Source organism: Pseudomonas fluorescens (genome assembly GCF_041354075.1).
In the GTDB taxonomy this organism is placed as follows: domain Bacteria; phylum Pseudomonadota; class Gammaproteobacteria; order Pseudomonadales; family Pseudomonadaceae; genus Aquipseudomonas; species Aquipseudomonas fluorescens_CE.
The window spans coordinates 56732-109765 of sequence record NZ_JARZGC010000021.1 but is presented as its reverse complement, the minus strand read 5'-3'; the positions used below and the strand labels follow the sequence as shown (position 1 = coordinate 109765).

47 protein-coding genes and 2 pseudogenes (1 of these 49 running past the window's edge) are annotated in these 53034 nt (G+C 62.1%); 19 read left to right on the top strand and 30 right to left on the bottom strand.

Annotated elements, in window-relative coordinates:
* Positions 1-101 precede the first annotated feature (101 nt).
* The 5 genes from QIW53_RS22350 to QIW53_RS22330 all read left to right on the top strand — a co-directional run bounded on the left by QIW53_RS22350 (position 102) and on the right by QIW53_RS22330 (position 5871).
* Positions 102-473, top strand: coding sequence for a gamma-butyrobetaine hydroxylase-like domain-containing protein (locus QIW53_RS22350; RefSeq protein ID WP_192307591.1), 372 nt, complete (start codon positions 102-104; stop codon positions 471-473).
* Between the two features lie 256 nt (positions 474-729).
* Positions 730-2409 carry a class II poly(R)-hydroxyalkanoic acid synthase gene (gene phaC / locus QIW53_RS22345; RefSeq protein WP_371051751.1) on the top strand — a complete coding sequence of 560 codons (1680 nt, stop codon included), beginning with the start codon at positions 730-732 and terminating at the stop codon, positions 2407-2409.
* Positions 2410-2556: 147 nt separating this feature from the next.
* Positions 2557-3411, top strand: coding sequence for a poly(3-hydroxyalkanoate) depolymerase (gene phaZ / locus QIW53_RS22340; RefSeq protein ID WP_371051750.1), 855 nt, complete (start codon positions 2557-2559; stop codon positions 3409-3411).
* A gap of 111 nt (positions 3412-3522) precedes the next feature.
* The gene (gene phaC, locus QIW53_RS22335; RefSeq protein WP_371051749.1) at positions 3523-5205 is read left to right on the top strand and encodes a class II poly(R)-hydroxyalkanoic acid synthase; all 1683 of its coding nucleotides are present in this window, start codon (positions 3523-3525) and stop codon (positions 5203-5205) included.
* A 45-nt stretch (positions 5206-5250) separates the two neighbouring features.
* Entirely contained in the window at positions 5251-5871 is a 621-nt protein-coding gene (locus QIW53_RS22330) for a TetR/AcrR family transcriptional regulator (RefSeq protein ID WP_371051748.1), read from the top strand.
* Between the two features lie 74 nt (positions 5872-5945).
* On the opposite strand, the gene QIW53_RS22325 is transcribed toward QIW53_RS22330, so the two are convergent.
* The 3 genes from QIW53_RS22325 to QIW53_RS22315 form a co-directional block, all read right to left on the bottom strand.
* Positions 5946-6869 (bottom strand): phasin family protein, encoded by a 924-nt coding sequence (locus QIW53_RS22325; protein WP_371051747.1) that lies wholly within the window; start codon positions 6867-6869, stop codon positions 5946-5948.
* A gap of 10 nt (positions 6870-6879) precedes the next feature.
* Entirely contained in the window at positions 6880-7302 is a 423-nt protein-coding gene (locus QIW53_RS22320; RefSeq protein WP_371051746.1) for a phasin family protein, read from the bottom strand.
* Positions 7303-7553: 251 nt separating this feature from the next.
* Positions 7554-7829, bottom strand: coding sequence for a polyhydroxyalkanoic acid system family protein (locus QIW53_RS22315; protein WP_371051745.1), 276 nt, complete (start codon positions 7827-7829; stop codon positions 7554-7556).
* A gap of 154 nt (positions 7830-7983) precedes the next feature.
* On the opposite strand from QIW53_RS22315, the gene ubiE reads away from it, so the two are divergent.
* The 11 genes and pseudogenes from ubiE (at position 7984) to QIW53_RS22260 (ending at position 16113) form a co-directional block, all read left to right on the top strand.
* On the top strand, positions 7984-8754 hold the full coding sequence (gene ubiE, locus QIW53_RS22310) for a bifunctional demethylmenaquinone methyltransferase/2-methoxy-6-polyprenyl-1,4-benzoquinol methylase UbiE (protein ID WP_192307583.1): 771 nt from the start codon (positions 7984-7986) through the stop codon (positions 8752-8754).
* On the top strand, positions 8754-9377 hold the full coding sequence (locus QIW53_RS22305; RefSeq protein ID WP_371051744.1) for a ubiquinone biosynthesis accessory factor UbiJ: 624 nt from the start codon (positions 8754-8756) through the stop codon (positions 9375-9377). Before ubiE ends, QIW53_RS22305 begins: the two co-directional genes overlap by 1 nt.
* Complete coding sequence (gene ubiB / locus QIW53_RS22300; protein ID WP_371051743.1) at positions 9374-10978, top strand: ubiquinone biosynthesis regulatory protein kinase UbiB; 1605 nt, start codon at positions 9374-9376, stop codon at positions 10976-10978. Before QIW53_RS22305 ends, ubiB begins: the two co-directional genes overlap by 4 nt.
* Positions 10979-11059: 81 nt before the next feature.
* Positions 11060-11461, top strand: coding sequence for a phosphoribosyl-AMP cyclohydrolase (gene hisI, locus QIW53_RS22295; protein WP_371051742.1), 402 nt, complete (start codon positions 11060-11062; stop codon positions 11459-11461).
* Positions 11454-11786: a phosphoribosyl-ATP diphosphatase gene (locus tag QIW53_RS22290; protein WP_371051741.1), complete on the top strand. Its 333-nt coding sequence runs from the start codon at positions 11454-11456 to the stop codon at positions 11784-11786. The genes hisI and QIW53_RS22290 overlap by 8 nt, the downstream gene beginning before the upstream one ends.
* A 25-nt stretch (positions 11787-11811) precedes the next feature.
* Positions 11812-12090 (top strand): twin-arginine translocase TatA/TatE family subunit, encoded by a 279-nt coding sequence (locus QIW53_RS22285; RefSeq protein ID WP_192307578.1) that lies wholly within the window; start codon positions 11812-11814, stop codon positions 12088-12090.
* 10 nt (positions 12091-12100) lie between these two features.
* Positions 12101-12529 (top strand): Sec-independent protein translocase protein TatB, encoded by a 429-nt coding sequence (gene tatB / locus QIW53_RS22280; RefSeq protein WP_371051740.1) that lies wholly within the window; start codon positions 12101-12103, stop codon positions 12527-12529.
* The gene (gene tatC, locus QIW53_RS22275; RefSeq protein ID WP_192307576.1) at positions 12526-13320 is read left to right on the top strand and encodes a twin-arginine translocase subunit TatC; all 795 of its coding nucleotides are present in this window, start codon (positions 12526-12528) and stop codon (positions 13318-13320) included. The genes tatB and tatC overlap by 4 nt, the downstream gene beginning before the upstream one ends.
* A complete protein-coding gene (locus QIW53_RS22270) occupies positions 13317-14024 on the top strand; it encodes a 16S rRNA (uracil(1498)-N(3))-methyltransferase (protein WP_371051739.1) in 708 nt (235 codons plus the stop codon). The genes tatC and QIW53_RS22270 overlap by 4 nt, the downstream gene beginning before the upstream one ends.
* Positions 14025-14199: 175 nt before the next feature.
* A pseudogene (locus QIW53_RS22265) lies at positions 14200-15255 on the top strand (methyl-accepting chemotaxis protein); the annotation flags it as partial.
* The gene (locus QIW53_RS22260; RefSeq protein WP_371051755.1) at positions 15241-16113 is read left to right on the top strand and encodes a methyl-accepting chemotaxis protein; all 873 of its coding nucleotides are present in this window, start codon (positions 15241-15243) and stop codon (positions 16111-16113) included. The pseudogene QIW53_RS22265 and the gene QIW53_RS22260, both read left to right, overlap by 15 nt.
* 140 nt (positions 16114-16253) lie before the next feature.
* Here the strand turns inward: QIW53_RS22260 and QIW53_RS22255 are convergent, their stop codons facing one another.
* The 20 genes from QIW53_RS22255 to hutC all read right to left on the bottom strand — a co-directional run bounded on the left by QIW53_RS22255 (position 16254) and on the right by hutC (position 40849).
* The gene (locus tag QIW53_RS22255; protein WP_371051754.1) at positions 16254-16988 is read right to left on the bottom strand and encodes an amino acid ABC transporter ATP-binding protein; all 735 of its coding nucleotides are present in this window, start codon (positions 16986-16988) and stop codon (positions 16254-16256) included.
* Positions 16981-17940, bottom strand: a complete 960-nt coding sequence (locus tag QIW53_RS22250; RefSeq protein ID WP_371051738.1) for an amino acid ABC transporter permease — start codon at positions 17938-17940, stop codon at positions 16981-16983. Before QIW53_RS22250 ends, QIW53_RS22255 begins: the two co-directional genes overlap by 8 nt.
* Positions 17941-18069: 129 nt before the next feature.
* A complete protein-coding gene (locus QIW53_RS22245) occupies positions 18070-18867 on the bottom strand; it encodes a transporter substrate-binding domain-containing protein (protein WP_371051737.1) in 798 nt (265 codons plus the stop codon).
* A gap of 230 nt (positions 18868-19097) precedes the next feature.
* Positions 19098-21668, bottom strand: a complete 2571-nt coding sequence (gene mdoH / locus QIW53_RS22240) for a glucans biosynthesis glucosyltransferase MdoH (protein WP_371051736.1) — start codon at positions 21666-21668, stop codon at positions 19098-19100.
* On the bottom strand, positions 21661-23487 hold the full coding sequence (locus tag QIW53_RS22235) for a glucan biosynthesis protein G (protein ID WP_371051735.1): 1827 nt from the start codon (positions 23485-23487) through the stop codon (positions 21661-21663). The genes mdoH and QIW53_RS22235 overlap by 8 nt, the downstream gene beginning before the upstream one ends.
* Before the next feature lie 276 nt (positions 23488-23763).
* Entirely contained in the window at positions 23764-24201 is a 438-nt protein-coding gene (gene dtd, locus QIW53_RS22230; RefSeq protein ID WP_371051734.1) for a D-aminoacyl-tRNA deacylase, read from the bottom strand.
* Positions 24198-25169: a prolyl aminopeptidase gene (gene pip / locus QIW53_RS22225; protein ID WP_371051733.1), complete on the bottom strand. Its 972-nt coding sequence runs from the start codon at positions 25167-25169 to the stop codon at positions 24198-24200. Before pip ends, dtd begins: the two co-directional genes overlap by 4 nt.
* A gap of 104 nt (positions 25170-25273) precedes the next feature.
* Positions 25274-26200 (bottom strand): alpha/beta hydrolase, encoded by a 927-nt coding sequence (locus QIW53_RS22220; protein ID WP_371051732.1) that lies wholly within the window; start codon positions 26198-26200, stop codon positions 25274-25276.
* 140 nt (positions 26201-26340) lie between these two features.
* The gene (locus QIW53_RS22215; protein WP_371051731.1) at positions 26341-27297 is read right to left on the bottom strand and encodes a choline ABC transporter substrate-binding protein; all 957 of its coding nucleotides are present in this window, start codon (positions 27295-27297) and stop codon (positions 26341-26343) included.
* Positions 27298-27561: 264 nt separating this feature from the next.
* Positions 27562-28365: an N-formylglutamate deformylase gene (gene hutG, locus QIW53_RS22210; protein WP_371051730.1), complete on the bottom strand. Its 804-nt coding sequence runs from the start codon at positions 28363-28365 to the stop codon at positions 27562-27564.
* Positions 28358-29581 (bottom strand): imidazolonepropionase, encoded by a 1224-nt coding sequence (hutI, locus tag QIW53_RS22205; RefSeq protein ID WP_371051729.1) that lies wholly within the window; start codon positions 29579-29581, stop codon positions 28358-28360. Before hutI ends, hutG begins: the two co-directional genes overlap by 8 nt.
* Before the next feature lie 115 nt (positions 29582-29696).
* Positions 29697-31229, bottom strand: coding sequence for a histidine ammonia-lyase (gene hutH / locus QIW53_RS22200; protein ID WP_371051728.1), 1533 nt, complete (start codon positions 31227-31229; stop codon positions 29697-29699).
* A gap of 117 nt (positions 31230-31346) precedes the next feature.
* Positions 31347-32870 (bottom strand): histidine ammonia-lyase, encoded by a 1524-nt coding sequence (hutH, locus tag QIW53_RS22195; RefSeq protein ID WP_371051727.1) that lies wholly within the window; start codon positions 32868-32870, stop codon positions 31347-31349.
* A 138-nt stretch (positions 32871-33008) separates the two neighbouring features.
* The gene (locus QIW53_RS22190; RefSeq protein ID WP_371051726.1) at positions 33009-33839 is read right to left on the bottom strand and encodes a quaternary amine ABC transporter ATP-binding protein; all 831 of its coding nucleotides are present in this window, start codon (positions 33837-33839) and stop codon (positions 33009-33011) included.
* On the bottom strand, positions 33836-34687 hold the full coding sequence (locus tag QIW53_RS22185) for an ABC transporter permease (protein WP_371051725.1): 852 nt from the start codon (positions 34685-34687) through the stop codon (positions 33836-33838). Before QIW53_RS22185 ends, QIW53_RS22190 begins: the two co-directional genes overlap by 4 nt.
* Before the next feature lie 70 nt (positions 34688-34757).
* Positions 34758-35726, bottom strand: coding sequence for an ABC transporter substrate-binding protein (locus QIW53_RS22180; RefSeq protein WP_371051724.1), 969 nt, complete (start codon positions 35724-35726; stop codon positions 34758-34760).
* A gap of 69 nt (positions 35727-35795) precedes the next feature.
* On the bottom strand, positions 35796-37268 hold the full coding sequence (locus QIW53_RS22175; RefSeq protein ID WP_371051723.1) for a purine-cytosine permease family protein: 1473 nt from the start codon (positions 37266-37268) through the stop codon (positions 35796-35798).
* Positions 37269-37422: 154 nt separating this feature from the next.
* Positions 37423-39099, bottom strand: a complete 1677-nt coding sequence (hutU, locus tag QIW53_RS22170) for a urocanate hydratase (protein WP_371051722.1) — start codon at positions 39097-39099, stop codon at positions 37423-37425.
* A 473-nt stretch (positions 39100-39572) separates the two neighbouring features.
* Positions 39573-40142, bottom strand: a complete 570-nt coding sequence (locus QIW53_RS22165) for a HutD/Ves family protein (protein ID WP_371051721.1) — start codon at positions 40140-40142, stop codon at positions 39573-39575.
* On the bottom strand, positions 40139-40849 hold the full coding sequence (hutC, locus tag QIW53_RS22160; protein ID WP_371051753.1) for a histidine utilization repressor: 711 nt from the start codon (positions 40847-40849) through the stop codon (positions 40139-40141). The genes QIW53_RS22165 and hutC overlap by 4 nt, the downstream gene beginning before the upstream one ends.
* Positions 40850-40995: 146 nt before the next feature.
* On the opposite strand from hutC, the gene QIW53_RS22155 reads away from it, so the two are divergent.
* Positions 40996-42360 carry a formimidoylglutamate deiminase gene (locus tag QIW53_RS22155; RefSeq protein ID WP_371051720.1) on the top strand — a complete coding sequence of 455 codons (1365 nt, stop codon included), beginning with the start codon at positions 40996-40998 and terminating at the stop codon, positions 42358-42360.
* Positions 42361-42480: 120 nt separating this feature from the next.
* Here QIW53_RS22155 and QIW53_RS22150 read toward each other — a convergent pair whose 3' ends face one another.
* Together QIW53_RS22150 and QIW53_RS22145 are read right to left on the bottom strand one after the other, a co-directional pair.
* On the bottom strand, positions 42481-43050 hold the full coding sequence (locus tag QIW53_RS22150; RefSeq protein WP_371051719.1) for a lipocalin family protein: 570 nt from the start codon (positions 43048-43050) through the stop codon (positions 42481-42483).
* A 31-nt stretch (positions 43051-43081) separates the two neighbouring features.
* Entirely contained in the window at positions 43082-43336 is a 255-nt protein-coding gene (locus tag QIW53_RS22145) for a hypothetical protein (RefSeq protein WP_371051718.1), read from the bottom strand.
* Between the two features lie 149 nt (positions 43337-43485).
* Here QIW53_RS22145 and QIW53_RS22140 point away from each other — a divergent pair.
* Positions 43486-44652: pseudogene (locus tag QIW53_RS22140) on the top strand (HAMP domain-containing protein); the annotation flags it as partial.
* Between the two features lie 27 nt (positions 44653-44679).
* Entirely contained in the window at positions 44680-45510 is an 831-nt protein-coding gene (locus QIW53_RS22135) for a methyl-accepting chemotaxis protein (RefSeq protein WP_371051752.1), read from the top strand.
* A gap of 132 nt (positions 45511-45642) precedes the next feature.
* On the opposite strand, the gene QIW53_RS22130 is transcribed toward QIW53_RS22135, so the two are convergent.
* From QIW53_RS22130 to QIW53_RS22110, 5 genes are all read right to left on the bottom strand, one after another.
* Positions 45643-46245, bottom strand: coding sequence for a DUF924 family protein (locus tag QIW53_RS22130; protein WP_371051717.1), 603 nt, complete (start codon positions 46243-46245; stop codon positions 45643-45645).
* 3 nt (positions 46246-46248) lie between these two features.
* Positions 46249-47259, bottom strand: a complete 1011-nt coding sequence (locus tag QIW53_RS22125) for a class 1 fructose-bisphosphatase (RefSeq protein ID WP_192307548.1) — start codon at positions 47257-47259, stop codon at positions 46249-46251.
* Positions 47260-47533: 274 nt separating this feature from the next.
* The gene (locus QIW53_RS22120) at positions 47534-48907 is read right to left on the bottom strand and encodes a DUF3999 domain-containing protein (RefSeq protein ID WP_371051716.1); all 1374 of its coding nucleotides are present in this window, start codon (positions 48905-48907) and stop codon (positions 47534-47536) included.
* Complete coding sequence (locus QIW53_RS22115) at positions 48904-52125, bottom strand: DUF2339 domain-containing protein (RefSeq protein WP_371051715.1); 3222 nt, start codon at positions 52123-52125, stop codon at positions 48904-48906. The genes QIW53_RS22120 and QIW53_RS22115 overlap by 4 nt, the downstream gene beginning before the upstream one ends.
* Before the next feature lie 209 nt (positions 52126-52334).
* Positions 52335-53034 carry the 3' end of a glycogen/starch/alpha-glucan phosphorylase gene (locus tag QIW53_RS22110; protein WP_371051714.1) on the bottom strand. 1751 nt of this gene lie beyond the right edge of the window, so only the last 700 of its 2451 coding nucleotides appear in the window; its start codon lies off the right edge, out of view; its stop codon occupies positions 52335-52337.

Below are 53034 nucleotides of genomic sequence, written 5' to 3'. Positions count from 1 at the left end.
CGAAGGCGCAGTGTCAGTCGACATCGGAGTTGTCTGACACACCGCTTTCGCGAGCAAGCCCGCTCCCACATTGAGGTTACGCAAAAGGCGGATACCTGACCATGCTCCCCACCGACATCAAACTGCACAAAGCCTCGAAAACCCTGTCGCTGAAATACGCCTCGGGCGAGGAACATCACCTGCCTGCCGAATTCCTGCGCGTGCACTCGCCTTCCGCCGAGGTCCAGGGCCACGGCAAACCCATCCTGCAATTTGGCAAGATCGGCGTCGGCCTGAGCAAGGTCGAACCGGCCGGCCAGTACGCACTGAAACTGACCTTCGACGACGGCCACGACAGCGGCCTGTTCACCTGGGACTACCTGTACCAGTTGGGCGTGCGCCAGGAAGAGCTGTGGAACGATTATCTCGCCGAACTGAAAAGCGCCGGCAAGAGTCGCGACCCGAACGAGTCGGTCGTCAAGCTGATGCTCTAGCCCGTAGTTCTTGCTCATTAGTGGGCATTTTCTAATTTCATCTGTTTGAATGTTTGGCCGCGTGGCCACTCATTGGCCTGCTTGCGAAAAAAATTAAACTCGGGTAACCAATGGATCTGGCAAGTTCCCTGCAGTGCGCTCTGATGTGAAAGCAGCGATGCAGAATCAACGGTCACCCGAGCAGTAGTACCAGGCATTCGCTGTGTGACTACACAGCAGGACCGGGTACTCGTCTCAGGACAATGGAGCGTCGTAGATGAGTAAACAGAATAACGATGACTTGAAGTTTCAGGCCTCGGAAAACACCCTGGGGTTGAATCCTGTCGTTGGGCTACGTGGAAAGGATCTACTGGCCTCTGCTCGAATGGTTCTCAGGCAAGCGGTCAAGCAACCGATACACAGCGCCAAACATGTCGCGCATTTCGGTCTTGAACTCAAGAACGTGCTGTTCGGCAAGTCCGAGCTGCAACCGACCAGCGACGATCGACGCTTCGCCGATCCGGCCTGGAGCCAGAACCCGCTCTACAAACGTTATCTGCAAACTTACCTGGCGTGGCGCAAGGAGCTCCACGACTGGATCGACGACAGCAACCTGGGCCCCAAGGACACGGCGCGCGGGCATTTCGTGATCAACCTGATGACCGAAGCGATGGCCCCGACCAACACGGCGGCCAACCCGGCGGCGGTCAAACGATTCTTCGAAACCGGCGGCAAGAGCCTGCTCGACGGTCTCTCGCATCTGGCCAAGGACATGGTGAACAACGGCGGCATGCCGAGCCAGGTCAACATGGGCGCGTTCGAGGTTGGCAAGAGCCTGGGCGTGACCGAAGGCGCGGTGATTTTCCGCAACGACGTGCTGGAGCTGATCCAGTACAAGCCGATCACCGAGCAAGTGCACGAGCGCCCGTTGCTGGTGGTGCCACCGCAAATCAACAAGTTCTACGTGTTCGACCTCAGCCCGGATAAGAGCCTGGCGCGGTTTTGCCTGCGCAACAACGTGCAGACCTTCATCGTCAGTTGGCGCAACCCGACCAAGGAGCAGCGCGAGTGGGGTCTGTCCACCTACATCGAAGCCCTGAAGGAAGCGGTTGACGTGGTGACCGCGATCACCGGCAGCAAGGATGTGAACATGCTGGGTGCCTGCTCCGGCGGCATCACCTGCACCGCACTGCTGGGCCACTACGCCGCAATCGGCGAGAAAAAGGTCAACGCCCTGACGCTGCTGGTCAGCGTGCTGGACACCACCCTGGACAGCGACGTCGCCCTGTTCGTCGACGAGCAGACCCTCGAAGCCGCCAAGCGCCACTCTTATCAGGCCGGCGTGCTGGAAGGCCGCGACATGGCGAAGGTGTTCGCCTGGATGCGGCCCAACGACCTGATCTGGAACTACTGGGTCAACAACTACCTGCTGGGCAACGAGCCGCCGGTGTTCGACATCCTGTTCTGGAACAACGACACCACCCGCTTGCCCGCCGCGTTCCACGGCGACCTGATCGAAATGTTCAAGAACAACCCGCTGACCCGACCCAATGCACTGGAAGTGTGCGGCACGGCGATCGACCTGAAGCAGGTCACCGCCGACATCTTTTCTCTGGCCGGCACCAACGACCACATCACTCCGTGGAAGTCCTGCTACAAGTCGGCGCAGCTGTTTGGTGGCAAGGTCGAGTTCGTGCTGTCCAGCAGCGGGCACATCCAGAGCATCCTGAATCCGCCGGGCAATCCGAAATCCAGATACATGACCAACAGCGAACTGGCGGGCAAGGCCGAGGAGTGGCAGGAAAACTCCACCAAGCACACCGATTCCTGGTGGCTGCACTGGCAGGCCTGGCAGGCCGAACGCTCGGGCGAGCTGAAAAAGGCCCCGGCGAAACTGGGCAACAAGGCTTATCCGGCGGGCGAAGCGGCGCCGGGGACTTACGTACACGAGCGGTAACCGGAACACCTCGCCGTCCCTGTGGGAACGGGCTTGCTCGCGAAAGCGCAGTGTCAGTCGACAGCAATGTCGAATGATCCGACGCCATCGCGAGCAAGCCCGCTCCCACAAGGAATCGAGGGCAGACTTAATCCACAGGGCCTGAGCATGCCGCAACCCTTCATTTTCCGTACCGTCGAGCTGGATGGCCAGACCCTCCGCACGGCGGTACGCCCCGGCAAGTCTCACTTGACGCCCTTGCTGATTTTCAACGGCATCGGCGCCAACCTGGAGCTGGTGTTTCCGTTCGTCGCGGCTTTGGACCCGGACCTGGAGGTGATCGCCTTCGACGTCCCGGGTGTCGGCGGCTCATCGACGCCGAGCCGGCCGTACCGCTTTCCCGGCCTGGCCAAGCTCACGGCGCGAATGCTCGACTACCTTGACTACGGGCAGGTCAACGCGATCGGTGTGTCCTGGGGCGGCGCCCTCGCCCAGCAGTTCGCCCACGACTACCCCGAGCGCTGCAAGAAACTGGTCCTCGCGGCCACGGCGGCGGGTGCGGTGATGGTGCCGGGCAAGCCGAAAGTGCTGTGGATGATGGCCAGCCCGCGACGCTACATCCAGCCGTCACACGTGATCCGGATTGCACCGATGATCTACGGCGGCTCGTTCCGACGCGACTCCAAGCTCGCGGCCAGTCACGCGGCGAAAGTTCGCTCGGCGGGCAAGCTTGGCTACTACTGGCAGCTGTTCGCCGGCCTCGGCTGGACCAGCATCCACTGGCTGCACAAGATCCACCAGCCCACCCTGGTGCTGGCCGGCGACGATGATCCGCTGATTCCGCTGGTCAACATGCGCCTGCTGGCCTGGCGCATTCCCAATGCCCAGTTGCACATCATCGATGACGGGCATCTGTTCCTGATCACCCGCGCCGAAGCGGTGGCGCCGATCATCATGAAATTCCTCGAGGAGGAACGGCAACGCGCCGTGATGCATCCTCATCCGGCCCCACTGGGCGGTTAGTCGACCCCACAGCGGCTGGCAGGAGGCGATGCCGCGCAACTACCCGAAACAGCGTCTATGGTGTTCTGGTTCGGTGATTGTTTTGGACTGAAGACGAAGGAGTGTTGAGTCATGCGCGACAAGCCAGCAAGGGAGTCTTTGCCCACTCCCGCCGCGTTTATCAACGCACAGAGTGCCATCACCGGTTTGCGCGGTCGGGACCTGATTTCAACCTTGCGCAGCGTGGCGGCCCATGGATTGCGCAATCCACTGCACAGCGCCAGACACGCCCTGACACTGGGCGGGCAACTGGGGCGGGTGCTGCTGGGCGAAACCCTGCACCCGACCAACCCCCGGGACAGTCGTTTCAGCGACCCGGCCTGGAGCCTCAACCCGTTTTATCGTCGCAGCCTGCAGGCCTACCTGAGCTGGCAAAAGCAGGTCAATTGCTGGATCGACGAGAGCGACATGACCCCGGACGACCGTGCCCGCGCTCACTTCGTCTTCGCCTTGCTCAACGACGCCGTGTCCCCGTCCAACAGCCTGCTCAATCCACTGGCGATCAAGGAACTCTTCAACTCCGGTGGCCACAGCCTGGTACGCGGCATCAGTCACCTGGTCGATGACCTGCTGCACAACGACGGTTTGCCCCGGCAAGTGACCAAGCAGGCCTTCGAGGTCGGTAAAACCGTGGCCACCACCACCGGCTCGGTGGTGTTCCGCAACGAGCTGCTGGAGCTGATCCAGTACAAGCCGATGAGCGAGAAGCAGTATTCCAGGCCATTGCTGGTGGTGCCGCCACAGATCAACAAGTACTACATCTTCGATTTGAGCCCGACCAACAGCTTCGTCCAGTTCGCCCTGAAAAACGGCCTGCAGACCTTCATGATCAGCTGGCGCAACCCGGACGTGCGGCATCGCGAGTGGGGCCTGTCGAGCTATGTCGAAGCGGCGGAAGAAGCGATGAATGTCTGCCGGGCGATCACCGGGGCCCGTGAGGTCAACCTGATGGGGGCCTGTGCCGGGGGCTTGACCATCGCCGCGCTGCAAGGTCATTTGCAGGCCAAGCGTCAGATGCGCCGCGTCGCCAGTGCGACCTATCTGGTGAGCCTGCTCGACAGTCAGCTGGACAGCCCCGCCACCTTGTTCGTCGACGAGCAGACCCTGGAAGCCTCCAAGCGCCGCTCTTACCAGAAAGGCGTGCTGGACGGTCGCGACATGGCCAAGGTGTTTGCCTGGATGCGCCCCAACGACTTGATCTGGAGCTACTTCGTCAACAACTACCTGCTGGGCAAGGAGCCGCCGGCGTTCGACATTCTGTACTGGAACAACGACACGACCCGCCTGCCGGCCGCCCTTCATGGCGACCTGCTGGACTTCTTCAAACACAACCCGCTGGGGCATCCGGGCGGCCTCGAAGTGTGCGGCACACCGATCGACTTGCAGAAGGTCACCGTCGACAGCTTCAGCGTCGCGGGCATCAACGACCACATCACGCCATGGGACGCAGTGTATCGCTCCACGCTGCTGCTGGGCGGCGAGCGGCGCTTCGTGCTGGCCAACAGCGGCCATGTGCAGAGCATCCTCAACCCACCCTCGAACCCGAAAGCCAACTTTGTCGAAAGCACGAAGTTGAGCAGCGATCCGCGGGCCTGGTATTACGACGCGAAACAGGTCGAAGGCAGCTGGTGGCCGCAATGGCTGACCTGGATTCAGGAACGCTCGGGCACGCAGAAGGAAACGCACATGGCGCTTGGCAATCAGAACTATCCACCGATGGAAGCAGCGCCCGGCACGTACGTGCGCGTGCGTTAGACAGACCGGGCAGGAATGGACTGAAATGATCATTAAGAAGACTGGATGAAAACCCGCGACCGAATTCTCGAATGTGCCCTGCAACTGTTCAACCAGAAGGGCGAGCCGAACGTCTCCACCATGGAAGTTGCCAATGAAATGGGGATCAGCCCGGGCAACCTCTATTACCACTTCCACGGCAAGGAGCCGTTGATCCTGGGGCTGTTCGAGCGCTTCCAGGCAGAACTCGCGCCCTTGCTCGACCCACCCTCCGATGTGGAACTGGCACCGGAAGACTACTGGCTGTTCCTGCACCTGATCGTCGAGCGCCTGGCGCACTACCGGTTTCTGTTCCAGGACCTGTCGAACCTGGCCGGGCGCCTGCCGAAGCTGGCCAAAGGCATACGCAACCTGCTCAATGCACTCAAGCGCACCCTGGCTTCCCTGCTGGCGCGTCTGAAGGCGCAGGGGCAACTGGTCAGCGACACCCAGGCACTGGGCCAACTGGTAGAGCAGATCACCCTGACGCTGCTGTTCTCACTGGACTATCAGCGGATCCTTGATCGCGACGGCGAGGTCAGGTTGGTGGTGTATCAGATCATGATGCTGGTGGCGCCGCATTTGCTGCCGCCGATCAAGGTGGCGACCGAGCAGCTGGCGCTGCAATACCTCGAAGATCCCCTGTAGGAGCGAGGCAGTGACTCACGCACAAACAAAAACGCCCGACCTTGGCAGGCCGGGCGTTTTCTTGAGCCCTGGGATCAGGACTGACTGGTGGGCGTCGATGGCGTCGGCGCGGCAGTCGGGGTGACAGCAGGCGTCGGTGCGGCAGCAGAGTTCGAGGCGCTCGCCGCAGGCGTCGGGGTTGCCGGTTTGGCGGCAGCCGTTGCTGGTTTCGGTGCAGCGGGTTTCGCGGCCGCCGGTTTTTTCACTGCTGGTTTCTTCGCGGCAGCAGGTTTTGCCGCTGGCTTGGCGGCCGGCTTGGCAGCAGCGGTTTTCGCAGCTGGTTTGGCCGCTGCGGTTTTCGCCGCCGGTTTCGCAGCAGGCTTGGCGGCAGGTTTCGCAGCAGGTTTTGCAGCCGCCTTCGCGGCGACCGGTTTGGCCGCTGCCTTGGTGGCCGCAGGTTTGGCGGCTGCGGTTTTCGCCGCAGGTTTGGCCGTCGCCTTGGCGGCTGGTTTGGCAGCCGGTTTGGCGGCCACTTTTGCCAGTGGCTTGGCTGCCGGTTTAGCCGCCGGTTTGGCTGCTGCGGTTTTCGCCGCAACAGGCGCAACCTTGGCGCCCGTGAGTTTCTCGATCTGCCTGGTCAAAGTATCGACCTTGCTGTGCAGGGCCTTCACTTCATTGCGACTCGGCACGCCCAGGCGCGAGATGGCGCTGTTCAAGCGTTTGTCGAAAGCACCTTCGAGCTCATCCCACTTGCCCAGCGCCTTGTCTTTCACGCCGGAGATACGCGACTTGGCCGAGGACGCGGAGTCCTTGGCGGCATCAACGCCTTTGCCGACAGCGCTCTTGGTGAGCTTCTCGGCTTTCTCGCCGTCTTTGACCAATGCATCGAAGAGTTTGCTGCCGTCAGAGTCGATCTTCGAGTACACGCCTAAACCAGCCAGCCAGATCTTGCGGGAGTAGTCTTCGACTTTCCCGATCCACGAGCTGCCTTCTTTATCGGTGTTCTTCTTACCAGCCATCCCGTTCTCCTTAAGATTTACGCGCGACGCGTTCGAGCAATGCCGTCAGCTCATCGAGCTTGGCAGAGAGTGTCTCAACGTCATGTTTAGACGGAATGCCGATACGATTCAAGGCACTTGCGACACGCGAGTCGAAAGCCTTCTCTACTTTGTCGAGTTGTACTTCGACCTTGCCTTTGAAAGTGCTGACTTCACTCTGGGCTTCATCGATCTCGGTATTAGCCGCTTCAAGTTTTTCAGCAACTAACTTTTTACCTTTCTTTTCAACAGCTTGACCTTCCTTGATTAACTCCTGGAAGTACTCGCTGCCCTCTTGGCCGACCTTGGTGTAGGCGCCCAGGCCTGCCAGCCAGATCTTGCGGGCATAGGATTTGACGTCGCCAAGCGCCGTTGTCGAAGCGTCGATTTTTTTCTTCAAAATAACTTTGGCCATGGTGCACCTCACGCGCAGAAGGTTTGAGGAACTGCCCGCAAAAGTGTCGGGCTCATGCACAACGTACGAAGAATAATTAGAAACGGCACCCTAACAACTGACATGAATCAGTGGGCGCAGCGCAAACAGAACTGTGGGAGCGGGCTTGCTCGCGAATGCGGTGTGTCATTCAATGTATTCGTTGACTGACACACCGCATTCGCGAGCAAGCCCGCTCCCACAGGGAATAGCGTATGCAAAAGAAAGCCGGGCTACGCGAGCGCCTTGTCCAGCGCCTTCTCGATCTCTGCCTTGATCATGCCGCTCATGGCCGACATCATCAGGCCCAACTCCACGTCTACCCGGATCGAATCATTGGCCACATGCACCGCGCCTTTTACGCCGGAGCGCTTGAGATTCAGGGTGTCGCCGGACCATTGCGGCTCCAGGCCATATTGATCGGACAACTTCTGCGCCAACTTGTCGGCCTTCTCGCGGGCCGCTTCCTTGCCCAGATTATGGGTACGCTCAACACTGATTCGGGCCATCGATTGACTCCTGCTTTTTGAATACGATGCTGGAGCATCTTGACCGCCGCTGCGGCAAAACGTCCCAGTGATTGACTATCTTACCTGCAGCCTTGCCAAGACAAAGCCGGCCACCGGGATTAGAATGCCCGCATTCTCTTCTGGTGACAGCGATATGACTGATCAGCGCAAAGGCAGCGATGCCGAACCCACCACTCACTTCGGTTTCAAAAACGTACCGGAAAGCCAAAAAGCGGAAAAAGTCGCCGAGGTATTCCACTCGGTAGCCGCCAAGTACGACCTGATGAACGACCTCCTGTCGGGGGGCATGCACCGTCTGTGGAAGCGCTTCGCAATCGAGCTGTCGGGTGTGCGCAGCGGCAACCGCGTGCTCGACATCGCCGGCGGCACCGGTGACCTGACGAAAAAATTCTCCCACCTCGTTGGCCCGACCGGCCAGGTGGTATTGGCTGACATCAACGCATCCATGCTCAAGGTCGGTCGTGACCGCCTGCTGGACCTGGGTGTGGCCGGCAACGTCGAATTCGTTCAGGCCGACGCTGAAAAGCTGCCATTCCCGGACAACCATTTCGACTGCGTGACCATCGCGTTCGGCCTGCGCAACGTGACGCACAAGGAAGATGCCCTGCGCTCGATGCTGCGTGTGCTAAAGCCCGGCGGACGCCTGCTAGTGCTGGAATTCTCCAAGCCGACCAACGCGCTGATGTCCAAGGCCTATGACGCCTACTCGTTCGCCTTCATGCCGCTGGTGGGCAAGCTGGTGACCAACGACTCGGAAAGCTACCGCTACCTGGCGGAATCGATCCGCATGCACCCGAACCAGGAAACCCTGAAGTCGATGATGGTCGAGGCCGGTTTCGACCGCGTGACCTATCACAACATGACCGCAGGCATCGTCGCCCTGCACCGCGGCATCAAGCCCTGATGCTGCTCGCCGGCCTGTTCGCCAGCGTCGAACTCGGTCTGAACCGGGTGCTGCGTCTCGACAGCACGGCGCTGCCGAGGCTCGCGCATTTGAGCGGCAAGGTGATTGCGGTCGAGTGCCGTAGCCCGGCCCTGCATCTGCACATCCTGCCCAGCGACGAAGGCCTGATGCTCGCCTCGCAGTGGGAAGGCGGTGCCGACTGCACGTTGCGTGCACCGGCCAGCAGCCTGTTGAAACTGGCGCTGAGCAAGGACAAGACCGCGGTCCTGCACGGTGCTGAGGTTGAGCTCGACGGTGACAGCGGCGTGCTGCTGGAGCTGGCGGCGATCCTTCAGGACCTGGAACTGGACTGGGAGTACGAGCTCTCGCGCTGGCTCGGGCCGGTCGCCACGCAACTGGTCGGCGGCCACCTGCGCAGTCGTGCTCGCTGGTATCAGCAAGGTTTCACCAGCCTCGGTCAGAACCTGGGCGAGTACCTGGCCGAAGAATCGCGTACCCTCGTCGGTCAGCGCGAAGCCGAAGCCCGTTTCACCGAACTGGACCGGATCAAGCTCGATCTGGAACGTCTCGAGGCGCGTGTCGAGCGCCTTTCCCGATCCCTAGACCCAAGCGATAACGCATGAAGCTGCTTGCCGTCCGCCGTTTGTTGCGCATCCAGCGCGTTGTGATTCGCTATCGCCTCGATGACTTGCTGTTCGACCTGCCGCTGCCATGGTTCCTGCTGGCGCTGCGCTATGTTCTGCCGTGGCGCTGGTTCCCGCGCAAGACGCTGGACCTGAGCCGTGGCGCACGCCTGCGCCTGGCACTGCAGGACCTGGGGCCGATTTTCATCAAGTTCGGGCAGATTCTGTCCACCCGCCGCGACCTGCTGCCGGAAGACATCGCCGACGAACTGATGCTGCTGCAGGACCGCGTGCCGCCGTTCGACTCGCAAGTGTCGGTGAGGCTGATCGAAGAACAGCTGGGCAAGAAGATCAGTGAAGTGTTCAGCCGTTTCGACGTCGAACCGCTGGCTTCAGCGTCCGTGGCGCAGGTGCATGCCGCGCAACTGAAAACCGGAGAAGAAGTCGTCGTCAAGGTGATCCGCCCGGGCCTCAAGCCGGTGATTGCCCAGGACCTGGCTTGGCTGTTCATCCTCGCCCGCGCGGCGGAAAAACTCTCGGCCGATGCGCGCCTGCTGCACCCGGTGGACGTGGTCAGCGACTACGAAAAAACCATCTACGACGAACTCGATCTGTTGCGCGAAGCGGCCAATGCCAGCCAGCTGAAGCGCAACTTCGAGGGTTCGCCGATGCTCTACGTGCCGCAGGTCTACTGGGACTGGTGCCGACCGAAAGTGCTGGTGATGGAGCGCATCTACGGGATTCAGGTCACGGACCTGGCCACCCTCGCCGACCAGCGCACCGACATGAAAATGCTCGCCGAACGCGGGGTGGAAATCTTCTTCACCCAGGTGTTCCGCGACAGTTTCTTCCACGCCGACATGCACCCCGGCAACATCTTCGTCAGCACCGTCAACCCGTGGAGCCCGCAGTACATTGCGATCGACTGCGGCATCGTCGGCAGCCTGACCCCGGAAGACCAGGATTACCTGGCGCGCAACCTGTTCGCCTTCTTCAAGCGCGATTACCGGCGAGTGGCGCAACTGCACATCGATTCGGGCTGGGTGCCGGCGGAAACCAAACTCAACGAATTCGAAGCGGCCATTCGTACCGTGTGCGAGCCGATCTTCGAAAAACCGTTAAAAGATATTTCCTTCGGTCAGGTGTTGATGCGTCTGTTCCAGACGGCGCGACGCTTCAACATGGAGGTGCAGCCGCAGCTTGTCCTGTTGCAGAAGACCCTGTTGAACATCGAAGGCCTGGGCCGTCAGTTGTACCCGGACCTGGATCTGTGGAACACCGCACAACCGTTCCTCGAGCGCTGGATGCGTGAACGCGTCAGCCCCAAGGCCTTGCTGGGCAATGTGCAGAGCCAGTTCGAGCAACTGCCGCACCTGGCCAACATGGCCCGCGACCTGCTCGAACGCATGTCGCAGCCCCACGCCTACGATCCGCCGCCTCCGTGGCATCGACGTCGGGACGACTGGTTCCTGCGCCTGCTCGGGACGGCCCATCTGGCAGGTGGGGCGATTCTGGCCATGGGTGGTCCGTTGAACGAGTTGGCGTACTGGCCGGCGGGGATCATGATGGCCGTCGGCTTGTATCTGGTCGTTCGTCGATAGCCAGTTGGGTGAACGACTGGCACACTGTTTGAACGCTTGGGCTCGACTTCTGAAGTGTCGGGCCCGCTGTCGGAGTCAAAGATGAAAAACTGGCTGGACGAGATCAAGTGGGATGCCGATGGCCTGGTACCGGCCATTGCCCAGGATCACAAGACCGGGCGCGTCCTGATGATGGCCTGGATGAACCGTGAAGCGCTGCAACTGACGGCGGCGGAGAACCGTGCCATCTACTGGTCGCGCTCGCGTGGCAAGCTGTGGCGCAAGGGCGAAGAGTCGGGGCATGTGCAGACCCTGCATGAAATGCGCCTGGACTGTGACGCCGATGTCATCATCCTGATGGTCGAGCAGATCGGCGATATCGCCTGCCATACCGGCCGCCAGAGCTGCTTCTACCGCGTCTTCGAAAACGGCGACTGGAAAACCGTCGACCCGGTCTTGAAAGACCCGCACGCCATTTACAGCGCAGGACACAAACATGAGTGACACCCTGACCCGCCTCGCTCAGGTGCTGGAGGAGCGCAAAGGCGCCGCCGCCGACAGCTCGTATGTCGCCAGCCTGTACCACAAGGGCTTGAACAAGATTCTGGAAAAGGTCGGCGAAGAGTCGGTCGAAACCATCCTTGCCGCCAAGGATGCCGCCATCAGCGGCGACTGCAGCGATGTGATCTACGAAACCGCCGACCTGTGGTTCCACAGCCTGGTCATGCTCGCCCAACTGGGGCAGCATCCGCAGGCCGTACTCGATGAACTGGACCGTCGTTTCGGTCTGTCCGGACACGCCGAGAAAGCCTCGCGCCCGTCCGCCTGAACAACCTTTTGAGAGGAGCAGCAACATGGGCATTTTTGACTGGAAACACTGGATCGTCATCCTCGTTGTCGTGGTGCTGGTGTTCGGCACCAAGAAGTTGAAAAACCTCGGTACCGATGTCGGCGAATCGATCAAGGGCTTCCGCAAGGCCATGAACGACGACGAGAAACCGGCCGATCCGACTGTCACTCCGGCCCAACCGGTGCCGCCGGCCCAGCCACAGCCCACCCAGGCCGTGAACCAGCCGCACACCATCGACGTGCAGGCGCAAAAAGTCGAAGAGCCGATCCGCAAAGACGTGTGAGCACTGACTAATGTTTGGTATCAGCTTCTCTGAACTGCTGCTCGTCGGCCTCGTTGCCCTGCTGGTGCTGGGTCCCGAGCGCCTGCCGGGCGCCGCGCGCACCGCCGGCCTGTGGGTCGGTCGCCTGAAGCGCAGCTTCAATGCGATCAAACAGGAAGTTGAACGTGAAATCGGTGCCGACGAGATTCGTCGGCAACTGCACAACGAGCACATCCTGTCGCTGGAACAGGAGGCGCGCAAGATCTTTACGCCGACCCAGCAGGAGCCGACACCGGTCCAGCCAGAAGTCACGCCGACAGTGGCTGCACCTGCGGCTGAAGCAGCGCCTGTCGAACCGACGCCTGCTGTTGCAGCCGCACCGGTTGAACCCGTCGTACCTGCGGCTGCGCCTGTTGCGCCGGCCCCTCAAGACCCTACATTGCCGCCGCGAGCCCCATGAGCGACCTTCCTGAAAACGACCAGCACATGCCGCTGGTTTCGCACCTCACCGAGCTGCGCACCCGTCTGCTGCGCTGTGTAGCGGCGATATTCATCATCTTCGCCGGGTTGTTCGCCTTCACCCAGCAGATCTACACCTTCGTCTCCACGCCGTTGCGCCAGTACCTGCCAACGGGGGCGACGATGATTGCCACCGACGTGTCGTCGCCGTTCCTGACGCCGTTGAAGCTGACCATGATGGTCTCGCTGTTCCTGGCGATCCCGGTGATCCTGCACCAGATCTGGGGCTTCATCGCGCCCGGCCTGTACAAGCATGAGAAACGCATCGCCGTGCCCTTGCTGGTGTCGAGCATCCTGCTGTTCTATGCCGGCATGGCGTTCGCCTACTTCCTGGTGTTCCCGCTGATCTTCAAGTTCTTCGCGGCGGCCACCCCCGCCGGCGTGGAAATGATGACCGACATCACCAGCTACCTCGATTTCGTCATGACGCTGTTCTTCGCCTTCGGCGTGGCGTTCGAAATCCCGGTGGCCGTGGTGCTGCTGGTGTGGATCGGCGTGGTCGACGTCAAATACCTGAAGAAAATCCGCCCCTACGTGATCATCGGCTGCTTCGTGGTCGGCATGATCCTGACACCACCGGACATCTTCTCGCAGACACTGCTGGCGGTGCCGATGTGGCTGCTGTTCGAGATCGGCATCCTGTTCGGCGGCCTGATCAGCAAGCGCGGCGATCATCCGGACGACCAGCCGGTCGACGATCACAACGACCAGCCACCAGCGACCCAGGCGTGAACCTGCTGCTGCTCGAAGAGGCCGACTTCATTGCGGCCGACCGGGTGGTCCTGCGTGATCGCCGGTTGACGCATATGCAGGAGGTCCACCGCTGCGAAGTGGGTGACAGCCTGCGGGTCGGACGGATCGGCGGCCTGATGGGATCGGCCAGCGTGCTGCGCCTGGACGACAATGAAACCGAACTGCAGGTCACCCTCGATCAGGCACCGCCGGCCAAACTGCCACTGACCCTGGTACTGGCCCTGCCACGCCCCAAGATGCTGCGCAGGGTGTTTCAGACCGTGGCGGCCATGGGTGTGCCACGCATCGTGCTGGTCAACAGCTACCGCGTCGAGAAGAGCTTCTGGCAGACACCCTTCCTCGAACCCGAGGCCATTCGCGAGCAGTTGATCCTCGGACTTGAACAGGCCCGGGACACTGTGTTGCCGGACGTGGTCATCGAAAAACGTTTCAAGCCGTTCGTCGAAGACCGCCTGCCGGCCATCGCCCAGGGCACCCTCGGCCTTGTCGGCCATCCGGGCAACTACCCGCCCTGCCCTCGCGGCCTGGCCGAGCCGGTCACGCTGGCCATCGGCCCGGAAGGCGGCTGGATTCCCTACGAGATCGACCTGCTGGCCAAATCCGGCCTGCAACCAGTGCAACTGGGCGAGCGCATCCTGCGGGTCGAAACGGCCGTCACCGCGCTGCTCGCACGCCTGTTCTAGACGTAGATCCCTGTAGGAGCGAGCACGCTCGCGATGGTCGTAATAACGCCGCGAGGTGTCAGGCATCCAACGTTATCGTTAACGACCATCGCGAGCATGCTCGCTCCTACAGGTTCTTCCCGGCCCGCCGATACAGCTTCCATAAAACCAATATGCGGTCCAAGGGAGTTGCAGCATGCAATGGCTAGCCGAAAAACTGGGAAACGTTAGCGTCAACCGAAAACTGAGCGTCGGCTTCGGTTTGGTGCTGCTATTGACGGCGCTGATTACCTTTACCGGCTGGACCGGCCTGAAGGACGTGATGAGCCGGGGCGACAAACTCGGCTTCATCGCCAGCCTCAACGACCTGACCAAGGATTTGCGCATCGCTCGCCTGGATTACGAAATGCGCCGTGGCGAGCAGGGTACGGGGACCGTCAACGACCTGCTCGGCAAACTCGACAGCGGCTTGAAAACCGCACGCACACTGATCGAACAGCCGGACGATGCCGCCAAGGTCGACCAGCAACTGGCCGCCGTCGCCGAGTACAAGCAAGCCTTCGCCGCCATGGCCCAGGCGGGCGCCAATCGTGAAGATGCGCGCAGCAAGCTTGGCGCTTCCGCCGACAATGCCGTAGCCCGGGTGGCTGAAGTCGAGAAAGCCCTGCTGCAAGGCGACAGCGTCACCGATTTCAACCAGATCGTCGAAGCTGGCAAGCTGCTGCAACAAGCCCGCTACCAGGTGCGCGGCTACACCTACAGCGGCAAGGCCGACGCCGAGCAACCGGCGCTGGATGCGATTGCCAACGTTCTGACCTACCTCGACAGCCTGCCTTCCAGGCTGCCCCCGCAGTACGCCGCCAATCTGCAACAGGCCAGCGAATCATTCAAAACCTATCGCGCGGCGGTCAGCCAGTTCCGTGATTCACAGGTCGCCACGGCGGCCGCGCTGGTGCGCATGAAGGCGCAAGGCGAGGTCCTGATCGACCTCAGCCAGAAGCTCACCGCTTCGCAAACCGTCGTGCGCGATACCGATGCGGCACATGCCAGGAACCTGTTGTTCCTGGCCACCGCACTGGCACTGGCCTTCGGTCTGTTCGCAGCATGGGCGATCACCCGCCAGATCGTCATCCCCCTGAGCCAGACCCTGAAGGTGGCGGAGCGCATTGCCGCCGGAGACCTGAGCCAGGACCTGATCTCGCAGCGCCAGGACGAACTGGGTCAACTGCAGCGCGCCATGCAGAACATGACCCTGGGCCTGCGCGAGTTGATCGGCGGCATCCGCGACGGTGTCACGCAGATCGCCAGCGCCGCCGAAGAACTGTCCGCCGTGACCGAGCAGACCAGCGCCGGGGTCAACAGCCAGAAAGTCGAGACCGATCAGGTGGCGACCGCCATGAACGAAATGACCGCCACCGTGCAGGAAGTGGCGCGCAATGCCGAGGAGGCCTCGGAAGCGGCGGTCGCCGCTGATCAGCAGGCCCGTGAGGGTGACAAGGTGGTCGGCGAAGCCATCACCCAGATCGAGCGCCTGGCCCTGGAAGTGGGTAACTCCACCCAGGCCATGGGCGATCTCAAGCGCGAAAGCGACAAGATCGGCAGCGTCCTCGACGTGATCAAGTCCGTGGCCCAGCAAACCAACCTGCTGGCGCTCAACGCCGCCATCGAGGCCGCCCGCGCCGGTGAGGCCGGACGAGGTTTTGCGGTGGTCGCCGACGAAGTCCGCAGCCTCGCCCAGCGCACCCAGAAGTCCACCGAGGAAATCGAAGAGCTGATCGTCGGCCTGCAGAACGGCACCCAGCAGGTCGCGACCATCATGGACAACAGCCGCAGCCTGACCGACAGCAGCGTCGAACTGACGCGTCGCGCCGGTGGCTCGCTGGAAAGCATCACCCGCACCGTGTCGGCGATCCAGTCGATGAACCAGCAGATCGCCGCAGCGGCCGAGCAACAGAGCGCCGTGGCCGAGGAGATCAACCGCAGCGTGCTGAACGTGCGCGATGTGTCCGAACAGACCTCGGCGGCCAGCGAGGAAACCGCCGCCTCCAGCGTCGAACTGGCGCGACTGGGGACCCATTTGCAGACGCTGGTGGGGCGGTTCAAGGTTTGAGGTAATTCAGCTGCTTCGGTTCGCTTGAAATCGAGGTGGTGCCATCGCGGGCAAGCCCGCTCCCACAGTGGGCATTGGTGGTCACAATATCCGTGTACGCTGCCAATCCCTGTGGGAGCGGGCTTGCTTGCGATGGCGGCCTAAAGGACCTGACGCAGAAAAGCCTGGGCCCGCGGGTCCTTCGGTGCGTCGAAGAACTCCGCCGGGGAGGCGTCTTCGAGCAATTTGCCGTGATCGAAGAACAGCACCCGATCCGCCACCTCACGCGCGAACCCCATCTCGTGGGTCACGCACACCATGGTCATGCCTTCCACGGCCAGGTTCTTCATGACGTCGAGCACTTCGCCGACCATTTCCGGGTCCAGCGCCGACGTCGGCTCGTCGAACAACATGACCTTGGGCTCCATCGCCAGCGCCCGGGCGATTGCCACGCGCTGCTGTTGGCCACCGGACAGCCGTGACGGGAACTCGTTGGCCTTCTGCGCGATGCCGACCTTTTCCAGCAACGCCATCGCCTTGGCTTCACGCTCCTTCTTGCCCCGCTTGCGCACGACCTTTTGCGCAAGGCACAGGTTCTCCAGCACGGTCATGTGCGGGAACAGGTTGAAGTGCTGGAACACCATGCCGACTTCGCGGCGGTAGGCGTTGACGTCGGTTTTCGGGTCGGCCAGTTGCAGGCCGTCGATGCTCACCGAGCCGGAGTCGAATTCTTCGAGGCCATTGAGGCAGCGCAGGAAGGTCGATTTGCCGGATCCGGACGGACCGATTACCACCAGCACCTCGCCTTTGGCCACCTGGGTCGAGACGTTGTCGACCGCACGAACCACCTGGCCACGGGTGTCGAAAATTTTTACCAGATCGCGGACTTCAATCACTTTGCGCAAGCCTCCGCTCAAGCCGGCCGGCGATTTTCGACAGCGGCAGGTTGATCAACAAATACAGGCCAGCCACACAGAACAGGATTTCAAACGGCGAAAACGAGGTGGTGATGACTTCGCGGCCGCTTTTCAGCAGTTCGGTAATGGCGATCACCGACACCAGGGACGTGTCCTTGACCAGACTGATGAATTGCCCGGCCAGCGGCGGCAGCACGCGCTTGAACGCCTGCGGCAGCACCACGTGGCGCATCGACTGGCCCGCGCTCAAACCGAGGGAACGTGCGGCCTCGTTCTGGCCCCGGGCAATCGACTGCACGCCGGAACGGATGATCTCGGCGACATACGCTCCGGTAAACAACGACAGCGCGGCGATCCCGGCGAATTCACGGGACAGGTTCATCACGGTGCCGATGAAGAAATAGAAAATGAAAATCTGCACCAGCAGCGGCGTCCCGCGCACCAGTTCGATGTAGATCGTCGACAGGTCGCGCAGGGTCGGGTTGTTCGAGAGACGGCACAGACCGGTGACCAGGCCGATCAGCAGACCCAGCACACCCGACACCACCGACAGCCACAAGGTGGTCCACAGCCCCCACAACAGCGGTCCGGCCGCCCAATGGCGGGTCACGCCGATCACATCGCCTTCCGCCACGTCGTCGCCCTGGGCGACTTGCAGGCTGTTGTCGTCGACGGTTACGCGTTGTTCGTCACCGGCGTCATTGCGCAGGGTCACTTCGGCCTTGTCGCCGTTGCGCACCAGGGCGCTGACAGTGGAGATGTCGGCGGCACGCTGCGACTCTTCAGCGTGGTAGGCGAAGTACTGCGGCACGCGGTTCCAGCGCCATTCATAGGACATCAGCGAGGTGGCGTAGTACATCGCGGCAGCCAGGCCGATGAGCACCAGCACTGTGAGCGCGTGCCAGGGCCATTGGGCTTTTTTCTGTTTCATTGCGGTTCCGAGAGAGGTATTGCTCGAAAGGCCGTCATCGCGAGCAGGCTCGCTCCCACAGGATAATCACTGTACCTGTGGGAGCGAGCCTGCTCGCGATAAAGGCGACTCGGTTTATCTGACCAAGCCTTATTCCATGTCCTTCAACCAGGCAGTGTCTTTAAACCACTTGTCATGGATTCGGTCGTAGGTGCCGTCGTTGTGGATCTGGTGCAGGAAGTTGTTGATGAAGTTGAGGCTGTCGTAGTCACCCTTCTTCAGACCGAACGCCAGGGGCTCGTAGGTGAACGGCTTGTCGAGGAACACCAGCTTGCCGTTGCCGACCTTGGTCAGCGCCACGACGTTGTACGGCGCGTCATAGATAAAGGCATCGGCCTTGCCGTTGACCACGTCGAGTACAGCTTCCTGCTCGTTGTCGTAGCCGTGGTACTTGGCCTTGGAGATCAGCTTCTTGGCCACCATCTCGCCGGTGGTGCCGAGCTTGGAGGTGATGCGGTAGTCGGCGGTGTTCAGGTCCTTGTAGGACTTGATGGTGCCTTCAAGCTCCTTGCGGATCAGCAGGGTCTGGCCCACCACGATGAAGGGTTCGCTGAAGTTCAGGCGCAGGTTGCGTTCCTGGGTCAGGGTCATGCCGCTGCCGATCATGTCGAACTTGTCGGTGAGCAACGCCGGAATGATGCCGTCGTAACCGGTGGACACCAGCTCCAGCTTGACGCCCATGGCCTTGGTCATGGCCTTGAGGATATCGACTTCGAAACCGATGATCTCGCCGCGCTTGTTGGTCATTTCGAATGGCATGTAGGTCGGGTCCATGCCGACTTTCAAGGTGCCGCGCTTGACCGCGTCATCGATGGCGCCGGCCTGCGCCGCGCTGACTGCAACCAATGCCGTGACGCCGACCAGCAGCATCGAGAGATACTTCTTCATCATCATGTCCCCAAAACCATTGCGTTATGAGGCGCGCAATCGCCAGTTCTCCAGAGGAAACCCTGCCGATACGGACAAAACTTGCCCGGGCGCGCCAATTCGGGGACGGATGCTAACGCACTCGCTCAAATCCACAAGGGTTTGCGTCGGATTGATCGCTTGAACCTTCCCGCGAAGAGCCCGGGAACGATCGAACAGGCAAAAAAAACCCGCTTTCGCGGGTTTTTTCATCAGGCCAACTGCGGTTGAGCACTCAAGGGCTGCAACGGCAGAAGCGGCGCATGGGGATCGGCGTTGACCGATTGGCGCCAGGCCTCCAGCCACCCAGGATGGGCTTCGGTCCAGACCTGCTCGTGCAGGCGCGCCAGTGCCACCGGGTCGCTGAGCAGTTGCACACGCTCATTGTTGGTCAGGCCTTCAGGCCCGACCTTCATCGCATGACGAACGCGCTCCACACGCAGCCATTCGATCGGCTCGGCCTCGCGGTGACGCGAAGTCGCCAGCGAGCACGCCAAGGCGTTCTGCTGCGGATCGACCACCGAGCGAATGAAACCATCGTTCAGCGCGTGATAACGGTTTTCATGGGTGTACTTGTCAGTATCCAGCAGTGCCTGCGGCGGATTGTATTCCTCCGGAATCAGGAACAGGCTCTCGTCACGGGACTTGAGCCCCAGGCCCACACGGCTGGAGATCACCGACACCGGGATCGACAGCATCAGCGAGCCGACGATTGGCACCAGCCACCACAGGAAGCTCGGGTTCAGCCAGATCACCAGCAAGGCCCACAGGAAGCCCAGCAAGGTTTGCGGGCCGTGGCGCTTGACCGCTTCGCTCCATGGCGTGGAGTCGTCGTCACGTTGCGGCGAGTTCCAGGTCGCGGCCCAGCCGAGAAACGCGGCGAGCACGAAACGGGTGTGGAAAATCATCCGCACCGGCGCCAGCAGCATGGAGAACAGCATCTCCAGCAGCATCGACAGGGTCACCTTGAACTTGCCACCGAACTCTTTCGCGCCCTTGGCCCAGATCAGGATGATGCTCAACAGTTTCGGCAGGAACAGCAGCACGATGGTGGTCGAGAACAGCGCAATCGCCTTGTCCGGGTGCCATTGCGGCCAGAGTGGATACAACTGGCGGGGCTCCAGGAAGTACTGCGGTTCCATCAGGGTGTTGACCGCCAGCAGCGCCGTCGACAGCACCAGGAAGAAGAACCACAACGGCGCCGACAGGTAGGACATCACGCCCGTCAGGAACACCGCACGGTGAACCGGGTGCATGCCCTTGACCAGGAACAGGCGGAAGTTCATCAGGTTGCCGTGGCACCAGCGACGGTCACGCTTGAGCTCGTCCAGCAGGTTCGGCGGCAGCTCTTCGTAGCTGCCCGGCAAGTCGTAGGCAATCCACACGCCCCAGCCGGCGCGACGCATCAGCGCAGCTTCGACGAAGTCGTGGGACAGGATCGCCCCGGCGAAAGCACCTTTACCGGGCAACGGCGCCAGGGCGCAATGCTCGATGAACGGCTTCATGCGGATGATCGCGTTGTGGCCCCAATAGTGCGACTCACCCAACTGCCAGAAGTGCAGGCCGGCGGTGAACAGCGGACCGTACACCCGGGTTGCGAACTGCTGCATGCGCGCATACAGGGTGTCCATGCCCGAGGCACGCGGCGCGGTCTGGATGATCCCGGCGTCCGGCGTGGCTTCCATCAGGCGCACCAGGCTGGTCAGGCATTCGCCGCTCATGACCGAGTCGGCGTCGAGCACGACCATGTACTTGTAGTCACCGCCCCAACGACGGCAGAAGTCGTCGAGGTTGCCGCTCTTGCGTTTGACGCGACGGCGGCGGCGGCGATAGAAGATCTTGCCGAAACCCTTGGCTTCGCGGCAGACGTCCAGCCAGGCCTGCTGTTCGGCGACGCAGATGTCGGCATCGTTACTGTCGCTGAGGACAAAGAAGTCGAAGCGATCCAGGTCACCCGTGGCCGCGACCGACTCGAATGTGGCCCGCAGACCGGCGAACACCCGCGGCACATCCTCGTTGCAGATCGGCATGACCAGCGCGGTACGCGCGTCTTTCGGAATTGGCTCGTTACCCGCACTTTTACCGGAGATCCGGTATTTATCGTGCCCCGTCAGCAACTCCAGGAAGCCCATCAACGCGGTCCAGAAACCGGCCGAGACCCAGCAGAACAGAATCCCGAACATGATCAGGATGCTGGTCTGCAGCGCATACGGCAGCACTTGCGTGGCCGTTTGCATGAGCGGTTGATGCAGGACTTCGTTGAGGTCGACGAACGACCAGCCCTGGTACGGCATGATGCCTTTCATGTACCAGCCGGCCACGATGGTCTGGCCGAGCATCAGCACCAGCAGGATGTAGCGACGGATCGAACCCACCGTGCGCCAGCGCGCCGCCGGGAGCACGTTCGCGTCTTTCGGCGGCTTGGGCGGGTTGGTGCGACCGGTCAGGCGGCGCCAGCCGCGCACCAGGATGTTGGTGCGCCACGGTTCCGGCACGACCTTGGTCCGACGAATCGGCGGGGTCGCCTTGAGGCACACCCGGCCGCTGGCGTCGAGCACCAGCATTTCGGCGTCCTGCAACTCCTCGGCAGTGCTCAGGGTCAGGCGCTTGCCCACCGACGCCTGGGCGGCATCGGCAGGCGCGCCGAACGTCGAGGACGAAAGACGCTCATGCAGTTCACTGAAGGACTGGCAGCCCGCGAGTTCCGCGCGCTGCTGGTCGGTCATCGGCAAATGGGCCAGATACTCCGAGAGCGATTCTGGCTGTACTGGAGAATTACTCATCGGCAGGCAACTGGTAGCTCCAGGTCTCGGTCAGGACTTCTTCAGTCGGTGACGATTCCGGTGTGGCTGGGGCCGCGTCGGCAGCGGCTGGCTGCTTGGCGTCAGTGTTGTTCGCCTTGTCCTTGGCATCGGCGACCGGCTTGGCATCAGCCTGTTTGCCGTCGACAGCTTTCGGGCCTTTCTCGGTCTTCTCGACTTTCTCCGCTTGCTTGGCGGCGACCTTGTCAGCCTTGGCCACGGAGGAGTTGGAGGCCGGAATCGAGGTCTTGGCCAGATCGGCCGGCACGATGTTCTGCACCAGCGCCGCACGCATTTCGGTGGATTTGCCCGGGTCCTTGACCTTCAGGCGCAGGGTCAGGCGCCAGCCCTTGGTTTCAGGGTTGTAACGCACGCTGTTCTCGACCAGTTCGGCGTTGTCGCCGACGCTGACCTGACTGCGCACGTCGGCGTCAGGAGGCAGTGCCGCCAGGGACGGGCCTTCGAAATCCACCAGGTAGGCAACGCTGCCATCCGGCTGACGGATCAGGTTCGATTGCTTGACGTCACCGGTGGACTTCAGGGTCTGGCTGACCCAGGCGCTGTCCGGCGAGTGCAAGGCAGCCTCATCCATGGTCCAGTGCATGCGGTAGCCGAATTCCAGCGGCTTGCCCGGGTCGGGCAGGGTTTCCGGGCTCCAGAACGCCACGATATTGTCGTTGGTTTCATCGGCGGTCGGAATCTCGACCAGATCGACGGTGCCCTTGCCCCAATCGCCCTTCGGCTCGATCCAGGCACTTGGACGCTTGTCGTAGCGGTCATCGAGGTCTTCGTAGTGGCTGAAGTCGCGCCCACGCTGCAGCAAGCCGAAACCACGCGGGTTCTCGACCGAGAAGTTGCTCACGGCCAGGTGTTTCGGGTTGTTCAGCGGACGCCAGATCCACTCGCCGTTGCCGGCATGGATCGCCAGACCGCTGGAATCGTGCAGCTCACGACGGTAGTTGAGGACTTTGGACGGCTGGTTGGCGCCGAACAGGAACATGCTGGTCAGCGGGGCTATACCCAGTTTGCCGACCCTGTCACGCAGGTACATCTGCGCCTTGACGTCGACGATGGTGTCGCTGCCCGGACGCAGGGTCAGGCGGTAGGCGCCGGTTGCACGTGGCGAATCCAGCAGGGCGAAAATCACCAGGTGCTTGTCGCCCGGCTTGGGCTGTTGAATCCAGAACTCGCGAAAACGCGGGAATTCCTCACCGGACGGCAAGGCGGTATCGATCGCCATGCCACGGGCGGACAGACCGTAGACGTGGTTCTTGCCGACGACGCGGAAGTAACTCGCGCCGAGCATGGTCATGATTTCGTCTTGCTTGTCGGCCTTGTTGATCGGGTACAGCACCCGGAAACCGGCATAGCCAAGCTTTTCGGTGGCCTTGGGATCGAACTGCAGGTCGCCGAAATCAAACCGGGTCGGGTCGTATTTGATCTCTTCGACGGTGTTGGCCGTGATTTCGTTGATTTTCACCGGCGTGTCGAAATGCATGCCCTGGTGATAGAACGACAGCTTGAACGGGTTCTTCTGATCGGCCCATTCGGCTTTTTCGGTGCGGAAACGAATTTTCTGATAATCCGCGAATTTCATCTCGCGGAATTCAGTCGGCAGGTTACTGCGCGGAGCCTCGTATTTTTGTCCGGCCAGCTCTTTTGCCTTGGCCGACACATCATCCAGACTGAATGCCCAAAGCTGGCCGGCGCTGAGCAGGCAAAGCAGGGCCGAGCCCGCTACCAGAGCGCTACGCAACCGTTTGGCAGACAATTTTGGTGCAATAAACGGACTTACAATCACGAGCAACCCTCGCCGAAAACAGATCAATAAACCAACGGCCAGCTATCTATATGCCAGGTTGGCGAGCATTGTTCCGACTCCCGTGGGGCTAAATGATTCCCCAACAGGTCCAGGACAAGTCTCTACCTAAGTCAAAATGGACCAACGAACGCCGATCCGCGTAGCGCGCGATTATCTAGCAGCCCGCGTTACAACGCATCAGGTGCAACAAAGTATTTATCGCGAAAATCGCCTGCTTTCAGTCGAAAAGCGCTGGAAAAGAGGTTTCAAGCGCTTTCAAGTCTGTAACAGGAAGGTTACCGGGCCATCATTGACCAGGTGCACCTGCATATCGGCGCCGAATCTACCTGATGCCACAGTGCCATGCACCTGTTTCGCTTTCTCCAGCAAATAGTCGAAAAGCTCTTCACCCAGCGCCGGAGGTGCGGCGGTCGAGAAACTCGGGCGCAATCCACTTTTGGTGTCGGCGGCCAGGGTGAACTGCGAGACCAGCAACAATCCGCCACCGACGTCCGCCAAGGATAGATTCATCTTGCCCTCAACGTCGCTGAACACCCGATAGTTAAGCAGCTTATGCAGAAGTTTGTCGGCGCTGGCCCGAGTATCCTCGGGCTCTACCGCAACCAGGACCAACAGGCCCTGGTCAACGGAGCCGACAACCTCCCCCGCGACCTCGACTCGCGCGCCGCGCACGCGCTGCAGCAAGCCCTTCATGCTTCGTCAGGGGACAAGTCGAGCAGGCGCCGCGCCATCTGGTCGGCGGCGCGCACCAGCGCATCGGTGATACCCGGTTCGGACGCCACGTGGCCCGCTTCGCGGATCACCTGCAATTCGCTGTTCGGCCAGTTCTCATGCAATTCCCAGGCGTTGTCCAGCGGGCAGATCGCGTCGTAGCGACCGTGGATGATCACCGCCGGCAGATGGGCGATCTTGCCCATGTCGCGGATCAGCTGATTCGGCTCGAGGAACGAGTTGTTGGTGAAATAGTGACACTCGATCCGGGCAATCGACAGCGCCCGCTGCGGCTCGGAGAAACGCTCGACGACCTGAGGGTTGGGACGCAGGGTGGCGATCCGCCCTTCCCAGGTGGACCAGGCCTTGGCCGCGTGCATCTGGGCGATCTGGTCATTGCCGACCAGGCGCTTGTGGAAAGCGCCGAGCAGATCGTCACGCTCTTCCGGCGGGATCGGTGCGATGTAGTCCTGCCAATAGTCGGGAAACAGGCGGCTGGCCCCTTCCTGGTACATCCACTTGATGTCCTGGGCGCGGGAGAGAAAGATCCCGCGCAGAATCAGGCCGTGCACCCGTTCAGGATGGGTTTGCGCATAGGCCAGCGCCAGGGTCGAGCCCCACGAGCCGCCGAACAGCACCCATTTGTCGATGCCCAGGTGCAGGCGAATCCGCTCCAGGTCGGCTACCAGGTCCCAGGTGGTGTTGTTTTCCAGGCTGGCGTGGGGGGTGGAGCGACCGCAACCGCGCTGGTCGAAGGTGACGATGCGGTACAGGTTCGGATCGAAGAAGCAGCGACTCAGTGCATCACAGCCCGAGCCTGGGCCGCCGTGGATGAACACCACCGGCAAACCTTCCGGTGAACCGCTTTCGTCGACATACAGAGTGTGGGTTTCATCGACAGCCAGATCGTGCCGGGCGTAGGGTTTGATCTGCGGGTACAAAGTCTGCATTGCGCGCTCCGTAAGGGGTCGAGGTCATCCCTGGGGGGACTTCTATGATTCTGCCGTCCGGCATCATAAACCCGATTTACGTCAATGAGCATGCCCTTGCAGAGTCAGAGTTCTGTCGTCAGTTTTTTAGCCAGATAGGCGAGCAGGGTTTCATACAGTGCGTCCACCTCGGCCACCTGACCACGTCCGCGCAAACAGCCGTGAACCAGTCCCTCGCCGTAGTACAACGTCGCTGCCACGCCGGCGGCCTTCAGCAACTCGGCGTAGTGCACACCGTCATCGCGCAAGGGATCGAATTGCGCCACGGCGATCAACGCCGCAGGCAAGCCGCTGAAATCCTCCGCAAGCAACGGCATCGAATGGGCACAGGGTTGCCGGGCGCCCAGGTACAGCGCGTGGTAATCCTCCACGTCGCCACGGCTGAGCAACGGTGCGTCGCTGCATTCGCTGCGCGAAGGCAGGCGGTCATCGCCACCCAGCGCCGGGTAGATCAGCACCTGAGCCGCCGGCAGTGGCTCGCCTGCATCGCGCAACGCCAGGCACAGCGTGGCAGCCAGATTGCCGCCCGCACTGTCGCCGACCACCAGCGTGCGGTCGGGATCGAGGCGAAAGGGCCCGGTTCGCAGTGCCCGCCAGACGCTCAGGCAGTCGTGCAAACCCGCCGGAAACGGGTGCTCCGGCGCCAGTCGATAATCGACGGCAATCACCAGCGCGCCGAGGGCCGACGCCAGTTCGGCGCAGATGAAGTCATGGGAATCCAGGTCGCCCACCACCCAACCGCCGCCATGCAGGTACACCACACAGGGATCACCGGCCGGCGCTGACGCCAGAGGCGGCTGATAGGCGCGAACCCGCACCCCGGCCAATTCGAAATCGACCACATGCAGCCCGGCAGGACGTGCGGGCGTGAATGCCCGGCACATCTCGCTGTAGGCGCGGCGCATGCCGGCAAGGCTGTTGTCGGGGCCGTTGAAGCGGATGGTTTTCTCGACGAACGCCATCATCGAGGCAGAAAGCGGGTAAGCAGCCATTGACCGGACCCCTCCAGCAAGATGGAACCTTCCCTGTGGGAGCGGGCTTGCTCGCGAAGGCGGTGTGTCAGTTGAACAAAACACTGAATGGCACACCGCTTTCGCGAGCAAGCCCGCTCCCACAAGGGAAGCATTTGACGTCAGTTTTTCAGGCTGGCCTGGACACTGGCCACACCGTCCTTGCCATCAAAACTGCTGACACCCGCCAACCAGCGCTGCAGATCTTCCGGGTGATCACGCAGCCATTGCCGAGCCACGTCCTGCGGGGTCTTGCGCTCCATGATCGGCACCATCAACTGGCTTTCCTGGGCGGCCGTGAAGGTGAGGTTCTGCAGCAACCGGTTCACGTTCGGGCAGCGCTCGGCATAGTCCGGCGAGGTCACGGTGGAGACCGTTGCCGCGCCTTCGTTGGGGCCGTAGACGTCTTCGCTGCCGGTCAGGTAGGCGATGTTCATGTTGATGTTCATCGGGTGCGGCGTCCAGCCGACGAACACCACGAATTCCTTGCGATTCACCGCCCGCTGGACCGCCGCGAGCATGCCGGCCTCACCGGATTCGATCAGTTTGAAATCCTTCAGGCCGAAGTGATTGGTTTCGATCATGGTCTTGATCGTGGTGTTAGCCCCGCTACCCGGCTCGATCCCGTAGATCTTGCCGCCCAGTTGTTCCTTGAAGCGGGCAATATCGGCGAACGTCTTGAGGCCCGCTGCCGCCACGTAGTCCGGCACGGCGAGGGTGGCCTGTGCATCGGCCAGGCTCGGCTGGTCCATGACTTTGACCTGATTGGCCGCCAGGAATGGCGCGATGTTCTTGTCCATCGCCGGCTTCCAGTAGCCGAGAAAGATGTCGAGGCGTTTATCGCGGATGCCGGCAAAGATGATCTGCTGCACGGCACTAGTCTGCTTGCTTTCGTAGCCCAGGCCATTGAGCAACACATCCGCCATGCCGCTGGTGGCGATGACGTCGGTCCAGTTGACCACGCCCATGCGCACGGCCTTGCAGGAGGGGTCGTCGCTGGCCAGGGCAGCGGTGCTCAGCAGAGCGGTGCCGCAGAGGATGGAGAGACAGCGGGTGAACAGCGCTTTGGTGCTCGTCATAGGGCGTTCTCGTGCGGCAGCGGATTGTTATGGGTTCGGTGTCTTTGTGCACCGTGCGCAAAACATTACGCAGCAGACGAGAGGTAAAAGCGAACTGTAGCGACCGGGATTTGCACGGTGGCGACTGTTCCACCAGGTATCGACACAGACACCCACCTGCAGGAGCGAGCACGCTCGCGATGGACTCGTAGACGCCGTGGGGTATCAGGTTGCCAGCGTCATCGTTCGCGTCCATCGCGAGCATGCTCGCTCCTACAGGGGCGGTCAGGCGCCGTAGTGTTTTTTGCCCCACGCCAGCATGTTTTCCAGCAACGCCTTGAGTACCACCTGCGTCGGCGCTGCCAGGTCCGGGCGATAGCGGAACGGCTCGAACTCTTCCATGTAGGTGCACTGGCCCAGCTCCAGTTGCACCGCGTGGATGTTCTCCGCCGGATTTCCGTAGTGCCGGGTGATGTGGCCACCCTTGAAACGGCCGTTCAGTACATGGCTGTAATCGGGGTGCCGCGCGCAAACGGCTTCCAGCTGCTTCGCCAACTGCGGATCACAACTGGCGCCGTTGAAGGTGCCGAGGTTGAAATCCGGCAACTTGCCGTCGAACAGATGCGGGATGATCGAGCGAATGGAGTGTGCATCGAACAGCAGCGCGTAACCGAACTCGGCCTTGAGCCGCGCCAGCTCGTTCTGCAAGGTCTGGTGATACGGGGTCCACACCTGCTCCAGATAGGTCGCGCGCTCGACGGCGGTGGGCTCCATGCCCTCGCGAAACAAGGGAATGCCGTCGAACAGCGTCGCCGGGTAGAGCCCTGTGGTCGCACCGGCATACAAGGGTTTGTCGTCGGACGGCCGGTTCAGGTCGATGACAAACCGCGAATACTCGGCGCCCAGGGTGCTGGCGCCCAGTTCAGCGGCGAATTCATACAGTGTCGGGATGTGCCAGTCGGTATCCGGCAGGCTTTTCGCGTCGGCGATCAACCCGGCCTCGACCGCCGGGGTCAGGCGCACGCCGCCATGGGGCATGCTGATCAGCAGCGGCACGCGGCCTTGTTTGAAGTTCAACACCTTATCCACAACGGTTCTCCTGCAGGCTTGTTTCGACGCCGTGGCGCACGACGCGTTTTTCCAGGTCTCCGCCCAACCAATACGACAGGTCAGCGGGACGATCGATTTGCCAGGCGACGAAGTCCGCGACTTTGCCCGCCTCCAGCGAACCATGGGTCTGCTGCATGCCCAGCGCGGTGGCGGCATGAATCGTGGCGCCGGCCAGGGCTTCTTCCGGGGTCATCCGGAAACAGGTGCAAGCCATGTTCAGCATCAGGCGCAGCGACAGCGCCGGCGAAGTACCGGGGTTGAGGTCGCTGGCGATGGCGATTTTCACCCCGTGCTTGCGCAGCGCGTCCATGGGCGGCAACTGGGTTTCGCGCAGGAAGTAGAACGCCCCGGGCAGCAAAACGGCGACGGTGCCGGAGGCCGCCATGGCAATGGCGTCGTCTTCGGTCATGAATTCCAGGTGGTCGGCGGACAACGCGTGGTAGCGCGCCGCCAGGCTGGAGCCGTGCAGCGACGACAATTGCTCGGCGTGCAGCTTCACCGGCAGGCCAAGTTGCTGCGCGGTCACAAACACTCGCTCGACCTGTGTCGTTGAAAACGCCAGGTATTCGCAGAACGCATCGACCGCATCCACCAGTCCTTCGGCGGCCAACGCCGGAAGGATGTCGGCGCAGACGTGCTCGATGTAGTCATCGGCGCGGTCCTTGTATTCCGGCGGCAGGGCGTGGGCCGCCAGGCAGGTGGTGCGCACGCTGACCGGCAGTTCGGCACCGAGGCGACGGGCGACCCGCAGCATCTTGCGTTCGCTGGCCAGATCCAGACCGTAACCGGACTTGATCTCGATGCTGGTGACGCCATCGCGCATCAGGCTTTTGAGGCGCCTGGCGGCGCTGGTGAACAGTTCGTCTTCGCTGGCCGCCCGCGTGGCGCGTACGGTGCTGGCAATGCCGCCACCCGCCGCGGCGATGTCCGCGTAGCTGACGCCTTGCAGGCGCTGCTCGAATTCGCCACTGCGGTTACCGCCGAACACCGTGTGGGTGTGGCAGTCGATCAGACCCGGCGTGACCCAGGCCCCCTTCAGATCGTTGACCGCCGGGTATTCCTCCGACGGCAGTTCAGCGCGTGGGCCGATCCACTCGATGTGGGCACCGGACGTCACGATGGCCGCGTCCTCGATGATCGAGTAGACGCCCTGCGCCATGGTTGCGACGTGGCAGTGTTGCCAGAGGGTTTTCATCCCTTAGTCTCCACAAAATTCAAAATCGATTCGCGAGCAAGCCCGCTCCCACCCCTGGAATGCGTTCTCCTGTGGGAGCGGGCTTGCTCCGGGCGGCGTTCCGACGAAGAGGCCATCACAGGCTCGGCAAAAGCTTCGTCGATACGAGTTCGCTCAAGCACCCAGAGGCCAACAACTCGCTCGCTGCATCGATGTCCGGCGCGAAGAAGCGGTCCTTTTCGTAGAACGGCACTTCGTTGCGCAGGATGGCGCGGGCCTTTTCCAGCGCTGGCGAGGTCTTCAGGCCGTTGCGCAGGTCCAGGCCTTGCACCGCCGCCAGCCATTCCACGGCGAGAATGCCACGGGTGTTCTCAGCCATTTCCCACAGGCGCTTGCCGGCCGCCGGGGCCATGGACACGTGGTCTTCCTGGTTGGCCGACGTCGGCAGGCTGTCCACCGAATGCGGATGAGACAGCGCCTTGTTTTCGCTGGCCAGCGCCGCCGCCGTCACCTGGGCGATCATGAAACCGGAGTTCACCCCGCCATTGGCCACCAGGAACGGCGGCAGTTGCGACATGTGCTTGTCCATCATCAACGAAATGCGACGCTCGCTCAGCGAACCGATTTCCGCGATGGCCAACGCCAAGTTGTCGGCGGCCATGGCCACCGGCTCGGCGTGGAAGTTGCCGCCGGAAATCACGTCACCCTCGGCGGCGAACACCAACGGGTTGTCGGAGACGGCGTTGGCTTCGACCGCGAGCACCTCGGCAGCCTGGCGGAACTGGGTCAGGCAGGCGCCCATGACCTGTGGCTGGCAGCGCAGGGAGTACGGGTCCTGGACCTTCTCGCAATTCTCGTGGGAGTCGGAGATTTCGCTGCGGTCGCCGAGCAGGTCGCGGTAAGCGGCTGCGGCGTCGATCTGGCCTTTCTGGCCACGGGCGGCGTGGATGCGTGCGTCGAATGGCGAGCGCGAACCGAGGACGGCTTCAACGGTCAGGCCACCCAACGCGAGGGCACCGGCAAACAAGTCTTCACCTTCGAACAAGCCGCGCAAGGCGAAGGCGGTGGACACCTGGGTGCCGTTGAGCAGCGCCAGGCCTTCTTTGGCGGCGAGGGTCAGCGGGGTCAGGCCGGCGACTTTCAGCGCGTCGATAGCCTCCATCCACTCACCCTTGTAGCGCGCCTTGCCTTCGCCGAGCAGCACCAGCGACATGTGCGCCAACGGTGCCAGGTCGCCGGACGCGCCTACCGAACCTTTCAACGGAATGTGCGGATAGACCTCGGCGTTGATCAGGGCGATCAAGGCGTCGATCACCACGCGACGGATACCGGAGAAACCACGGCTCAGGCTGTTGACCTTGAGCACCATGATCAGGCGCACCAGCGCGTCGCTGATCGGCTGGCCGACACCGGCCGCATGGGACAGCACCAGCGAGCGCTGCAGGTTTTCCAGGTCTTCGCTGGCGATACGGGTCGAAGCCAGCAGGCCGAAACCGGTGTTGATGCCGTAGGCGGTGCGGTTCTCGGCGAGGATCTGTTCCACGCAGGCGACGCTGGCTTCGATCTGGGCCGAAGCGCTGTGATCGAGGGTCAGCGTGACGGGTTGCTGATAGACATCACGCAGTTGAGCCAGGCTCAATTGGCCGGGAATCAGGTTCAGTGCAGTCATTAAAATGCTCCTTTTGGGACATTGTTATTAACTACCAGTCGCTCCGGAGCATTCCGTTATCCGTCGTTTCTCGCCTTTTGAGCGATCCACGCCTTGGCACGCTGGTATGGGTAGTGGTCAGTGCAAATTCGGTAAAGCGTCGTGCAGCAGATTCGAATCCTTGAGGACGTTCGCCGCGGCAGCGATGTCCGGCGCCAGCCAGCGGTCCTGGTCGTAGGCCGGGACGCGTTCGCGCAGCAGCCGCCAGGCCGCATCGGTGCCGGCGCCGAAACGCTGGCCCTTGAGGAACTCGAAGGCCTGGGCCGCCAGCAGGTATTCGATGGCGAGAATCTGCGTGCAGTTTTCCAGGGCCCGATGCAGCTTCAGCGCGGCATTGGTGCCCATGCTCAAATGGTCTTCCTGCAGGCCGGACGTGACGTAGTTGTCGAGCACGGCCGGTTGCGCCAATTGACGATTTTCCGCACACAGCGAAGCGGCGACGTATTGCACGATCATCATCCCGGAATTCACCCCCGGGTTGGCCACCAGGAACGCCGGCAGGCCGCTGACGTGCGGGTTGATCAGGCGGTCGAGACGTCGCTCGGCGATCGAGCCGATCTCCGCCATGGCGATGGCCAGCAGATCAGCGGCCATCGCCACCGACTGACCGTGCGGGTTTGCCTGGGACATGATCCGGAAATTGTCCGGGGTGCCCAGCAGCAACGGGTTGTCGGTGCAGCCGTTGAGTTCGGTTTCGATCTGTTGAGTCGCGTGCACCAGTTGATCCCGGGCCGCGCCGTGGACCTGCGGGATCGAACGGATGCTCAAGGCGTCCTGGGTGCGGATGCCCTTGCTGGCGGCGATCACCTCACTGCCGTCGAGCAGTGCCCGCAGGTTGATCCCGACCTGCTGCATGCCGGGATGCGGCTTGAGGGCGATGATCTCGGCATCGAATGCGGCGATCTGCCCGCGCTGGGCTTCGAAGCTCATGGCGCCGATCACATCGGCCCATTGCAGCAGGCGCGTGGCGTCGGCAATGGCCAGACAACCAAGGCCGGTCATGCACGGCGTGCCGTTGACCAGGCACAGGCCGTCCTTGGCGCCGAGCTGGACCGGTTGCAATCCCTCTTCGGCCAGGGCCTGCTGTGCCGAAACGATCTGCCCGCGATAGCTGACATTGCCGACGCCCAACAGCGCGATGCCGATGTGCGCCATGTGGGTCAGGTAACCCACCGAGCCCTGGGACGGCACTTGCGGCGTGATGCCACGGTTGAGCAAGGCCAGCAGCGCTTCGACCACCTGGCGGTGAATACCGGATTTACCCTGGCTGTAATTGCGAATGGCGGCGCACATGATGGCGCGGGTCTGCTCATCGGCCAGCGGGGCGCCGACGCCACAGGCATGGCTGAGCAAGGTATTGCGTGACAGCTGGCTGAGTTGTTCATCAGCCAGCGACACATTGCACAGCGCGCCCAGGCCCGTGTTGACACCGTAGGCGCGTTCGCCGCTGGCGACGATGCGCTGGACGATCGCCTGGGCATTCTCGATGCGCGCCCAGGCCTTGGCCGACAGTTCAAGCGGCGCGCCGTGACGGGCGACCGCAACCACATCCTGCCAACGCAATGGAGCGTCGGCGATTACGATTTTTTCAGCCTGGGACATCTTTTACCTCTAGCCAATATTGATGCAGCTTCACTGGCCCCATCGCGAGCGGGCTCGCTCCCACAATGGGCCTGCGCACGCTGCCCCCTGTGGGAGCGAGCCTGCTCGCGATGGGGCCAATAAAAGCACTGCAAATTCTTAAACCACCGCCGCCCGTCGCTGCACAAAGCGGTCAACGTACTCATCCGCCGGCGAATGCAGGATCTCGCGCGGCGTGCCGACCTGAATCAGGCGGCCATCCTTGAGGATCGCGATACGGTTGCCGATGCGTACGGCCTCGTCGAGGTCGTGGGTGATGAACACGATGGTCTTGTGCAGGGTCTTCTGCAGCTCCAGCAACTGGTCCTGCATCTCTGCGCGGATCAGCGGATCGAGGGCGCTGAAGGCCTCGTCCATCAGAATGATGTCGGTGTCCGCCGCCAAGGCTCGGGCCAGGCCCACACGCTGGCGCATGCCGCCGGACAACTGATGCGGGTACTTGTTTTCGTAGCCCTTGAGGCCCACGGTGTTGATCCAGTGCAACGCGCGCTCGGAGCACATCTGCTTGCTCTCGCCGCGCACTTTCAGTCCGTAGGCAACGTTGTCGACCACGGTCTTGTGCGGCAGCAGGCCGAAGCTCTGGAACACCATGCTGATCTTGCGTCGACGAAATTCGCGCAGGGCGTCCATGTCGTATTGCAGGATGTCCACGCCGTCCACCAGGATCGCGCCGCTGGTGGGATCGATCAGACGGTTGAAGTGGCGCACCAGGGTCGACTTTCCGGAACCCGACAGGCCCATGATCACGAAGATCTCGCCACTGCCGATGCTCAGTGACAGGTCGTTCACGCCGACCACGCAGCCGGTGTCGGCCAGCACCTGGTCCTTGGTCTTGCCCTGGCCAACGAGGGTCAGTGCTTCCTGGGCGCGGTTGCCGAAAATCTTGAAGACGTTCTTGACTTCGATCTTGCTGACGGTTTGGTTGTTCATTTGCTCACCTCATGCCGTGGCCGACCATAGGCCTGCGTAATGCGGTCGATCACCACAGCCAGAATCACGATCGCCAGGCCCGCTTCCAGGCCACGTCCGACGTTCAGGGTCTGGATACCCACCAACACGTCTTCACCCAGGCCACGGGCACCGATCATCGAAGCGATCACCACCATCGACAGGGCCATCATGGTGGTCTGGTTGATGCCCGCCATGATGCTTGGCAGGGCCAGCGGCAGTTGCACGCCGAACAGTTGCTGCCAGCGGTTGGCACCGAAAGCGTTGATCGCTTCCATCACTTCCCCGTCGACCTGGCGGATACCCAGGTCGGTCAGGCGGATCAGCGGCGGCGCAGCGTAGATCACGGTGGCGAAAATCGCCGGGACCTTGCCGAGGCCGAACAGCATCAGCACCGGGATCAGGTACACGAAGCTCGGCATGGTCTGCATGATGTCCAGCAACGGCATCAGCACTGAACGCAGGCGATTGCTGCGCGCCGACAGGATGCCCAGCGGCACGCCGATCAGCACCGAAATGACCGTCGCCACCATCATCAGCGCCAGGGTCTGCATCAGCTTGTCCCAGAGGCCTACGGCGCCGACCAGGAACAGCAGGCCGACGATCACCGCCGTGGTCACCAGCTTGCGGGTCGCGTGCCAGGCCACGCCGGCGACGATGGCCAGCATCAGCCACCAGGGCGCTGCGCGCAGCAAACCCTCAAGATTGACGATGGCCCACAACAGGGTGTCGGAAATGTGCCGGAACACGTCGCCGTAGTTGGTGACCAGCGAATCGACCCAACCGTTGACCCAGTCGGCGATGGAAAAGGTAAAGCTTTCGGGAAACATAAGAGACTCTCAATCAAGGGGTTGCGATCAAGCGTCCGGCTGCCGCTGTCGGCAGCCGGGAAAGCTCGACCTACAAGGCCGCGTCGATTTTCTTCGCTGCGTCTTCGCTCACCCATGCGTGCCAGACTTCAGGATGTTCCTTCAGGAAGAGCTTGGCCAGTTTTGGCGACTCGATCCGTTCCTTCGCCATGCGGCCCAGGTTCTGGTTCAGCAGGTCGATCGGCAGGTTGACCTTTTCCAGCACGGCCACCAGTTCCGGTGCTTCGTCATGGAAGGTCTTGGACAGGCCCACCTTGATGGTCACGGTTTTATCCACGCCTGGTTTTTCTTCGAGTTTCACCACGTCGACCTGGCCCATCAGCGGCGTTGGCGACCAGTAGTAGAACAGGATCGGCTCGCCACGCTTGTAGCTCGACAGTACGGCGGCATCCAGTGCCGGACCGGTGCCTGGGCGGAAGTTGGTGTAGCTGTTTTCCAGGCCGTAGCTCTTCAGCATTTCACTGTTGTCGAGTTCACAGGTCCAGCCGGCCGGGCAGTTGTAGAAACGGCCCTTGGACGGCTCTTCGGCATCCTTGAACACGGCGGAGTACTTGGCCAGATCGGCAATGTTCTTCAGGTCCGGTGCCTTGGCTTCCAGTTTGCGCTTGGCGTCGCCTTCGATCACGTAGCGCGGCACGTACCAGCCTTCGATCGCCCCCACGATCGGTGCTCCGACGCCCACCACCTTGCCGGCCTTCTCGGCCTTGTTCCAGACTTCGCTGCGGCCGACCCACTCCTCGGCAAACACCTGGATGTCGTTGCTGCTCAGGGCGTTTTCCATGGTGATGGAGTTACCCGGCAGGCTGTCGGTCTTGCAGTCATAACCTTTCTCCAGCACCACCTGCAGGACGTCGGTCAGCAGCATGCCGCTTTCCCAGTTCAGGCCGGCGAACTTCACCGGTTTGCCCGATTCGCACCAACCGGCTGCCTGGGTGGCGCCGGCGCTGGCCAGCAGGCCCATGGAAAGCAATGTGGTCAGCAGGGTCTTGTTCGATTTCATTGTTGTGACGCTCCTAATCATGAATTGGCTTACGGCAGTCAAGAGGCATCCAGCCCTGTCCACGTCCAATCAGGCCTGCGCCGCAGCGCGACCATTTCCGCTTGTTTTAGGTTGTACAACGCTGTCCTGCTCGACCGGCAGGATCAGTCGATCAGGCACCGAGCCGTGCCATTTTTTCGCACACACGTAATACAGGGCCGCCGGCAGCACCAGGCCGATGATCCATGAAATATCCACGTCGCCCAGCGCCGCCACCAGTGGGCCGGTGTAGAACTTGGTGGAGATGAACGGCAGCTGCACCAGCACACCGAACACATAGATACCGATCCCCAGCATGTTCCAGCGGCCGTAGCGACCATTGGGATCCGCCAGCGCCGGTACGTCATAGCGTTCGCGGGTAATACAGTAGTAGTCCACCAGGTTGATAGCGCTCCACGGCGTGAAGAACGCCAGCAGGAACAGGATGAAGGACTTGAACGCACCGAGGAACGAGTGCTGGCCCAGCAAGGCAATCAGGGTCGCCGCACCGACGATGAACAGCACGAACACCAGACGCTGCAGGCGCGATACCTGAAGGTTTCCACGAAAGCCGCTGATGATGGTCGCAATGCACATGAAGCTGCCGTACGAGTTGAGCGTAGAGATGGTCACCTTGCCGAAGGCGATGCTGAAGTACAGCAGCGCAGCGGTGGCACCACTGCCAGCAAAACCGACGATGTAAGCCACTTCATGACCGGCGTACTGACCGTTGGCCGAAGCCGCCGCAAACACACCGAGGATCATCGCCACCTGCGCTCCGATCACCGAACCGGCACCGGCGGCAAAGAAGGTCTTCACCGAGGAAGTGTTGCTTGGCAGATAACGCGAGTAGTCCGCCACATAAGGGCCGAAAGCGATCTGCCAGGACGCCGCGAGCGACACGGCCAGCAGGAAGCTGCTCCAGCTGAAGTGACGAATCTCCATCAACGCTCCGACGTCCGTCTGGCTCATCAGGCGACTGAACAGATACACGAAGGCAATCACGCCGATGATGCTGGCGACACGGCCGATCCAGTGGATCACCCGGTAACCGAGCACCGTCACCAGCACGATGACACTGGCGAAGATCAGGATGCCGACGGTGTCGCTGACACCGAACAACTGCCCCAGGGCCTGCCCGGACAGCACGGTACCGGTGGCGGTGAAGCCCAGGTACATCAGGCACACCAGCACGATCGGGATGGCCGCGCCATAAACACCGAACTGCACCCGGCTGGAAATCATCTGCGGCAAGCCCAGCTTGGGCCCCTGCGCCGCGTGCAACGCCATGACCCCACCGCCCAGCAGTTGACCGATCAACAAACCGATCAACGACCAGAACACATCGCCGCCGAGCACCACGGCCAACGCCCCGGTGACAATCGCGGTGATTTGCAGGTTGGCACCCATCCACAGGGTGAACTGGCTGATCAGACGACCGTGTCTTTCCGCTTCCGGGATGTAGTCGATCGAGCGCTTCTCGATCAACGGTTTGTTGCCAGCACGCTCGTTGTTAGCAGCCATGGTTCAACCTCTGTGGATTGTTCGGGATAGTGTCCGGCTTTCGCCTTCTGCACGAGCGAGCTTGCTCGCGATTGCGGTCTCTCAATCAACAATGATGTTGAATGCGCTGGCCTCATCGCGAGCAAGCTCGCTCCTACAGGGAAGCGGCTTGCGTTTACTTGCCGGTAATCATCGGCAGGTTCAGCCCCTGCTCCTTGGCGCAGTCGATGGCGATCTGGTAACCGGCATCGGCGTGACGCATGACACCGGTCGCCGGGTCGTTGTGCAGGACGCGAGCGATACGCTCGGCCGCTTCGTCCGTACCGTCGCAGACAATCACCATGCCCGAATGCTGGGAGAAGCCCATGCCGACGCCGCCGCCGTGATGCAGGGAGACCCAGGTCGCTCCGCTCGCGGTGTTGAGCAGGGCGTTGAGCAGCGGCCAGTCGGACACGGCGTCGGAACCGTCCTGCATCGATTCCGTTTCGCGGTTCGGGCTCGATACCGAGCCGGAGTCCAGGTGGTCGCGACCGATGACGACCGGCGCTGACAGCTCACCGCTGCGCACCATTTCGTTGAACGCCAGGCCCAGCTTGGCGCGCAGGCCCAGGCCGACCCAGCAGATACGTGCCGGCAGACCCTGGAAGCTGATGCGCTCGCGCGCCATGTCCAGCCAGTTGTGCAGGTGCGCGTCGTCCGGGATCAGTTCCTTGACCTTGGCGTCGGTTTTGTAGATGTCCTGCGGATCGCCAGACAGTGCAGCCCAACGGAACGGGCCGATGCCACGGCAGAACAGCGGACGGATGTAGGCCGGTACAAAGCCCGGGAAGTCGAAAGCGTTCTCCACGCCTTCTTCCTGCGCCATCTGACGGATGTTGTTGCCGTAGTCGAAAGTCGGCACGCCCATTTTCTGGAAGTCCAGCATGGCCTTGACGTGCACGGCCATCGATTGCTTGGCGGCCTTGACCACAGCGGCTGGCTCGGTCTTGGCACGAGCGCGGTACTCGTCCCAGGTCCAGCCGGCAGGCAGGTAACCGTTGAGCGGGTCGTGAGCGCTGGTCTGGTCGGTGACCATGTCCGGGCGCACGCCACGCTTGACCAGTTCCGGAAGAATTTCAGCGGCGTTGCCGCACAGGGCGATGGAGATGGCCTTGCCTTCGGCGGTGTACTTGGCGATGCGGGCCAGTGCGTCGTCGAGGTCTTTGGCCTGCTCGTCGACGTAGCGGGTTTTCAGGCGGAAATCGATGCTGATCTGCTGGCATTCGATGTTCAGCGAGCAGGCACCGGCCAGGGTCGCGGCCAGCGGTTGGGCACCGCCCATGCCGCCCAGGCCAGCGGTCAGGACCCACTTGCCGGTGAGGTTGTCGTTGTAGTGCTGGCGACCGGCTTCGACGAAGGTTTCGTAGGTGCCCTGGACGATGCCCTGGCTACCGATGTAGATCCAGCTGCCGGCGGTCATCTGGCCGTACATGGCCAGGCCCTTGGCATCGAGCTCGTTGAAGTGCTCCCAGGTGGCCCAGTGTGGCACCAGGTTGGAGTTGGCGATCAGTACGCGCGGGGCGTTGCTGTGGGTCTTGAACACGCCGACCGGCTTGCCGGATTGCACCAGCAGGGTCTCGTCGTCATTGAGGTTGGTCAGGCTTTCGACGATCTTGTCGTAGCACTCCCAGTTACGCGCCGCGCGACCAATACCACCATAGACCACCAGCTCCTTCGGGTTCTCGGCGACTTGCGGGTCGAGGTTGTTCATCAACATGCGCAGCGGCGCTTCAGTCAGCCAGCTCTTGGCGGTCAGCTTGTTACCGCGGGCAGCACGGATTTCAACGTCACGAAATTTTGTAGGCTCAGTCACGAAAAGAACTCCTCAGCAATCAATCCAAACCAACCCAGGCAGTGGGCGAGCAAGCCAATGGGCCTCTGGGCACACCAGCGAATCAGTGGACGATGGTTGAGTCTGCGCGACTCATACGCATACGTCTTTACTTGTACATACAAGCATATGCAATCAAGCGGCCAACTTATTGGGTGCGCATTCAAGAAAAATCTGGAAACAGCTGGAGAGCGCCTGCATCAAGGGTTCTGGCGTTGATGAAATTTTCAGGGGGGCATTTATGCAGGCGGTGGGGTTTGTTACGGGAGCGGTTTTTGCGCCGCAATGGGGCGTTCGGTAACAAAGTGGTGCGCACAAGGAAACGTAGAAGCGAGCATGCTCGCGATGGTCGTCAACGATGACGCTGGCGACCTGACACCGCGCGGTGCCTGGTCCTCCATCGCGAGCATGCTCGCTCCGACAAGGGGGGGAAAGCGTAGTTTAGACCGCGAATTTCAGCGTGCCGTCAGCTCGATCACGCAGCAGGCGCCATTGCTGGAGATTTCCAGCAAGCCGTAGTTACCGCCGATTTGCAGGCAGTCATGACGACCCAACAGGTGAGCGTCATGACCGACCTTCACCTCCAGCGCATCGCTGACACTGAACACCAACACAGTCCCTGCCTCGCTGAAAAACCGCTGCTCGCCATCCAGCCACTGCAACCGCGAGCGGTAACGCTTTGGCGCATAGATCAGGTTGAAGTCGCGGATCGGTCCACCCAGCAATGTGCAGGACACGCGGCTCTCGCCACTGAAGGCAAACGGATCGATGGGTAACAGCGGGCGCGTGACCTGACCCTCCACCGACAGGGTCATGCCATCGCCTTGCAGCACGGTGATGATCCGTTCGTAACCGGCGAAGGTGGAAAAACCGCCCGACTCGGCAATGTCGGCGATCGACAGGCGCCAGCCGAAGCCGTCCAGGCCGGTGCCGGTGTCGCGGGTGATTTCTTCAGTGCTGCCGCCGCCGTTTTTCCAGGGCATGCGCGGGTAGTCTTTGGCGCGTAGAACCTTCAAATCACTCATTTATGAAACCGACCTTCCAGACGATGACGGGAACCAGGGTGAATCAACCGGGCGGCGGTCACCGGCTGGCGCCCCGACCAGGTCCGCCGACGAATGAGCAGGCACGGTTCGCCCTTTTCGATCTGCAACAACTTGCACTCCGACGCCTCGGCCAGGATCGCTTCGACCACGTGCTCGCCTTCGGTCAGCGGCGCGACCTGGTTCAGGTAGGCGTACGGGGTTTGCAGGGTGAAATCCTGCTTGAGGTAATCCGGGGCCACCAGTGCGTTGACGAAACGGTCCTCGATTTGTACCGCAATATCGTTCTCGTAATGCACGATCAGCGAGTGAAAGACCTTCTGCCCTTCACGCATGTCCAGCGCCAGGGCACGTTCGGAACCGGCCGCCTCTTCTTCGAGGGTGATGACCGTGCAGGTGTGACGATGGCCACGGGAGGCGATTTCATCGGCGATGTTGTGCACTTCAAACAGGGCGGACTGGCTTTTCGGCTCGGCGACGAAGGTGCCGACGCCCTGCATGCGCACCAACAGGCCGTCGGCGGTCATCTCGCGCAACGCGCGGTTGATCGTCATGCGGCTGAAACCGAGCTGGCTGACCAGCTCGCTTTCCGACGGCACACGGTAGTGCGGCGGCCAGTTTCCACTGTCGATCTGCTGGGTGATCATTTGTTTGACGCGAGCGTACAAGGGCGCCGGACTGTCGCCCATGTTCGCGGCCAACGGTGAGACTGCAGGCGGAGTCGGCACGGTTAATCCCTGTTCATTTAGTAAAGGTTGCTAGCTTGCCGGAGTTTACCGGGCAGGCAAACGTCTGTATATGTATATACAAATAACACACGATGGGGTGCTGAACCATGTCCGCCTTCTTTGCCGAACGCGCGCTGCTGCCTAGTGGATGGGCCAACAATGTACGTCTTGAGGTCAGCGCCGACGGCGTCCTGACCCATATCCAGGCCGATTCCCATGCAGATGGCGCCGAGCGGCTAAGCGGCCCGTTGCTGCCGGGGATGCCGAACCTGCACTCCCACGCGTTCCAGCGCGCCATGGCCGGTCTGGCGGAAGTGGCGGGTAATCCGAACGACAGTTTCTGGACCTGGCGCGACCTGATGTATCGTCTCGTCGGAAAAATCAGCCCGGAGCAACTCGGGGTGATTGCCCGCCAGCTGTACATCGAAATGCTCAAGGCCGGTTACACCTCGGTCGCCGAATTTCATTACGTGCACCACGACACCAGTGGCCAACCCTACGCCGACCCGGCCGAACTGGCACTGCGCATCAGCCACGCCGCGAGCGACGCCGGGATCGGCCTGACCTTGCTGCCGGTGCTCTACAGCCACTCGGGTTTTGGTGGCCAGACACCCAACGACGGCCAACGCCGTTTCATCAACAGCACCGAAAATTACCTGAAGTTGCAAGCACGCCTGCAGCCACTGCTGGCCCAACAGAAAGCCCAGTCGCTGGGCCTGTGCTTCCACTCGTTGCGCGCAGTCACCCCGCAGCAGATCAGCGAAGTCCTGGCCGCCAGCGACAAGCAATGTCCGGTGCACATTCACATCGCCGAACAGCAGAAGGAAGTCGACGACTGCCTGAGCTGGAGCGGCCGCCGTCCGCTGCAATGGCTCTACGAAAATGTCGAGGTCGATCAGCGCTGGTGCCTGGTGCATGCGACCCACGCCAACCCTGAAGAAGTCTCGTTGATGGCCAAGAGTCGCGCCATCGCCGGCCTGTGCCTGACCACCGAGGCCAACCTCGGCGACGGGATATTCCCGGCAGTGGACTTCCTCGCCCAGGGCGGGCGCATGGGCATCGGCTCCGACAGTCATGTCTCGTTGAGCGTGGTGGAGGAGTTGCGCTGGCTGGAATATGGCCAACGCCTGCGCGATCAACGGCGCAACCGCTTGTACGGCGCAGAGCAACCGATGGTTGGCCGTACGCTCTACGACGCGGCGCTGGACGGCGGCACCGAGGCGCTGGGGCAGCCGATTGGCGCCCTGGAAGTGGGCAAGCGGGCGGACTGGCTGGTACTCGATGGCAACGACCCCTACCTGGCGACGGCCAGTGGCGACGGGATCCTGAACCGCTGGTTATTCGCCGGCGGCGATCGCCAGGTGCGCGATGTGCTGGTCAATGGCCAGTGGGTGGTGCGCGATGGACGACATGCAGGCGAAGAGGAGAGCGCTCGCGCTTTCACTCAGGTCCTGCGCGATCTCCTGGGCTGACCCAAATCCCGATGTGGGAGCGGGCCTGCTGGCCAAGGCGGTCTGTCAGTCGATTTCTCCGTCGCCTGATACGACCTCTTCGCGAGCAAGCCCGCTCCCACATTGAGTATTCGCTGAACGCTAGTTCGACGTCTTGGCCATCTGCGTATCCGTCGCCCGCCAGATCAAGCGCGTGGTGTCGTAACCCTGCTGACGCGCCTTGCTCAGCAGCTCTTCGCGCACCACCCCGTTGACGGTCGGGGTTCGCGACAGCAGCCACAGATAGCGGCGGCTCGGATCACCGACGATGGCGGTCTTGTAGTCGTCGCTGACGAACAACACCCAATACTCGCCCTTCGCTACACCCGGCAGCAGCCGGGAAAACCAGTTATCGAACTCGACCCACAACTTGTCGGTTTTGCCCGGCACCTGCGGATAAGCCGTGCCCTTGGCCTCCTCCCATTGCCAATCCGCCGTCAGGCAGCGATTGAGCACCAGGATGTTGCCGTCGGGCTTGAGGGTGTAATGCGCTTCAGATTGCGCACAGTTGCGCTGAAAATACATCGGCAGGCGCGCCAACTCATACCAGGTCCCTTGATACTTCTTCAGGTTGACGCTGTTGACGGTTTTCGGCGCCAACGGATCTTCGCCGGTAGTCGCACAGCCGGCCAAAACCAGGCCGGCCAAAAGGAGGATCAGTAACTGCTTCATTGTTTTTCTCCCGTGGGCATGACGCCCCGGATTACTTCAGGCCTTGGCCAGAAAACATCATCACTTTGTCACCGGCGTACTGCACGCTGATAAAGCTGTTCTTGTCGCCCCAGGTGCAACTGGACATGCCGAGCGCACCAGAGCAATCGGCAGCCTTGCCCAGCAAAGCCTCGACCTCGGCCTTGGACATACCGGCCGAGAGCTTGGAATAGTTTTCCTGATTGACCTTGCCGCAGGCGACCAACAACACGCAGAACGAAAGCAGGGCGACGGATCGCAGCGACATGGTGAAACTCCTGGAGCGAAGGGGGAATGGCAAACTGCCAAGCAGAAGCTTAGAAGTAAAAACCCCCTCCGGGTTCCCCGACCGGCCGCCTATTTGTTGGGCCGCTCGTCTGCCTTTTGCCGAAAAATCAGCCACTTTCCTGCGCTGTTATGCATTTCGTCGGCTTTGGCCAAATGCGCCTAATCTTTGGCGCCGCCCAGTCGACAAAAAAGCAGCGCAAAGCCCTCTGTTATGGCAAATTGGCGCCCTTCTTGACTAGCTCTTTTGCGGTAGTTCATTTAATGACCAGAAACATGAAGTTCAGCCACAAAATCTTGTTGGCTGCCGCCCTCGTGGTGGCCGTTGCATTTGCCTGCTTCATCCTGTTCAACGACTACCAACAGCGCCAGACCCTGCGCAGCAGCACCGAATCATCGATGCAGGAACTCGGCAGTCTGACCACCAGCAACATCCAGACCTGGCTGGAAAGCCGCATTCATCTGCTGCAATCGATGTCGCAGCAGATTTCGGCCGATGGCAGCGCCCTGAGCAGCCTGAAACGGGTGATCGACCTGCCCGCCTACACCGGTAATTTTCAACTGAGCTACTTCGGCGGCACCGATGGCGTGATGTTCTCGGTCCCGGCGGGTAACCGCGCTGCGGATTACGATCCGCGCGCCCGTGGCTGGTACAAGGCGGCCAACGGTGCGCAACAGACCATCGTCACCGAACCCTACATCGCCGCCTCGTCCGGCAAGCTGGTGATCACCATCGCCACCCCGGTGCAGCGTCAGGGCCAGATGATCGGTGTCGCCGGGGCCGACATCGACCTCTCGAGCGTCAGCGCGATCATCAACTCGCTGAACTTCGGCGGCCACGGTCATGCCTTCATCGTCGGCGCCGACGGCAAAATCCTGATTCACCCCGATAGCAAACTGGTGCTCAAGAGCCTGGCCGAGGCTTACCCCAACGACACGCCGAAAGTCAGCCCGGGCATGAAAGAGGTGGAAATCGATGGCAAGCGCCAGTTCATCTCCTTCACCCACGTCAACGGCGTGCCCTCGGCCGACTGGTACGTGGCGCTGGTACTGGACCAGGACACGGCGTTCGCCATGCTCAGCGAGTTCCGCACCTCGGCGATCGTCGCCATGGTGATTGCGGTGGTGATCATCATCACCTTGCTGGGCCTGCTGATCAGCTTCCTGATGCAGCCGCTGCTGACCATGGGCCGCGCCATGCATGACATCGCTGAAGGCGAAGGCGACCTGACCAAGCGCCTGACGATCCACGGCCATGACGAATTCGGCGCACTGGGGCTGTCGTTCAACCGATTCGTCGAACGTATCCACACCTCGATCCGCGAAGTGTCCTCGGCCACCGGCCAGGTCAACGAAGTCGCGCTGCGCGTGGTGGCGGCCTCCAACTCGTCGATATTCAACTCCGACCAGCAGGCCTCGCGCACCAGCAGCGTCGCTGCGGCCATCAACCAGCTCGGCGCCGCCGCCCAGGAAATTGCCCAGAACGCCGCCCTCGCCTCGCAGCACTCCAGCGATGCCCGCGCCCTGGCCGAAGACGGTCAGCAGACGGTGGATAGAACCATCACCGCCATGCATCAACTGTCGGCGAAAATCAGCGATTCCTGCGGCAACATCGAAACGCTCAACAGCAACACGGTCAACATCGGGCAGATCCTCGAAGTGATCACCAGCATCTCCCAGCAGACCAACCTGTTGGCGCTCAACGCCGCCATCGAAGCCGCCCGTGCCGGTGAGGCCGGACGCGGTTTCGCCGTGGTGGCCGACGAAGTGCGCAACCTCGCGCACCGCACCCAGGATTCGGCGCAGCAAGTGCAGAAGATGATCGAGGAACTGCAAGTCGGCGCCCGCGAAGCCGTGACCACCATGACCGACAGCCAGCGCCAGAGCGAAAGCAGCGTCGGCATCGCCAACCAGGCCGGCGAACGCCTGGGCAGCGTGACCCAGCGCATCGGCGAAATCGACGGCATGAACCAGTCAGTCGCCACCGCGACCGAAGAGCAGACCGCCGTGGTGGAATCGATCAACGTCGACATCAACGAGATCAACACGCTGAACCAGGAAGGTGTGGAAAACCTGCAGGCGACCCTGCGGGCATGCGCGGATCTGGAGCAGCAGGCGGTGCGGTTGAAGCATCTGGTGGGTAGCTTCAGGATCTGAGGCGCGGCCACTGGCCTCTTCGCGAGCAAGCCCGGTCCCACAGGGATCTTCGGTGTTAACACAATGTGTGTTCCACCAAGGCACTGTGGGAGCGGGCTTGCTCGCGAAGGCGGCAGCAGCCTTAACGCAAGTTTAGAATCGGGAACCTGGCCCGGCGAGGAACTCAAGTTCTTCCGCCGTCGACTCCCGCCCCAACACCGCATTGCGATGCGGAAACCGGCCAAACCGCGCAATCACTTTGCGATGCCGTTCGGCATAGTCCAGATTGTCGGCAAACACCGCTCGCTCGCCTTCCGGCTGTTCTGCCACCAGATCGATAAACCGCGAAACGGCTTCGTTCTGCACCGCGAGGTTTTCGCAGTGTTCGAACACCAGATAAATGAACACCCGCTGGATCGGCTTCAATTGCCGGTCGAAGTCGGCGGCAATGCCTTGCGCGACGAGTTTCTGCGCGCGCAGATCACCGGAAAAAGCTTTGGGGGAATCGCGAAAGATCATTCGCGGCAGTTGATCGAGCAACAGCACCAGCGCCAGCCAACCTTCGGGACGTTGCGTCCACTCGGTCAATCCGCCGGCCAGGGCCTGATCGACAAAGACCCCGAAACGCTCTCGCGCCTCGAGGTCTTGGCTGTCTTTCTTGCCGAACCACAACTTGCCCTTGTCAGCCGCAATCTCGTCCGGTGATTCGGCGTGTCCGAACCACCAATCGAGCAACGGCTGCCAGGGCGCGGTCATGGCTTACTCCTGGTGGTAGGCCGTGGCGCGTGCCACTTCTTCTTTCGAACCCAGGAACACCGCGCAACGCTGGTGCAGACCTTCAGGCTGAATGTCGAGGATGCGCTGATGGCCGTTGGTGGAGGCGCCACCGGCCTGCTCGACCAGGAACGACATCGGGTTGGCTTCGTACATCAGGCGCAGTTTGCCCGGTTTCGACGGCTCGCGGCTGTCGCGCGGGTACATGAACAGACCGCCACGGGTCAGGATGCGGTGTACGTCTGCCACCATCGCGGCAACCCAGCGCATGTTGTAGTTCTTTTTCAGCGGACCTTCTTCACCGGCCAGCAATTCGCCCACATAGCGTTGTACCGGGGCTTCCCAGTGACGCTGGTTGGACATGTTGATCGCGAACTCCTGGGTGGATTCCGGGATCTTGATGTCTTCGTGAGTCAGCACGAAGCTGCCCATTTCACGGTCCAGGGTGAAGCCCTTGACGCCGTCGCCCAGGGTCAGCACCAGCATGGTCTGTGGGCCGTAGATGGCGTAACCGGCGGCCACTTGCTGAGTGCCTGGCTGCAGGAAAGCCTTTTCGTTCAGGGCTTCGTTCTGGCTCAGGTATTCGCTTGGGCAACGCAGCACCGAGAAGATGGTGCCGACCGGCGCGTTGATGTCGATGTTCGACGAGCCGTCCAGTGGGTCGAACACCAGCAGGTACGCGCCTTTCGGGTACTTGCCCGGAATCTGGTAGGCGTTGTCCATTTCCTCGGAGGCCATGCCGGCCAGGTGACCGCCCCATTCGTTGGCCTCGAGCAGGATCTCGTTGGAGATCACGTCGAGTTTCTTCTGCACTTCACCTTGGACGTTTTCAGTGCCCATGCTGCCCAGAACACCGCCCAGGGCGCCCTTGGACACGGCGTGGCTGATCTCCTTGCAGGCACGCGCCACCACTTCGATCAGGAAGCGCAGATCGGCAGGGGTGTTGTTGCTGCGGGTCTGCTCAATCAAATAGCGACTCAGGGTAACGCGGGACATGGACGGCTCCGGTGGAATGGGGGGCTAAAAACCCGCGCAGTTTAGCGCGAGTCGAGGCGCATTTCCTCCTATCAGACGTGATCCGCCAAAGAGAGTTCATGCACGGGGTTCAGCGTAGTTCGAAACACAGCGGATGTGGGCCGCAGACCGAGGCGACTGACATGATTTTCTTTGCCTGGAAAGCCGCCTTCGCGGGCAAGCCCGCTCCCACAGAATCTACGCCGAATTTGTGGGAGCGGGCTTGCCCGCGAATGGCGCGCAGCGCCAGCCACCCTCAGGAATTGGCCGGCGGCTTGCGCAGCAAACTGAACGCCATCACCGCCAGGAACAGCACGCTGAGCAGCAATACCGCCCACAAGCCGATTTTCTTCCAGTCGGTGTCCGTCGTCGCCGCCCCGACTGCCGTGGATACCGGCGCGGTCGTCGTTTCGCCATCCACGGTGGCCCGCCCCAATGCCGCCCACCGGGCCGCGCTGTAATCCGGAATCAGCGTGGTCAACGGCAGGTTCGCCGTCTTCACCGTCGCATTGCCCAAAACCAACCGGTAAGGCCCCTCGCCTCGCGCCAGGAACACCAACTGCGTGGCGCGCACCGCAAATTTCACGCTGGGCGCCCGCTCCCCCAGACCACCGCCGCGCTCGTCCACGGTCAGCTTCAACTGCTGCACGGTTCGCCCGGGCACTTGCAGCTCGTCCTGCAGCACCTCCTGACCGCCCTGGGTCAGGCGATAGAGCAAGCCGCTGCTCAACACCTGCCAAGGCTGGCGACTGTCCAGCCGTCCGTACAGGATCGCCGGCGCCAGGCTGTTGGGCTGATCGAGCTCAACCTGCAGGCGCTCGACATTCACCCCGGCCGGCAACTGCCAGCTGTACTCCCCGGCCTTTTCGCGGGTGCCCGCCAGCGCTTGCGACCACACCAACGGCAGCGGCACGCTGCGCGCGGTGGCGCTTTGCAATTGCGCCGAGGTCAGCGTCGGCGCCGAATTCGGCGTGCTCCACAGCAGGCGCAGGTAGCGCGCCGACTGCCCCGGCAAGCCCACTTCGTGCTGTTCGACCCGCTCGTCGGCAAAAGTCAGGCGCGCCACCTGTCCGTCGCCCCACGCCTGCCAATGCTGCAAGTCATCGCTGGCCTCGATGCTGAAACGCTGAAAGCCATCGCGCTCGCTGGTCCAGTCGATGATCAGTTGCTGCAACGGCGCGTTGATCGCACTGGCGTCGAGCAGCCAGCCGCGCAGCACCTCTTCACCGGCTTCCAGCTGGCTCGATGGCTGCACTTCCACCAAGGCGCCATTGGCGTTCGATTGCACCCGCACGCTCGGCGCGCGCTCGTTGTCGTCGGCGGCGTTGTACAGCGGAAACCACTTCACGTCGGTCAGCTCGCGCGCCTCACTGACCTGCGCACTTTCCCGCGCCAGCGCGTAGGCCTGGACCTCGCCCGCCGCATTGAACACCCGTACGTCGCTCAGGTCGCTCTGTTGCGCCTTCAATTGCACCGCCAAGGGCAATTCGAGGCGATACCAGGGACCCTCGCCGCTGAGGTTCAACGGCACGTGCGTGGCAAAGTCTGCGGGTTGTTCCTGCGCGTTGATCGACAACGCGACAGCCAGGGCAACGGCGCCCAACCAGACCCGGTTCAACTTCTGACTCAAGACGACACTCCTTCGGTTTGCGGGCCCGGGTTTTCGGCGTCGGCTGCGCCATCACGCACAACGCCGGCACGCTTGGGCGGCAATGGGGCGAAATAGCCCACCACCAACAGCAGCACCCCGACCCCGATGAACGAGACGATCCGGGCGAGGCCGCCACGGTTGCTCAGTTCGACAAAGAACAGTTTGGCGACCACCACGCCGATCAACGCTGCGCCCATCAGCCAGACTTCGCGACGGACGCGCAGATGTCCGCCGATCATCAGGCTCAGGGCCATCAAGGTCCAGACGATGGACAGGCCGGCCTGCACCTGCATCGAGGCGAGCAGCGCGTCCAACTCGAACGGCACGCCACCCCAATGGTGCGCCGTGCGGTTCACCAGTGCGGTGAAAAACGCGAACAGCGAAACACCGGCGATCAGTTGCGTGCCGCGCTCGACGTAATCCTTGCGCAACGCCAGTTGCGGCGCGGCACTGCGCGCCCAGACATACACCCCGAACAACGCAAACAGCAGGCCCAACTCCAGCGGGTTGAGCAGCGGCACATAAGGCAAAGGCTCGGCAGCGCCACTGCTGAAGCTGTTGGCCAGCCAGAACCAGCCGAGCATCAGCAATGCCAGCGGTGCCGCAGCGTACAGGCGGTATTCGCGAGGATAGGCGCAGACTGGCCACGGCCAGTGACGAGGACTGGCCATCAGCACCAGGTACAGGCTCGGCAGGATCGCCCAACCCAACCAGCGCCAGGCGTTGTACTGCTCGGCCAGCAGCAACAAGCCGAAACGCAGCTCCAGCGCCAGCACGCCAATCAACAGCCAGACGCCCAGCACGTGAGCAATGCTCAGCGCCCGAGCCGGCAACATCGGCGCCAGCCGCCGCAACGAAATGAAATGCACCACGAACACCGCCGTCCAGGCCAGCCAGCCAAATTCGGCCGCCGGGTGATATCGCGAATGCCACGCGGCGAACAGGATCAGGCCCGCCACCGGTGTCAGCAGCGTGCCGAGCAAGCCCAGTGCCGGCCATGCCAGGCGCAACGCCAACACCGCCCACAGGGCGACACTCAGCGCCGCCACGGCCAGCAACAAGGTCGCTTGCAGGTTCGCCGGGGCAAAACGCAACACTTCACTGCCCCACGCCAGCGGCCAGCCAGCCGCGCCCCACAGCAACAACACAGCGGACAGACGCTGATTCAAGACCGCGACAGGACGCTCCTGCTGCAAGCGCCAGGCCCCGACCCCGGCCGCCAGGCTCAACAGCCAGGGTGTCCAGAACCGCTCATGGGCCAGCGGCCGCAGCCCTTCGCTGGCCAGCGACGCCAGGAAGTCCGAACCGGCGACCACGAACAACGCACCGCCGAGCAACTGCACGGCAAATCCGCAGAACAGAAACGTCCGCGATTGCAGGCGCAGGCCCGCAAACAAGGTCACCACACCGGCCAGCCCCCACCCAATCGCAGTGCCATGAATCAGCAAGAACAGCGGCGCCAGCAGATAGAGGAAGGTCAGGCCAAGGCCGGCCAGCACTGGCTTACCCCGTAGCTCCCATTTCGAAGCCTGGCCGGGCAAGGCCTTGTGCAATTGATGGAAACTGAACAGCAAGGCCACACCGAGCAGTAACGCCCCCAGCGGCGCCCCGGCGATCAGACTGCTGTCGCCCGCTCGCAACTCGCCGATAAACATCAGCGCCGAGCCCAATTGCAGCAACAGGGCGAAAGCTCGAGCCAGCGGTCGATTCTGCCGCAGGCCGAGCCAGAAGATACCGGCGCCCTCCACGGCCCAGGCGGAGGTCGTCCAGCGCGCATCGAGCCCCAGAGGAATCGCCAGGCTGGTGAAGATCACGCCCAGGGCGAGGCAGGTCTCCGCCAGCAGCAACGTGCGCGCGGTGAACAACACGCGAGCCAGGACCATGTAGAGGATGCCCAGCGCCAGGGCACTGAACGCCGCGGCGAACGCCAGGTGCTGGACCAGCGCGAACTGCAGACCGAACCCCACCAGCGGCGGGCCGAACAGCAGCGTACCGTCGACGTAGTCACCCTTGCGCGCCGACCAGCGCAACAGTGCCTGGCGATCCTCGGCCTCGGGGGCATCGCCCAGTTCCTGAAGTTTGCGCCGGGCGAACAGCAGCCCGATGGTCAGGTACATGAGGAAAAACAGGATCAGGAACGGCTCGGTGCTCCACAACAGTTCCTGTGTGTAGGAGCGCAGCCCCCAGGTGAGGCCGACACCAAAGGTGCCGACGAAGCCGATCACGTTGAGCAGCCGCCAGGCCTTGAACCAGGCAATGGCCAGGATGCCGGCATTGAGCAGGGCGAAATAGCTGAACAGCGCGACATGACTGCCGGCGCCGCTGGAGGTCAGGATTGGCGCGGCGAAACCGCCCAGGGCGGCGGCGCACGCCAGTGCCAGGGAGTCCTGGGTGATGGCCAGCATCGCCGAGAACACCGTCACTGCCACCAGCAAACCGAACGCGGCCGTCGGGTCCAGCAGCGGGTGCAAGCGCATGGCCGCAAACACGGTCAGGTAGAGCACCGCAATCCCGGTGCCCTGGAGCATCAACGCATACTGAGGATTGCGCTGGCGTAACCACCAACCCAGGGCCAGCAAGGCCAGCGCAGCAGCCGCCACACCGGCATAACGCAGCTCAAGCGGCACCACCAGACCTTCGGTGGCGTAGCGCAGCAGGAACGCCAGGCCGAGAAACAACAGCACCACGCCGACCCGCAGCACGGTGTTGCCGCCCAGCAGCCAGTTGCGCGCGCCGGCGACGGCGCGCTCGATGATATTCGGTGTACCGGGCGCGACGGGCTCGCGGGCCGCTGTCCAGGCATCGTCGGACAATGGTCGGCGCGGGGCTGCCGTGGTGATGGTCTGCGCTTCGACCTCGGGCGGAAGCTCCCAGACCAATGCCGAGGTCGGGGCCGGCTCGGCGATTTCGTCGAGGGTGAATATGGGAGAAACCGCAGGTTCACTGGCAAGCGGCTCTTCAACAGGCGCCGGCGCATCGGCGATTTCCAGCACCGCCAGGCGTTGCTGAACCGCATTCAAGGCCGACTGCGCCTGCTCCAGCAGCACGCGCTGCTGCGTCGCCTGGGCGTCGAGGCGGTTGATGCGAATGGCCTGGCCGACACCCAAGCCGAGCAGCGCGCCCAGCAGGGCATCGCCGAACGATTCGTCGAGCACCCAGCCCAGCACCAGCCCGATCAACATGAACATCCATTGCATGGTCGATATCCCTAAGCGGCAACTCACCCACCTGATCTGAAAACACTGTAGGAGCGGGCTTGCCCGCGATAGCGGCCGGTCAGACAACGCCATGTTGACTGATGCACCGCTATCGTGGGCAAGCCCGCTCCCACAGGGTCAGGCTGCTGCTCAGTATATCGGTCAGGCCCGATCTCCGTCGGGCCTGCCTCGCAATTACCGCGGAAAAATCACTCCAGCGCTTTCCAGATGTCCGTGGCGTACTCGCGAATCGTCCGGTCCGACGAGAACCAGCCCATCCGGGACGTGTTCAACACGGCCGAGCGCCACCACGACTGGGAATCGTGCCAAAGGGCTTCGACGCGCATCTGCGCTTCCCAATAGGCATCGAAGTCGGCGCAGACCAGGAAGCGGTCGAAGTCGATCAACGAATCGATCAGGCCGGTGTAGCGGGACGGATCATCCGGCGAAAACACACCGCCGCGAATCGCCTGCAGCACATCCCCCAGGCGATGGGACGCGGCGATGTCCGGCGTCGCATTGAACTCGTGGTTCTGCTTGCGTGCTTCCACCTGTTGCGCGCTGAGGCCGAAGATGAACATGTGTTCGGCGCCGATGAGCTCGCACATTTCCACGTTGGCGCCGTCCAGGGTGCCGATGGTCAGGGCGCCATTGAGGCCGAACTTCATGTTGCTGGTGCCCGACGCTTCGAAGCCGGCCGTGGAAATCTGCTCCGACAGGTCCGCCGCCGGAATGATGCTTTCCGCCAGGCTGACGTTGTAGTTGGGCAGGAACACCACCTTGAGCAGGCCACGCACGGTCGGGTCGTTGTTCACCACCCGGGCAATGTCGTTGGTCAGCTTGATGATCAGCTTGGCCTGGTGATAACTGGCCGCCGCCTTGCCGGCGAAGATCTTCACCCGTGGCACC

Coding starts and splice junctions, on each gene's coding strand:
- phaC (WP_371051751.1), top strand. CDS start 730: ATGAGTAAACAGAATAACGATGACTTGAAGTTTCAGGCCTCGGAAAAC.
- QIW53_RS22290 (WP_371051741.1), top strand. CDS start 11,454: ATGAGTGACACCCTGACCCGCCTCGCTCAGGTGCTGGAGGAGCGCAAA.
- phaZ (WP_371051750.1), top strand. CDS start 2,557: ATGCCGCAACCCTTCATTTTCCGTACCGTCGAGCTGGATGGCCAGACC.
- QIW53_RS22150 (WP_371051719.1), bottom strand. CDS start 43,050: ATGAAGCAGTTACTGATCCTCCTTTTGGCCGGCCTGGTTTTGGCCGGC.
- QIW53_RS22305 (WP_371051744.1), top strand. CDS start 8,754: ATGCTGCTCGCCGGCCTGTTCGCCAGCGTCGAACTCGGTCTGAACCGG.
- hutH (WP_371051727.1), bottom strand. CDS start 32,870: ATGTCCCAGGCTGAAAAAATCGTAATCGCCGACGCTCCATTGCGTTGG.
- hutH (WP_371051728.1), bottom strand. CDS start 31,229: ATGACTGCACTGAACCTGATTCCCGGCCAATTGAGCCTGGCTCAACTG.
- hutC (WP_371051753.1), bottom strand. CDS start 40,849: ATGGGCGACAGTCCGGCGCCCTTGTACGCTCGCGTCAAACAAATGATC.
- QIW53_RS22180 (WP_371051724.1), bottom strand. CDS start 35,726: ATGAAATCGAACAAGACCCTGCTGACCACATTGCTTTCCATGGGCCTG.
- QIW53_RS22145 (WP_371051718.1), bottom strand. CDS start 43,336: ATGTCGCTGCGATCCGTCGCCCTGCTTTCGTTCTGCGTGTTGTTGGTC.
- QIW53_RS22350 (WP_192307591.1), top strand. CDS start 102: ATGCTCCCCACCGACATCAAACTGCACAAAGCCTCGAAAACCCTGTCG.
- tatB (WP_371051740.1), top strand. CDS start 12,101: ATGTTTGGTATCAGCTTCTCTGAACTGCTGCTCGTCGGCCTCGTTGCC.
- hisI (WP_371051742.1), top strand. CDS start 11,060: ATGAAAAACTGGCTGGACGAGATCAAGTGGGATGCCGATGGCCTGGTA.
- QIW53_RS22175 (WP_371051723.1), bottom strand. CDS start 37,268: ATGGCTGCTAACAACGAGCGTGCTGGCAACAAACCGTTGATCGAGAAG.
- tatC (WP_192307576.1), top strand. CDS start 12,526: ATGAGCGACCTTCCTGAAAACGACCAGCACATGCCGCTGGTTTCGCAC.
- QIW53_RS22245 (WP_371051737.1), bottom strand. CDS start 18,867: ATGAAGAAGTATCTCTCGATGCTGCTGGTCGGCGTCACGGCATTGGTT.
- QIW53_RS22250 (WP_371051738.1), bottom strand. CDS start 17,940: ATGAAACAGAAAAAAGCCCAATGGCCCTGGCACGCGCTCACAGTGCTG.
- QIW53_RS22220 (WP_371051732.1), bottom strand. CDS start 26,200: ATGGCTGCTTACCCGCTTTCTGCCTCGATGATGGCGTTCGTCGAGAAA.
- pip (WP_371051733.1), bottom strand. CDS start 25,169: ATGCAGACTTTGTACCCGCAGATCAAACCCTACGCCCGGCACGATCTG.
- ubiE (WP_192307583.1), top strand. CDS start 7,984: ATGACTGATCAGCGCAAAGGCAGCGATGCCGAACCCACCACTCACTTC.
- ubiB (WP_371051743.1), top strand. CDS start 9,374: ATGAAGCTGCTTGCCGTCCGCCGTTTGTTGCGCATCCAGCGCGTTGTG.
- phaC (WP_371051749.1), top strand. CDS start 3,523: ATGCGCGACAAGCCAGCAAGGGAGTCTTTGCCCACTCCCGCCGCGTTT.
- QIW53_RS22215 (WP_371051731.1), bottom strand. CDS start 27,297: ATGACGAGCACCAAAGCGCTGTTCACCCGCTGTCTCTCCATCCTCTGC.
- QIW53_RS22185 (WP_371051725.1), bottom strand. CDS start 34,687: ATGTTTCCCGAAAGCTTTACCTTTTCCATCGCCGACTGGGTCAACGGT.
- QIW53_RS22125 (WP_192307548.1), bottom strand. CDS start 47,259: ATGTCCCGCGTTACCCTGAGTCGCTATTTGATTGAGCAGACCCGCAGC.
- QIW53_RS22130 (WP_371051717.1), bottom strand. CDS start 46,245: ATGACCGCGCCCTGGCAGCCGTTGCTCGATTGGTGGTTCGGACACGCC.
- dtd (WP_371051734.1), bottom strand. CDS start 24,201: ATGAAGGGCTTGCTGCAGCGCGTGCGCGGCGCGCGAGTCGAGGTCGCG.
- QIW53_RS22315 (WP_371051745.1), bottom strand. CDS start 7,829: ATGGCCCGAATCAGTGTTGAGCGTACCCATAATCTGGGCAAGGAAGCG.
- QIW53_RS22320 (WP_371051746.1), bottom strand. CDS start 7,302: ATGGCCAAAGTTATTTTGAAGAAAAAAATCGACGCTTCGACAACGGCG.
- QIW53_RS22330 (WP_371051748.1), top strand. CDS start 5,251: ATGAAAACCCGCGACCGAATTCTCGAATGTGCCCTGCAACTGTTCAAC.
- QIW53_RS22260 (WP_371051755.1), top strand. CDS start 15,241: ATGCAGAACATGACCCTGGGCCTGCGCGAGTTGATCGGCGGCATCCGC.
- mdoH (WP_371051736.1), bottom strand. CDS start 21,668: ATGAGTAATTCTCCAGTACAGCCAGAATCGCTCTCGGAGTATCTGGCC.
- QIW53_RS22155 (WP_371051720.1), top strand. CDS start 40,996: ATGTCCGCCTTCTTTGCCGAACGCGCGCTGCTGCCTAGTGGATGGGCC.
- QIW53_RS22285 (WP_192307578.1), top strand. CDS start 11,812: ATGGGCATTTTTGACTGGAAACACTGGATCGTCATCCTCGTTGTCGTG.
- QIW53_RS22115 (WP_371051715.1), bottom strand. CDS start 52,125: ATGCAATGGATGTTCATGTTGATCGGGCTGGTGCTGGGCTGGGTGCTC.
- hutI (WP_371051729.1), bottom strand. CDS start 29,581: ATGAAAACCCTCTGGCAACACTGCCACGTCGCAACCATGGCGCAGGGC.
- QIW53_RS22165 (WP_371051721.1), bottom strand. CDS start 40,142: ATGAGTGATTTGAAGGTTCTACGCGCCAAAGACTACCCGCGCATGCCC.
- QIW53_RS22325 (WP_371051747.1), bottom strand. CDS start 6,869: ATGGCTGGTAAGAAGAACACCGATAAAGAAGGCAGCTCGTGGATCGGG.
- QIW53_RS22190 (WP_371051726.1), bottom strand. CDS start 33,839: ATGAACAACCAAACCGTCAGCAAGATCGAAGTCAAGAACGTCTTCAAG.